This is a genomic window from Ihuprevotella massiliensis (genome assembly GCA_900095835.1).
Lineage (GTDB): Bacteria > Bacteroidota > Bacteroidia > Bacteroidales > Bacteroidaceae > Alloprevotella > Alloprevotella massiliensis.
Genome location: LT608321.1, coordinates 1,609,501 through 1,667,171, shown reverse-complemented (window position 1 = coordinate 1,667,171; position 57,671 = coordinate 1,609,501). Strand labels below are relative to the sequence as shown.

At 47.2% G+C, this 57,671-nt stretch carries 42 protein-coding genes and 1 pseudogene (1 of these 43 running past the window's edge); 19 read left to right on the top strand and 24 right to left on the bottom strand.

All coding sequences use genetic code 11. The features are described 5' to 3' along the window. The 3 genes from BQ2633_RS06865 to typA all read left to right on the top strand — a co-directional run. Positions 1-130: the end of a YifB family Mg chelatase-like AAA ATPase gene (locus BQ2633_RS06865; protein ID WP_075565998.1), read on the top strand. Its footprint begins 1,433 nt before the window's first position; the window shows 130 of its 1,563 coding nt (coding positions 1,434-1,563); its start codon lies beyond the left edge, outside the window; its stop codon occupies positions 128-130. A 34-nt stretch (positions 131-164) separates the two neighbouring features. Beyond that, entirely contained in the window at positions 165-1,451 is a 1,287-nt protein-coding gene (locus BQ2633_RS06860) for a YihY/virulence factor BrkB family protein (RefSeq protein ID WP_075565996.1), read from the top strand. A 306-nt stretch (positions 1,452-1,757) separates the two neighbouring features. After that, on the top strand, positions 1,758-3,563 hold the full coding sequence (gene typA / locus BQ2633_RS06855) for a translational GTPase TypA (RefSeq protein WP_075565994.1): 1,806 nt from the start codon (positions 1,758-1,760) through the stop codon (positions 3,561-3,563). Between the two features lie 203 nt (positions 3,564-3,766). Here the strand turns inward: typA and BQ2633_RS06850 are convergent, their stop codons facing one another. The 6 genes from BQ2633_RS06850 to BQ2633_RS06825 form a co-directional block, all read right to left on the bottom strand. Further along, complete coding sequence (locus tag BQ2633_RS06850) at positions 3,767-4,615, bottom strand: DUF3298 and DUF4163 domain-containing protein (protein ID WP_075565992.1); 849 nt, start codon at positions 4,613-4,615, stop codon at positions 3,767-3,769. An 11-nt stretch (positions 4,616-4,626) separates the two neighbouring features. Then, positions 4,627-5,337: a DUF3298 domain-containing protein gene (locus tag BQ2633_RS06845; protein WP_075565990.1), complete on the bottom strand. Its 711-nt coding sequence runs from the start codon at positions 5,335-5,337 to the stop codon at positions 4,627-4,629. A 132-nt stretch (positions 5,338-5,469) separates the two neighbouring features. Beyond that, on the bottom strand, positions 5,470-6,327 hold the full coding sequence (gene prmC, locus BQ2633_RS06840) for a peptide chain release factor N(5)-glutamine methyltransferase (RefSeq protein ID WP_075565988.1): 858 nt from the start codon (positions 6,325-6,327) through the stop codon (positions 5,470-5,472). 21 nt (positions 6,328-6,348) lie between these two features. Further along, a complete protein-coding gene (locus BQ2633_RS06835) occupies positions 6,349-8,250 on the bottom strand; it encodes an LTA synthase family protein (RefSeq protein ID WP_075565985.1) in 1,902 nt (633 codons plus the stop codon). A 194-nt stretch (positions 8,251-8,444) separates the two neighbouring features. Continuing rightward, entirely contained in the window at positions 8,445-10,313 is a 1,869-nt protein-coding gene (locus BQ2633_RS06830; protein WP_075565984.1) for an ABC transporter ATP-binding protein, read from the bottom strand. Between the two features lie 483 nt (positions 10,314-10,796). Then, entirely contained in the window at positions 10,797-11,255 is a 459-nt protein-coding gene (locus BQ2633_RS06825; RefSeq protein WP_346048698.1) for an Imm26 family immunity protein, read from the bottom strand. A gap of 218 nt (positions 11,256-11,473) precedes the next feature. Here BQ2633_RS06825 and BQ2633_RS06820 point away from each other — a divergent pair, with 218 nt between their 5' ends. Further along, on the top strand, positions 11,474-11,626 hold the full coding sequence (locus tag BQ2633_RS06820; protein ID WP_346048339.1) for a DUF4372 domain-containing protein: 153 nt from the start codon (positions 11,474-11,476) through the stop codon (positions 11,624-11,626). A 150-nt stretch (positions 11,627-11,776) separates the two neighbouring features. Here BQ2633_RS06820 and BQ2633_RS06815 read toward each other — a convergent pair whose 3' ends face one another. The 3 genes from BQ2633_RS06815 to BQ2633_RS06800 form a co-directional block, all read right to left on the bottom strand. Continuing rightward, positions 11,777-12,202, bottom strand: coding sequence for a hypothetical protein (locus BQ2633_RS06815; RefSeq protein WP_075565981.1), 426 nt, complete (start codon positions 12,200-12,202; stop codon positions 11,777-11,779). Positions 12,203-12,645: 443 nt separating this feature from the next. Beyond that, the gene (locus BQ2633_RS11590; protein ID WP_346048336.1) at positions 12,646-12,855 is read right to left on the bottom strand and encodes an RHS repeat-associated core domain-containing protein; all 210 of its coding nucleotides are present in this window, start codon (positions 12,853-12,855) and stop codon (positions 12,646-12,648) included. A 317-nt stretch (positions 12,856-13,172) separates the two neighbouring features. Continuing rightward, positions 13,173-13,772, bottom strand: coding sequence for a hypothetical protein (locus tag BQ2633_RS06800; RefSeq protein WP_075565978.1), 600 nt, complete (start codon positions 13,770-13,772; stop codon positions 13,173-13,175). Positions 13,773-13,985: 213 nt separating this feature from the next. Between BQ2633_RS06800 and BQ2633_RS11585 the strand changes: the two are divergent. Continuing rightward, positions 13,986-14,099, top strand: a pseudogene (locus tag BQ2633_RS11585) (IS982 family transposase); the annotation flags it as partial. 1,034 nt (positions 14,100-15,133) lie between these two features. Here BQ2633_RS11585 and BQ2633_RS06785 read toward each other — a convergent pair. Next, positions 15,134-15,865, bottom strand: a complete 732-nt coding sequence (locus tag BQ2633_RS06785) for a nitroreductase family protein (protein ID WP_075565976.1) — start codon at positions 15,863-15,865, stop codon at positions 15,134-15,136. 112 nt (positions 15,866-15,977) lie between these two features. Here BQ2633_RS06785 and BQ2633_RS06780 point away from each other — a divergent pair, with 112 nt between their 5' ends. The 5 genes from BQ2633_RS06780 to bamJ (BQ2633_RS06760) all read left to right on the top strand — a co-directional run bounded on the left by BQ2633_RS06780 (position 15,978) and on the right by bamJ (BQ2633_RS06760) (position 22,213). Continuing rightward, on the top strand, positions 15,978-18,356 hold the full coding sequence (locus BQ2633_RS06780) for a glycoside hydrolase family 20 protein (protein WP_075565974.1): 2,379 nt from the start codon (positions 15,978-15,980) through the stop codon (positions 18,354-18,356). A 126-nt stretch (positions 18,357-18,482) separates the two neighbouring features. Next, positions 18,483-19,352 (top strand): ThiF family adenylyltransferase, encoded by an 870-nt coding sequence (locus tag BQ2633_RS06775; RefSeq protein ID WP_083233978.1) that lies wholly within the window; start codon positions 18,483-18,485, stop codon positions 19,350-19,352. 184 nt (positions 19,353-19,536) lie between these two features. Further along, the gene (gene bamJ, locus BQ2633_RS06770; RefSeq protein ID WP_075565972.1) at positions 19,537-20,124 is read left to right on the top strand and encodes a BamJ family beta-barrel-assembly machinery protein; all 588 of its coding nucleotides are present in this window, start codon (positions 19,537-19,539) and stop codon (positions 20,122-20,124) included. 107 nt (positions 20,125-20,231) lie between these two features. Next, positions 20,232-21,170 (top strand): BamJ family beta-barrel-assembly machinery protein, encoded by a 939-nt coding sequence (gene bamJ / locus BQ2633_RS06765; protein ID WP_075565970.1) that lies wholly within the window; start codon positions 20,232-20,234, stop codon positions 21,168-21,170. 173 nt (positions 21,171-21,343) lie between these two features. Continuing rightward, positions 21,344-22,213: a BamJ family beta-barrel-assembly machinery protein gene (gene bamJ, locus BQ2633_RS06760; RefSeq protein WP_075565968.1), complete on the top strand. Its 870-nt coding sequence runs from the start codon at positions 21,344-21,346 to the stop codon at positions 22,211-22,213. A 460-nt stretch (positions 22,214-22,673) separates the two neighbouring features. Here the strand turns inward: bamJ (BQ2633_RS06760) and pckA are convergent, their stop codons facing one another. From pckA to BQ2633_RS06745, 3 genes are all read right to left on the bottom strand, one after another. Beyond that, complete coding sequence (gene pckA / locus BQ2633_RS06755; RefSeq protein ID WP_075565967.1) at positions 22,674-24,275, bottom strand: phosphoenolpyruvate carboxykinase (ATP); 1,602 nt, start codon at positions 24,273-24,275, stop codon at positions 22,674-22,676. 479 nt (positions 24,276-24,754) lie between these two features. Beyond that, complete coding sequence (locus tag BQ2633_RS06750) at positions 24,755-25,978, bottom strand: C1 family peptidase (RefSeq protein WP_075565965.1); 1,224 nt, start codon at positions 25,976-25,978, stop codon at positions 24,755-24,757. A gap of 205 nt (positions 25,979-26,183) precedes the next feature. Continuing rightward, a complete protein-coding gene (locus tag BQ2633_RS06745; protein ID WP_075565963.1) occupies positions 26,184-27,581 on the bottom strand; it encodes an aminopeptidase P family protein in 1,398 nt (465 codons plus the stop codon). A gap of 176 nt (positions 27,582-27,757) precedes the next feature. Between BQ2633_RS06745 and BQ2633_RS06740 the strand changes: the two genes are divergently transcribed. Beyond that, positions 27,758-28,606 (top strand): patatin-like phospholipase family protein, encoded by an 849-nt coding sequence (locus BQ2633_RS06740; protein WP_075565961.1) that lies wholly within the window; start codon positions 27,758-27,760, stop codon positions 28,604-28,606. Between the two features lie 27 nt (positions 28,607-28,633). After that, positions 28,634-29,707, top strand: a complete 1,074-nt coding sequence (locus BQ2633_RS06735; RefSeq protein WP_075565959.1) for a hypothetical protein — start codon at positions 28,634-28,636, stop codon at positions 29,705-29,707. An 87-nt stretch (positions 29,708-29,794) separates the two neighbouring features. On the opposite strand, the gene rnr is transcribed toward BQ2633_RS06735, so the two are convergent. The 3 genes from rnr to BQ2633_RS06720 form a co-directional block, all read right to left on the bottom strand. Beyond that, the gene (rnr, locus tag BQ2633_RS06730; RefSeq protein ID WP_075565957.1) at positions 29,795-32,203 is read right to left on the bottom strand and encodes a ribonuclease R; all 2,409 of its coding nucleotides are present in this window, start codon (positions 32,201-32,203) and stop codon (positions 29,795-29,797) included. Between the two features lie 145 nt (positions 32,204-32,348). Further along, positions 32,349-33,161, bottom strand: a complete 813-nt coding sequence (gene murI / locus BQ2633_RS06725; protein ID WP_075565956.1) for a glutamate racemase — start codon at positions 33,159-33,161, stop codon at positions 32,349-32,351. 134 nt (positions 33,162-33,295) lie between these two features. Next, positions 33,296-33,847 carry an OmpH/Skp family outer membrane protein gene (locus BQ2633_RS06720; protein WP_075565955.1) on the bottom strand — a complete coding sequence of 184 codons (552 nt, stop codon included), beginning with the start codon at positions 33,845-33,847 and terminating at the stop codon, positions 33,296-33,298. A gap of 296 nt (positions 33,848-34,143) precedes the next feature. Between BQ2633_RS06720 and BQ2633_RS06715 the strand changes: the two genes are divergently transcribed. The 5 genes from BQ2633_RS06715 to BQ2633_RS06690 all read left to right on the top strand — a co-directional run bounded on the left by BQ2633_RS06715 (position 34,144) and on the right by BQ2633_RS06690 (position 44,445). Further along, the gene (locus BQ2633_RS06715; RefSeq protein ID WP_075565953.1) at positions 34,144-34,806 is read left to right on the top strand and encodes a DUF417 family protein; all 663 of its coding nucleotides are present in this window, start codon (positions 34,144-34,146) and stop codon (positions 34,804-34,806) included. A 35-nt stretch (positions 34,807-34,841) separates the two neighbouring features. Continuing rightward, complete coding sequence (locus BQ2633_RS06710) at positions 34,842-35,165, top strand: cupin domain-containing protein (RefSeq protein ID WP_009436917.1); 324 nt, start codon at positions 34,842-34,844, stop codon at positions 35,163-35,165. A 1,545-nt stretch (positions 35,166-36,710) separates the two neighbouring features. After that, the gene (locus BQ2633_RS06700; protein WP_075565949.1) at positions 36,711-39,752 is read left to right on the top strand and encodes a SusC/RagA family TonB-linked outer membrane protein; all 3,042 of its coding nucleotides are present in this window, start codon (positions 36,711-36,713) and stop codon (positions 39,750-39,752) included. Between the two features lie 56 nt (positions 39,753-39,808). After that, positions 39,809-41,464, top strand: a complete 1,656-nt coding sequence (locus tag BQ2633_RS06695) for a RagB/SusD family nutrient uptake outer membrane protein (protein ID WP_075565947.1) — start codon at positions 39,809-39,811, stop codon at positions 41,462-41,464. 410 nt (positions 41,465-41,874) lie between these two features. Then, a complete protein-coding gene (locus BQ2633_RS06690) occupies positions 41,875-44,445 on the top strand; it encodes a TonB-dependent receptor (RefSeq protein WP_075565945.1) in 2,571 nt (856 codons plus the stop codon). A 189-nt stretch (positions 44,446-44,634) separates the two neighbouring features. Here BQ2633_RS06690 and polA read toward each other — a convergent pair whose 3' ends face one another. Further along, a complete protein-coding gene (gene polA / locus BQ2633_RS06685) occupies positions 44,635-47,415 on the bottom strand; it encodes a DNA polymerase I (protein WP_075565943.1) in 2,781 nt (926 codons plus the stop codon). Positions 47,416-47,578: 163 nt separating this feature from the next. Here polA and BQ2633_RS06680 point away from each other — a divergent pair, with 163 nt between their 5' ends. Continuing rightward, positions 47,579-48,553, top strand: a complete 975-nt coding sequence (locus BQ2633_RS06680; protein WP_075565942.1) for a polyprenyl synthetase family protein — start codon at positions 47,579-47,581, stop codon at positions 48,551-48,553. A gap of 163 nt (positions 48,554-48,716) precedes the next feature. Here BQ2633_RS06680 and upp read toward each other — a convergent pair whose 3' ends face one another. The 6 genes from upp to BQ2633_RS06650 all read right to left on the bottom strand — a co-directional run bounded on the left by upp (position 48,717) and on the right by BQ2633_RS06650 (position 56,000). Then, the gene (gene upp, locus BQ2633_RS06675; RefSeq protein ID WP_075565941.1) at positions 48,717-49,376 is read right to left on the bottom strand and encodes a uracil phosphoribosyltransferase; all 660 of its coding nucleotides are present in this window, start codon (positions 49,374-49,376) and stop codon (positions 48,717-48,719) included. A gap of 119 nt (positions 49,377-49,495) precedes the next feature. Beyond that, positions 49,496-50,611, bottom strand: coding sequence for a type IX secretion system ring subunit PorN/GldN (gene porN, locus BQ2633_RS06670; RefSeq protein ID WP_075565940.1), 1,116 nt, complete (start codon positions 50,609-50,611; stop codon positions 49,496-49,498). Positions 50,612-50,693: 82 nt separating this feature from the next. Then, on the bottom strand, positions 50,694-52,247 hold the full coding sequence (gene porM, locus BQ2633_RS06665; RefSeq protein ID WP_075565939.1) for a type IX secretion system motor protein PorM/GldM: 1,554 nt from the start codon (positions 52,245-52,247) through the stop codon (positions 50,694-50,696). 59 nt (positions 52,248-52,306) lie between these two features. Then, complete coding sequence (porL, locus tag BQ2633_RS06660) at positions 52,307-53,365, bottom strand: type IX secretion system motor protein PorL/GldL (RefSeq protein WP_075565938.1); 1,059 nt, start codon at positions 53,363-53,365, stop codon at positions 52,307-52,309. A 140-nt stretch (positions 53,366-53,505) separates the two neighbouring features. After that, a complete protein-coding gene (gene porK / locus BQ2633_RS06655; RefSeq protein WP_075565936.1) occupies positions 53,506-54,969 on the bottom strand; it encodes a T9SS ring complex lipoprotein PorK/GldK in 1,464 nt (487 codons plus the stop codon). Between the two features lie 44 nt (positions 54,970-55,013). Then, on the bottom strand, positions 55,014-56,000 hold the full coding sequence (locus tag BQ2633_RS06650; protein ID WP_075565935.1) for a PorP/SprF family type IX secretion system membrane protein: 987 nt from the start codon (positions 55,998-56,000) through the stop codon (positions 55,014-55,016). Positions 56,001-56,195: 195 nt separating this feature from the next. Between BQ2633_RS06650 and rpsO the strand changes: the two genes are divergently transcribed. After that, positions 56,196-56,465, top strand: coding sequence for a 30S ribosomal protein S15 (rpsO, locus tag BQ2633_RS06645; protein WP_009436935.1), 270 nt, complete (start codon positions 56,196-56,198; stop codon positions 56,463-56,465). Between the two features lie 969 nt (positions 56,466-57,434). Here the strand turns inward: rpsO and BQ2633_RS06640 are convergent. Further along, a partial coding sequence (locus BQ2633_RS06640) for a hypothetical protein (RefSeq protein ID WP_176720100.1) occupies positions 57,435-57,671 on the bottom strand: 237 nt, incomplete at its 5' end.

Below are 57,671 nucleotides of genomic sequence, written 5' to 3'. Positions count from 1 at the left end.
CGCCTACGAACGTGTGCTGAAGGTGGCACGCACCATTGCCGATTTAGACGGTAGCGACAAGGTGCAGCGACAGCACATCGCAGAGGCAGTGAGCTATCGCAACCTAGACCGCTCCACTTGGGGTACATAATCACAAGGTTTCAATATAGAAAGAAGATAAATATATGAAAGTCAATGGTAAAACATGGCGACAGCGATGGTGCAAATGGCGCAGTATGCGCTGGACGAGAGTCATCTTCCACACCGCTGAAACCGCTAGTTCGCAAGATATATTCACGCACGTGGCTGCGCTCACCTATAGTACGGTGTTGTCTGTGGTGCCGCTTCTGGCTCTGGTGTTGGCACTGGGTAGAGGTTTTGGAATGCAAGACTACATAGAACTGCAGTTGCGACAAAATCTCAATACTTCAGACGATGTGATTGGACAACTGATGGAGTTTGCCAATTCCTACATTGCGCGCACACACGATGATGTGATGTTGGGTGTCAGTGGTTTTGTATTGGCATTCACCATCATTTCGCTGGTCAATAACATTGAGCGACGTTTCAATGCCATGTGGGGCGTGAATACTTCGCGCAGCCTGTTTGGCTTCTCCCTCGCCTATTTGGGGCTCATTGTCTTTCTTGCTTTTTCCATCTTCTTTTTGAGTGGTGTGTGGGTATTTATCCTCCAAATCCTCAATTATTTACCTCATCATGTGCTAGTGGATACTACAATGCCATTGTTGGTATTTATGCTCAAATCGTTGGTGTTCAGTGCCGTGTTGGGAGCAATGTTTCGATTCATTCCATTGGTGAAGGTGGAAGTGCGCCATATCTTATGGCCTGCGCTCATCACGGGCATTCTCTTTAGCCTGGTGCAAGAGTTTTACATTAAAGGACAGATGTTTCTGAGCAGTTATAATGCCGTGTATGGCTCGTTTGCAGTACTCCCCCTCTTGATGGCGTGGGTGTATGCCACGTGGACGATTGTCCTCATCGGGGTGTTGCTATGTCGCTCTCTGCAAGCTACGGAGAACAACGAGGACTTGTTTGATCAGAAGACTTATAATCACAGCTCACACAATCTGGTGGCACTGCGCATCATGGCTTTGATGGCGCGTCGATTTGTGGACAACGCTCCCCCGCTCATGGTGAAGGAATGGGCAGAGGTTTTGACGATTTCTACAGACTTTGCGGGCATCGAGTTGCAACGATTGGCGCAGGTAGGGCTCATTTTCCGCGTGATTACCACGAATGATGTGACACAAGCTCCGCTGCCTCCAACAGCGGTGTTTAAGGTTAATGTGGATGTACATCAACTCACGGCAGAAGAGGTCATCAAACGCTTAAATCAAGAAGGAAAGGATGTAGATATTCAACTCTCTTCTGCATCAATGCAGCAATATCGCAAGATAGTGGAGAACTATGGTGCTGAAATCGAGATGCAACGCAACATTCTTGAGCTTTGAGCTGCTAGGTCTTGGTTCGGCGATGGCTAGTGTTTAGCACAAAGATTGGAGGACGAATGGCAAAGGCTTTGTTTTTCCTTCCTCCTCTCCTTACGATATGTGCAGAAAAATGAAGTTGGGACGCGCTAATCTCCCTGTTTTGTTTTGTCTATGTGGTGTTTTACGACTGAACTTTTGAGTTATGTCTAAAACACCACATATTATTTGCGCAAAGGAGTCGAATTTCGTAATTTTGTGAGCCTTTTGACACTACCGATTTTGCGGCAACAGTGCAAAAGTCGCAGAATATATCAATAAAAATTTCTCATGCAAGACATTCGCAACATCGCCATCATTGCCCACGTAGACCATGGTAAGACGACGCTCGTGGACAAAATGCTCTTGGCAGGTAACCTTTTCCGTGCCAACCAGCAGACGGGCGAACTTATGCTCGATAATAACGACCTCGAACGTGAGCGTGGTATCACCATTCTCTCTAAGAACGTTTCGATTAACTACAAAGACACAAAAATCAACATCATCGACACTCCAGGTCACTCCGACTTTGGAGGTGAGGTGGAGCGCGTGCTCAACATGGCGGATGGTTGTATCCTCCTCGTTGACGCCTTTGAAGGACCTATGCCTCAAACGCGTTTTGTGTTGCAAAAGGCACTTCAAATCGGTCTTAAGCCTATTGTGGTGGTGAACAAGGTGGACAAACCTAACTGCCGCCCCGAAGAGGTGCACGAAATGGTGTTCGATTTGATGTTTGAACTCGGAGGTACAGAAGAACAGCTCAATTTCCCCGTGGTGTATGGTTCGGCAAAGAACAACTGGATGGGCGAAGATTGGCAGAAACCTACTGAGAATATCGACTATCTCCTTGATACTATTCTCGAGTATATCCCTGCTCCTGAACGCCTTGAAGGTACTCCTCAGTTGCTCATTACTTCGCTCGACTATTCTAATTACACTGGTCGTATCGCTATCGGACGTGTGCATCGTGGCACCATCACCGAGGGTATGAACATCACCATTGCGCACCGCGATGGAACGATGGAAAAGACAAAAATCAAGGAACTCCAAACCTTTGAGGGTATGGGACGCCAAAAGGCTACTGCTGTGTCGAGCGGTGACATTTGTGCGGTGATTGGTCTTGAAACGTTTGAGATTGGCGACACTATCACGGACTTTGAAAATCCAGAACCGCTGCCTACGATTGCGATTGACGAACCTACGATGTCCATGCTCTTTGCCATCAACGACTCTCCTTTCTTTGGTAAGGAAGGTAAGTTCTGTACTTCGCGTCACATCAACGAGCGTTTGGAAAAAGAACTCCAAAAAGACTTGGCACTTCGTGTGGAACAAGGTGCTGATACTGACCGCTGGATTGTTTCGGGTCGTGGTGTGCTCCACCTTTCTGTGCTTGTGGAAACTATGCGCCGCGAAGGTTACGAACTGCAAGTGGGACAACCTCAGGTGATTTATCATGAGATTGATGGCGTTCGTCACGAACCTATCGAAGAACTCATGATCAACGTGCCCGAAGAGTTCGCTTCTAAGATGATCGACATGGTGACTCGTCGCAAGGGTGAAATGGTGGCTATGCACAACCTCGGCGAGCGTGTGGACATCGAATTTATGATTCCCTCACGCGGCATCATTGGTTTGCGCACCAACGTGCTCACCGCTTCTCAAGGTGAAGCCATTATGGCACACCGTTTCAAGGAATATCAACCTTTCAAAGGCGAAATCGACCGTCGCAGCAATGGTTCGATGATTGCACTCGAAGGCGGCACTGCCTTTGCTTATGCCATCGATAAGCTCCAAGACCGTGGTAAGTTCTTCGTTTCTCCCCAAGATGATGTCTATGCAGGTCAGATTGTGGGTGAACACATTCACGAAAACGACCTTGTGATCAACGTGACGAAGGCGAAGCAACTCACAAATATGCGTGCTTCTGGTGCTGACGACAAGGCGCGCATCATTCCTCCCACCATCTTCTCTCTTGAAGAAGCACTGGAATATATCCGCGAAGATGAGTATGTGGAAGTGACACCTAAGTCTATGCGTATGCGCAAGATTATCCTCGATCACAATGCGCGCAAACGTGCTTCTCGCACAGATGCCTAAAATGCGTTGAGTTGCGTTGGAAGACTAGCATCTCTACCTCCAGCTTTGTGAGAGGTTAGGGGCAAGTATTTCGCAGCAACGCAACAAATGCAACAAGCAAAAAAATAAGCCGTAGTAGAAACGATTTCTACTACGGCTTGTTTTATAAAGTACTAGTGCTTGTATGATAAAGTCTTAGAGCTTGTTTCATCAAGTCTTCTTGCTTACTTCAAATAGGTTTTTCCCGAAGCATTGAGCAAAGGTTTGAGTTTTGCAAAAGGTATTTGCACTGTCGGCATCCCCACAGCGTAAGGGCCGATTTCATATTGTTGATACACCAGTTGCAATCCCTCTTTAGTGAGCCAAGGTTCGGTTTCGGGAAGGGGAAGATTGATCAGTTTTATTTCAGCATTGTCAGAGTCGCATGCACCAGAAAACATGAGAAGTTCTCCCAATTCTTTTTTATTTTTTGCATCAAAAGCTTTGACCAATCCTTTGATAAGGAGTGGATGAAGTGTATTCTCATCACTAATCATTGATTTATCAAACTTACGACCGTCACTCTTGCGGAAAGTGGCACCTGACAAGCTGCTACCACCATGTGCTCCTCCGAAATACCAATAAGAGCTGGCTTCGAACGTGATATACTTGTCTGTCTCATACACCTTGGTGATGCTGATATTATACTCACCATTGGTGATATCATCATCTTCTTCTCGCACCCAACGCTTCTGATAGTAGTTGAGCATTGCTTGCCCATCGTTGATATTGCCTTCATACTTTCCTCCGAGCCGTTCGTTCACCCATTCGTTGATGGCAGTAGCTAAGTGAGGATGCTCTTTGCTCTGCGCAAGAACAATGGATGTTTCATAAGAACAATGCTCGGTCTTCAAATTTTCAGAAAAAACCTTCAGCGATAAATCTTCAGCACTAGACATTTCCAATCTCTGACTATCGACAACTGTTGCCACCGAGTCAGAGGATACAGCGGTTTCTGCCGTTGTTTTTTGTTTGCAAGCGGAGAGAGAAAGCATACCCACCGCAATGGCTGTGTAGAGCAACTTAAATCTCATAGCGGATTTATTTAGGGGAGGTAAGTACGACCAGTGGTATTCAGTAGTGACTTAAGTTGTGAATAAGGAACTACCACGGTAGGCGTACCATAGCGTGCATGGAAAAGTTCATGAGATTGATAGGAAAGTATAAGCCCTTTTTTACTGAGGAAAGGCTCCATTTCTGGATATGGGATAAAATTAGGATCCTTTCCTTCTTCCTCAATGTAGTATTTTACCTCATCAGAAGAAGTTTCAATCGATTTACTCACACCTTTCAATAAGATTGATTGCATCTTATATTCCTTAGGAAGCATGGTGTAATCAAACTTACGACCATCTTTCTTGCGGAAGGTTGCAGCATGAGCTTCAAAGTCACCACGATTTATAGAAATAACATCAGACATGAAACGAAGAGTTACAAATTGGGGTGTTTCATATTCAACCCATACTTTATGAACATTACTTGCATAATCTGCGGCATCTGGTTCTTCCTCTTTCATCCAACGCCTTTGATAGTAAGCTATCATTGCTTTAGCATCGGTCACATCACCACGATATGTACCCCCAAAAACCTCATTCACCCATTCATTGATGGAATTAACCAAAGTAGTATTAGCTCCTTTTGCAAACACTACTGTTGTTGTGTATTCGTAGCGAGTTTTTTTCTTGACGGTGAGAGAATCTAGAATTAGTTCTGAATCTTCCTCAATAGGTTCTTCTACTGTCGAATCAGCTACCATGGTAGAGTCTGCGCTAGTGTCGGCACTTGGTTTAGAAGAACAGCTGCAAGATGAAAGAGTAAGTAGAGCGCACGCACTAAGCATGCTAATAAAAGAGTACTTCATATTATTGAAGTTATAGATTAGCAATGATTATTCCCACACTGCTTCGACGAATCGAGGGAGATTGAAGCAATCGTTGATGACGCGGACGGAGGTATAACCCATGCTCTCGAAGAGAGTGGCAACAGCCGCGGCAAAGTCCGTGTGTGTCTCTACGAGAAGACTACCCGAAGGACGAAGCGCGTGCCAGCCCAATCGCGCCAATGCGTGATAAAAGAGGAGCGGATTGTCATTGGGAACGAAGAGAGCCGAGTGTGGCTCGTGGTTCACCACTTGCGCTTCCATCGTTTGCGCTTCTTCTTCGGGGATGTAAGGAGGATTGCTCACAATAGCATCCAACGATTGTGGAGCAAGTGTGGGAGCATCAGCTTCTTTGAGCAAATCACGCAATTCAAAATCTACGCGCGCTCCTAAGGTTGTCGCATTCTCTTGCGCCACTTGCAAAGCCCCTTCCGAGATGTCCCAAGCAGCAACACGCGCCAGTGGGAGAGCTTTCGCCAAACTAATAGCAATGCAGCCACTTCCTGTGCCCACATCTAAGATGTTCGACAACGCACCACAGCATTTTTCGGTAGCCAGTTGCACCAAATCTTCCGTTTCAGGGCGTGGAATCAATGTGTCTGCCGTCACCTTAAAACGATGACCACAGAACAACTCAAATCCCACCACTTGTTGCACGGGCACGTGAGCCAAAAGTTGCTGCACATCACCGTCTATATTGGCTTCTTCTTCGGGGGTAAGGGGCAATTCCTCATTGAGCAACAACTGTGTGGTGGAGAGTCCGAAACGATCGGTCAGGTATCTAGCAGCGATAGCCCCAGCTTCCTGCACCTCATAGATACCGGACAACTTCTTTTGTAAATCGATTTGGAAATCTCTAGGCTTCATCTTTCCTCTATTATCTATCGTTTATTTCAGTGCATCCATGTGTTGATAAGCCTTCTGCATGAAAGCCTTCACCTTGCGCAAGCGGTCACCCTTCGAATCGGGCGTCACCTTCGACACATTTTGCGAATTGAGGTCAAAAATAGTCGTTCCAGTGCTGTCAATAAAGGTATATCCCTCTGGCCAAGTGTGGATGGCAAGCGGATAAGTGTAAGTTTGCGAGAGCACGTCTCTGGAGAACGTGAATTGACTATGGTCAATGCCCATTTGTCCTAAGAGCGTTGCTGCCACGTCCGTCTGGTTACAAAGTTTCGTCACCACACGAGGAGCACGCACCGCACCTCCCGTCCAGATGAGGGGAATGTGATATTTTCGGATATCGTATTCGTTGATGTCAGCAGGCCACGTCACTCCGTGGTCGGGAAGAATCACAATCAGCGTGTTCTTCCACGCTGGAGTTTGTCGGAAAGCAGCGATAAATTCTCCTATAGAATGATCCAGATATGCAAAAGCATTGAGCATTTTGTCGTTAAGACGTGCATAAGGCACCTCCCAAGGTTCATGACTAGAGAGCGTCAAGAGCGTTTTGAACCAAGGTTTGCCTTGTTTTTCCGAAGCATCAATGTTTTGACGGAGAATCTTCATCATCTCACCATCGCACACTCCCCATGGACTTGTGTGGCGCAGTTCAGCAGGAAAATCAGCATCTCCCAACACGCGATTATATCCTGTAGCGAGGAAATAGGAATTCATGTTGGTGAAGTTCTTATCACCCCCATAGAGAAACTCCGTGTCGTAGCCCACACCTTTCAAAGCCCCAGCGATAGAAGGCAACACGCGCGACTTGGCAGGCATCTTCATCACACTCGCATCGGGGAAAGAAGGATAGCCCGAGAAGGTGCAAAGTGTGCCGCGGTCTGTGCGGAAACTGTTGGCATAACATTGTGAAAAGAAGACCCCATTGGCAGCCAAACTGTCGAGATGTGGGGTGGTTTGGTGATTGCCTTCAGTGCAGCCTACCACACGTCCGCCGCAGCTCTCCATGAGGATGAGCAACACATTGGGGCGTTGCGTAGTGAGCAGAGAATCTTCGGGGAGAATCACACTCTTCGTGTTAAATTGCAGAGAGTTGTAAATCTTATCGGCTTCTTCTGGGCTGAAATACTGTGCTTGCTTTGAATAATCCTGTTCTTTCAACAAAGAATAGAAGAAGGAGAATACGGGGTTCACTGCAGCATGGTTGTGATATTGCACCGTGGAATAGTAGACCATACCCACGTTAGCGGTGGATCGACCCACACCACCGCGGATGCTCAGAAAGAGCAGCCCACCGATTACTGTCCACAAGAGGGAGATGGGGAGTCGTTGCAAAAGAAAATGGCTCACATTGCGGAGAGAAACTGCGCAGTGTGCACAAGAATCCGTGTGGCTAGCGTGCGAAGATAACTGTTGTGTAGGAGCCAGTCGCCAGAAAATCCAAGAAAGCCCAGCCACAATGGCTACAAAACCTGCGAATGCCAAGATGACAAAGCCCCAACCCAAACTTTCGGGGATACTCGAAGGATTATCCAAATAGGAAAGTGCCACGGCATCGAGTTTGAAGCCCCAACTCTTGTAGATAATCATGTCGATGATGATGATTAACAAGAAGATGGTGAGCAGAGTTGTGGTGTAGATGCGATAAAGTTTGCGCCCTACTTTTGCACTGGTTGCAGTGTTCCAAAAATGTCCCACCCAAGTAGCGAGCCAAATGGGAGCCGTAGCATACGCTGCTACGGAAAGATCGAGAGAAAGTCCGTGCCACACAATTTGTAAGAAATCGTCCATGGCAGGAAATCCATTATAGCTAAAAAACAGCAACTTGCCTACGAAGAAAAGGATGAGCCAAGCGCAGAAGATACGCACCAGAAAAAGGAGTTGTTTCATAGAATCGTATGTATTGTAGAGGGCAGGGGTTAGACGTTAGAAATTAGACGTTAGAGGTTAGAGGTTAGAGGTTAGAGGGCTAGCGCGGTTGGACTAGAAAAACTAGAGGCTCTAGAGAGCTAAAAGAACCGATCCCCGCTTGTCGGGGCGAGCGAAAAAGGGTCTATGCCCCTCTAACGTCTAATCTCTAACGTCTACAATTGCTGCATATCGTTGAGTCGTTTGTAGTAGCCATCGAGTTCGAGCAAAGTCTCATGTGTACCGCGTTCCACGATGCGACCTTCGTGCAACACTAAAATCTCATCTGCATTGCGAATCGTAGAGAGTCGGTGCGCAATCGCAATCGTAGTGCGTGTCGCCATCAAGCGTTCGAGCGCCTCTTGCACCAAGCGTTCACTCTCCGTGTCGAGTGCACTCGTAGCTTCATCAAGAATCAAGATATCGGGGTTCTTCAAGATGGCGCGTGCTATGGAGATGCGTTGTCGCTGACCCCCCGAGAGTTTTCCACCGCGGTCGCCCACATTCGTGTTGTATTCCTCGGGAGTAGCCATGATAAATTCGTGAGCGTTCGCCACTTTGGCAGCTTCTATCACTTGTTCGAGAGTCGCATTTTCCACTCCAAAAGCAATGTTGTTGAAGAAAGAATCGTTGAAGAGAATTGCCTCTTGGTTCACATTACCAATGAGTGCACGCAAGTCCGATAATCGCAGCTGGCGCACATCCGTGCCATCAATGGTGATGCTACCTCCCACCACATCGTGATAGCGAGGCACTAAATCCACCAGCGTACTCTTGCCGCTACCACTCTGTCCGACGAGCGCAATGGTTTGACCGCGTTTTACGGTGAAGTCCACCCCACGAATCACCATTTGTTCGTCAGGCACTTGAGCATCAGCCCCTGCTCCACCCTGTCCATAGGCAAAGGTCACATTTTGGAACGCGATGCAGTCGGTGAGATGACCTATCTTTACGGGGTGTTCTGGTTCGCGGATTGGATTTTCAGCCAAAAGAATTTTATTGACACGTTCCATCGAAGCCATACCCTTAGGGATGGAGTAAGCTGCGCGGGACAAATCTTTGAGCGGTTGAATCACACTATAAAGAATCACCATGTAGAAGATGAAGGTGGGCGCATCGATGGGACTGTGGTCAGCAAAAATCAACGTACCGCCATACCAAAGCACCAAGACGATAAGGCAGGTGCCCAAAAATTCGCTCACGGGGTGTGCCGAACCTTGACGAATCGCCACGCGTGAGGAGATAGAGCGGAAATCATTGGCAGTGGTGTCGTAGCGCTCTTGCATTTTGCGCTCTGCGCCAAAGGCTTTGATGATGCGCATACCTCCCAAAGTCTCTTCGAGTTGCGACATCGTTTCACTCCATTTGATTTGCGCATCCATGCTCGACTGCTTGAGTTTACGACCGATGCGTCCCATGCCCCAGCCCATCAAGGGGAGCACGAGAATGGTGAAAAGTGTGAGTTCCCAGGAAATGTAGAAAAGACTACCGAAATAGACCACAAGGAGAATCGGATTTTTCATCAGCATCTCCAAACTACCCATGATAGAGTTTTCGATTTCACCCACGTCACCACTCATGCGTGCGATGATGTCGCCTTTGCGTTCATCGCTGAAGAAGGAGAGGGGAAGGAGGGTGATTTTCTTATAAATCGAGGTGCGGATGTCGCGCACAATGCCCGTGCGCACTGGCACCATCGAAGCCACAGAAGCAAAGTAAGAAGCCGTTTTCAAACCTGTAGACAGCACGAGAAATAATCCGATGAAGAGCAACGCAGTACCCGCGCCATACTGCGCCACCAGTTGTGAGGTGTAGTAGTAAGCATTGTTGACTGCAATATCGGAAAAAGACATCCCTTCTTTGCCCCAATCGATGAAATGATAGACCTTCTGCTCAGTGTTGAAAAGAAGTTTGAGCATCGGGATGAGTGAAGCAAAGGAAAAGACGTTGAGCACCGCACTCAGCACATTGAAGAGGAGGGAGAGTCCGATGTTGAATTTATAGGGCGCAACGTAATGCGCCATCATTTTGAAGAATTCTTTCATATTTCAGTCGGGAACGCGTATTCCCAATTAGGCAAAATCGTATGAGTTCGAAGGACAAAAATACTCGAAAAAAACGAGATTTAGAGGGATTTTCTGCACGAAATGACGTTTCTAGGAGTTTATCTTCTCAGTTACATGCCAGTTACATGGTTATTATAGGCTGACTTTTCCTATTTACAAGGGAGGCTTTACTATACCTTTCTTTCTTTTATAGACTACCAGTTACATGCTAGTTACATGTTCTATGCCCAATAGGGAATATAGTTGTGCTTACATTACAATTAGTGGGGACACTTATTACCAGGAGGTTTCATCCCAAATCTCATCTCATACTTCTGAATCCGATTAGTCTCACATACCATCCTTATTCTTGAATATCACATCCTATTCTTTTGTATGATGAGGATTCATCGGTAAACTTTTGGGCTATATGTGATTAGAAGTTTCCATCAATCGTTTTTTCTGTAAAATAGGCCGTTGCCCCTATAAATACTGAGATGGCAAAGGAAATATGCCTTCACTTTCTGGATATTTTTCTATATTACTCGAGAGCCAGAGTTCAAAGATTTTGTAATCGTCAAAGAAACCATATATATACCCTCGCTTTAGTAAGTCTATATAATCTTTTTGAGAAACTACCAAAGGATTTCCGTTTCTCATTACTCTTGATTGTCTAATAAAAAGTTCTTTATTGTATGATAAGAAAATCGCTAAATCTGGATATATTATATTTTCTTTCTCTAAATCAACTTGCCCTATCAGTTTCCAAATCTTCTTTCTTATGGCTGTTTCTATACAGGATTTATAAGTCTTAAAACCAACAGAAAGAAGCTCACCCATATTGGCTGTCTTTTCCGAGAGATAATCAAAAATACCAAACTCGTATTGCCTCACCCTACATATGTAAGCAAATTTCCCATTTGGGAGCGAGATTTCATAGATTTTTCCGTATTTTTTACACCCTTGTCCATACTGATTGATTTTAATGATGTTTTTAATTATTGCTGTCCGGTAAAAGTTTTTTGATATGATAAAATAAGGCAGAAATCCTGCTAGAGGTTTTCATCCTCTTTTGTTGCTCTACTTGTTGTAAAAAAACTAGTAACCTGAGCAAAAGTACACATTTTACTGGATTACGGGTCTATAGTTAGGTCATTAAATTGCTGGACAAAGCCAAAATTCAACTAATAAGTCTCGAAACACCAGGGAGCGAGCGTTACGTTAAGCGTTTGACAAGGTGGAAACACCTCATCATTATGCTCTTTGGTGTTCTCAAACACTTCACTTTATTCTCTAAACTACCATTTGCATGAAACTATTAGACTAAGGTCTTAGAACTAGGTCGAAAGGATTCATCTGTGATATGAAGAACTCATGAAAAAACGATCCTAAATCCCAATAGGGATGCATAACTATGGTAAAATGCCCATACTTCCCACCGGATATGTTAGACACCGTAGTTTTTACAGATACCAATCTAAGAAAAGATCAAATGTGGCCCATTTTGCAATAGTCGTTAGTTGCATGGTGTTCTCAGGCGATCTATTTAAAGAAAACTGAAAGACTTCTTCAGACTGTTTGTTGTAAAAGAAACCAACCTCACCCTCAAAACTATCAAGAGGAATGAATTCTTTGGGTAATCCCAATCCATCAGAGGCTCTAAGAATATCTAGTTCATATGTTGAGAATAATAAAAACCAACAGATATGGTATAAAACAACTCCTTTGCTGGTGAATGTAGGACCATCTTCTGCATGGCTGTAGAATTGTCCTATTGTACTGTTAGGATCAATGCCTAAATCCCTGATAGCACTGATATACTCTTCGGAGGGGGTATCATACCACCACCCATTCTTTTTTATTTTGTTTACATTATCTAATGATATCATGATATTCTTCTAATGAACAGTTTGAGATTCCATATTCCCTACACGCCTTTTCTGTATTTTGGCTTCTGCTCATTCTTTCCAGTAGGTCTCTCGGTCTACATGAAACGTACTTCGATTTACCGGATTGTCTGGATGTGAATATAATTCGAGCTTCAACAATAGCCCCCTTACATAGAGAAGTCTAAACAGATCGTAGTCAAATCCTTCAGCATATTTTCCCAGCTTTGGTATTCTCGTTTTATCAGTGGAGACTCCCAGTTATAATCATATACAACGAAAATAGTTAATACAGAATTATAATACCCCACATCAATTAATATATTGCCATTTTTCAATTGTAGAATATCCTCTATTTGAAATTCTTTGGAAGGCTCTAAGAATGGATGTGCTGAAGATGAGTTTATAAGAGAGAACTTATACAGGTTGATTACTTCCTCCATGTCCTAATGTACTTTAGTGAGTTTTTTATATTCGGCTTCTGTTATTGGGTGTCCATGTATAACGTTTGTCAGCCCCGCTTCAAGGCGAATGGGATCTTGACTGATGTAGGCTCCTGTCTCGGGGGAGTAGTAGCAGAAGCGATTGTAAGCGAGTCTCGTCTCTTGGTCGAGGTACTGTCCTTGATGGAGAAAGGCATGAAGTCGACCTCTCACCACAGAGCCTATCCGCCCATAGATGCCCAGCTCTCTTGCACATAGCCCTTCTTTGTCATACGTCTCTATGGGTGTACCGAGAGCGGAAGGAGTGAGAAAGACACAACGTAGAATAATGGCATACGAGAAATAGGAGCAATAACCTTAGTCTTGTTTCACAGCGATTGACAAAGCTCTTACTCGGGCTATGTGTCAGTAAGTCGCTTGAAAAACCATTTACTATACCAGCTATATGCTCGCTCACAGAAAAGCTTTCAATTACTACATTTCGCTCCAATCGGGTTGATATTTTTCCTCAAAAATTACTCAATTAAGTACTAATCCTGCAGGGTTATTAGTATTTTTTTGTATCTATCTTTTAGATATTCACTTTTTGTTTCACTATATTTCAAACTGAAGTATTGAATCAATTCTGACTTATACATCATAGGTACAAAGTAAATGTATTCTTCGACCAAGTCAGTAAAGTATTCCGCAGAAGTCTTTTTAGGAGAGAGTTTAGGTATACTCATAAAATAGGCCCATTTATTCGGGAATTCCTCAAACATTTTCATCTTAGGGAGATGAAATGCTACAAAAAGAGCTACTCCCTTTCTTTGAATATTCGCTAACATAAGGCGATATATTTCCTCACTCTCAGGAAGCTTATACCTCCACATCATCATTCCAAGAGCAGATACTATACAGCGATTGATTTTACTGTTTTCCGCATACTTATTTGCTATTTGCACCAAAACACCCGCAAATTGAACATCTCTAAAAAGCTCCGTATAATAAGAAGACATTTCTTGCCTAGGCTGTTTCTCAAAATCAACAAGAAGCTTTTCGATCTCTTCGCTAGTTTGAGTTTCCCAATTCTCAATATGATGCTTCAGTTCGATTATTTTATCAACTCGAAGCTTAGTTTTGCTATTCATATTCTAGTAAGTAGTATTTATCATATGTCCTTTAGAATCAACTTCTGTTGTTTTCCCTGACTCATTTTTAAATCAATATCATCTTTAACCCCAATTCGGGATAAGCAAGGGCTATTGGGGGGCTTAAAATAGTTTCAATAAAAGTCCAAAAGAGGATTGCTTTTCGTGTGTTTGTTGTTGAAAACCAGATAGATAACGACAAAGCAATCCTCTATGAAACTTATCAGCAAAGTTACGAAAATTCATTGTGTTGCAGATGATTTCTGCAAAGAATATGAGTTGGAATTGAATAAAAAAGCACTTTCGCTTTCAAATCCCTCTATCAATATGGAGTTTGAGATGGAGGGAGAAGTAGAAGTGAAGCAGCTCACACTTTTCTAAAACATTCTTGCGTGAAACAAAAACTAGATCGAAAGAATCGTTGTGTGCTATAACCTGAGTAAAAAAGAGGTGACCTTAAACCGAATTGGGGTTTGTAGTCTTTTTGTTCCTAAGAAGTGATTTGTAAGGCAGAAAGATGGGTGAATAGCCTCACTTGTCATGGGTTTATGACTGTGAAAAACGTAGTGTTTGACTACTAAAAGATGTAATACATACTAGCAGTAGTAAAATTCATAGCTAGAATCTGCATTATTGTTGCGAGCGAAGGTGAAAAGCGACAGAGCCTTGTGGGAAGAGCGAGGAGAAATATGAGCTGTACTTCACGTGTACGCGAGCACGCATGCGCGTCGTGCGCGTATCACGCGCGCACATTACAGGGATTTTGCACTTTTTGCTTTCACAACCTTCACACAAGGGGATTGTTTCATCGCAATTCTAAGACGAAAAAACAAGGAGATAAAACAAAAAAACGTGGGAGATTTCTTAGAAAAAGTCCATCGTTTTTCGGAAAATCTCCCACGTTTTTTGGAAAAGGTCCAATGTTTTTGAAGAAAGGTCCGAGAAGTCTTTTTAGGGCTCCGAATTTATCGAAATAGCTCTGCGGAATCTTTGGAATCTTTGGAATCATTGGATTCATTGAAATCATCGAAATTCTCTCCGATAGTTGAGACTTTGTGCGCTAAGGATGGGAATAAATATATTTTTACATCCTCGTCTTTGAGGGGTGATTTAGCCCCTTCTAAGAGGATTTTTTGGCGCGAATTTCGCGTGAGATTTATAACTCTGTAAAAGAGTGTTTATAAATAGTCGATAATCCACTATGCAAGAATGACTTACAAAGAAATGTGTGAAGGTTGTGAAAGCAAAAAGTGCAAAAGTGCAGGGTGCGCGCGCGTACGCGAGGGAAAAAGAGAGGATTTTAGAGATGTTAAGGGGGAGGACTTTTCTTGCGTAGGGAAGGACTTCCCCACCCTTTTGAGTTATTGTCCGATGCGTTGATATTGCGAAGAAAAATCTACGCGAAAACGATCGCCTAGCGGACGAGAGGCATCTCGGATGCCGCACGAGACGATGAGGCTTACTTCGCTGCTGCAAGGTAAACCAAGGATGCGCTTTACGCGTTGAGCATCAAAACCCTCTACGGGACAAGTGTCGTAGCCCGCTTCGCTCATGGCGAGCATGAAAGTTTGTGCCACCAGTGCACAACTCTTGTGGAAGACGGTGTCCATGGCTCCTTCCGTCATTTGGCGAGGCACAGGACGGAAGCACCCAGCGAGGGTGGCAATGACCTTGCGCACCCCTCCCCAGAGTCCGAAGAAGCGACTATAGAGGAATGGAACCACCTTGGTGTAGTAAGAAGTTTGAAGGGCGGTATATTTCTCCCACTTTGCTTCGGGATAAGTGTGCTTGATGTTTTCGCGTTGGAAATCAATGTTTTGTTGGCAACGCTCTTTGTAGAGAGAGGGTTCTACGGTGAAGACGACCAACTGTTGGGCAGTGCTGATGGTGGATTGTCCAAGGCAGGCTGGAACAAGCTGTTGGATGACAGCAGGGTCGGTGATGTGATGCGCTTTCCACAACTGCATGTTGGAGCTCGTGGGAGCAAGCGAGGCAAGTTTGAGACACTCTTCGACACGATCGGCAGAAATGGGTTGTTGCGCGTCGTAATTGCGGATGGCGCGACGATGTTGGAGGATTTGTTCTAATGACATGATAGTTCTATGACTTCTATGATTGTAAGTTAGAGATAGCAAAAAAAGAGGGGCGGGACTAGGAAATGCGTAAAATTGTTGTATCTTTGTGGCAACAATCAATATTTACCTTATGAATATCTTCAAAACCATAGCTTGCAGCTGTTTGTTGAGTGGATTTTCTCTCACACTTGCAGCACAAAGCGTGCCCAAGGCGTCGTATGATGTAGTGCCGCTTCCCAAACAAGTGACTCTCCAACAACAATGGGGTGATTTTACGCTCACCCCTGGCACACGCATCGTTTGTGGTAAGTCGAAAGCTGACCAAGAAAATGCGAAGTTTTTGCAACAGTTTGTGGCAGATCGCACAGGACTAACTTTGTCCATCGCAACAAAACGTGGAAAGACACCTGCTATTGTGTTGAGCAGTGCAGAGAAGGGTATGGCTGCCGAAGGTTATCGTTTGCGCATCGACAGTAAAACGGTGAGCATTGCGGCTAGCACCAAGGCTGGTGCATTCTATGGCATCCAAACACTTCGCAAATCACTCCCCCACCTCAGTGAAAAGGAGCGTGCATATATGTCAAAAGATGGTAGAATCGCTTTGCCCGGTGTGGAAATCAACGATGCTCCGCGCTTTGCCTATCGTGGTACGATGCTCGATGTGGCTCGCCACTTTGCAACTGCCGACAGTGTGAAACGATTCATCGACATGATCGCTTTGCACGGCATTAACCGCATGCACTGGCACTTGACCGACGACCAAGGTTGGCGCATTGAAATCAAGCAGTTGCCCGAACTCACCAAAATCGGTAGCCATCGTTCGGCTACAGTGATTGGTAAAAACACTGGCAAATACGACGGTAAGCCTCATGGTGGATTTTACACGCAAGAGCAGTGTAAAGACATCATCGCCTATGCTGCTGCTCGCAACATTGTGATTATTCCCGAAATCGACCTCCCTGGTCACATGTTGGCAGCACTTGCAGCTTATCCCCATTGGGGCTGCACAGGCGGTCCTTACGAAGTGGGACAAATCTGGGGTGTGAGCAGCGATGTGCTCTGTGCTGGTAATCCCCAAACTTACGAATTCATTGACAAGGTATTGGGTGAAGTAGCTCAGTTGTTCCCTAGCAATTATTTCCACATTGGTGGCGACGAGTGCCCCAAAACACGCTGGAAGACTTGTCCTAAGTGCCAATCTTTCATCCAAAAGAATCAACTGCAAGCCGAAGGTAAGCACTCTGCTGAAGAGCGTTTGCAGAGCTATGTGATTCGTCATGCCGAAAACACCTTGGCGCGCTATGGCAAACGCATCATCGGTTGGGACGAAATCCTCGAAGGTGGTCTTGCTCCCAATGCCACAGTGATGTCATGGCGTGGCGAAGCTGGTGGTATCGAAGCTGCTCAAAGTGGTCACGACGTGATCATGTCGCCCAATACGTATCTCTACTTCGACTATTATCAAGCAAAAGATGCCAAACAAGAGCCTTTGGCAATTGGTGGTTATTTGCCTCTTGAACGTGTCTACAGCTACGAGCCCATGCCTGCTGCTTTAACACCCGAACAGGGTAAACACATATTGGGTGTGCAAGCCAACTTGTGGTCAGAGTATTTCAAGACGCACCGCCAAACCGAATATATGGCTTTGCCTCGTTTGGCTGCTTTGGCAGAAATCCAGTGGCGTCCACAAGGCACTCGCACCTATTCAGAGTTTTTGACGCGATTGCCTAAGCTCTTTGAGCTCTATGAAGAGCAGAATTACAACTTCGCCAAGCACTACTACGACATCATGCCCAACTACACGGCGATTGCAGGCGGCGGTATCCGTGCCAACTTGCAAGTGAATGAGCCTAATGATGCGATTTATTATACTCTCGATGGCACGATGCCTACACAGCAAAGCACGCGCTACACACAACCTTTGGATTTCAAGAGCGATGTGAAATTCCGTGCCGTAGCTTTCCACGAAGTTGCCCCTAATCAATATCAACGTAGCCACGTGGAAAAAGAAGATTTCCACTTCTCTAAATCCACTGCGCGCAACATCACCTTGGTGAATGAACCTCACGCCAGCTACAAATTTGATGGTGCAAAGACATTGGTTGATGGTCTTGTGGCGAGCAACACCAGCTACAACTCTAGCCGTTGGATCGGATTCCTCGAAAAGCCTATGGAAGCCATCATCGATTTGGGCGAAAACACGACAGTGAGTCAAGTGGCGTTCAACGTCTGTGTGGAAAAAGGCGACTGGATCTACGATGCTCGTCGCGTAGAAATCGCAGTTTCGGTGGATGGTGGTAAGACTTGGAACACCATAGTTTCCAAAGACTACGCTCCGCTCACACAAGCCGATCAGAATGGCATCAAACGGCACGTATATGATTTCGCACCTACTACAGCAAGATTGCTGAAGATTGTGGCACAACCAGAAACGAGCATTCCGTCTTGGCACGAAGAAGCCGCTGGAAAGCAAGCCTTCTTCTTTATAGACGAAATTACTGTGAACTAAGATACTGAAATATAGTGGACTTTCTCTTCGGAGAAAGTCCCTTTTTTCGGATGGCATGTGACCTATTTCTTGAGAGATAGGTCATTATACTTTTGAGTAACCATACAGATTATTCTACATAACTTCATGACACAACCTACACTAGAACAACAGATATTTCATCGCTCACGCTTGCTCATGGGCGATGCCCCTTTGCAACGCTTGCACGACATCCGCGTAATCCTCTTTGGCGTGGGAGGTGTGGGCAGTTGGTGTGCCGAGAGTTTGGTGCGATCTGGGGTGAAACACCTCACCATCGTCGACTCTGATCGCGTGAACATCAGTAATGTGAATCGACAGCTCATGGCAACCACCCAAACTGTGGGACAGGTGAAAGTGGAGGTGCTGAAAGAACGACTGCTCAGCATCAACCCTGAAGCTGAAATCACTGCCATCCAAGACATTTACAATGCGGAAAACTCCGAGAGTTTTCGGTTGAACGAATATGATGTAATCATCGATGCCATCGACTCTCTCGCAGAGAAAGCACACTTGCTACTCACGGCAAGCCGCACCGATGCCCTACTCTACTCCTCCATGGGCGCGGCTTTGAAGATGGATCCTACGCGCATCCAAGTGGCAGAGTTCATGAAAGTGCGCGGATGTCCGCTGGGTCGTGCGTTGCGCAAGAAGATGAAGCATCAGAAAGTGCGCCCTGCCAAGAAATTTCTCTGCGTGTATAGCGACGAAGTGCTGCCTAACTTGGGAGAAGCTGACGTGGATGGCTACGAGCCCACGATAGCGGAGAGCACGACGACGCAAGAGGGGCGTGAAGATCTGCTCTCGCATAATTGGAATGAACGCAAGGCGCAAATCAATGGCACGATGTCGCACATCACGGCTATGTTTGGCTTTATGTTAGCTGGCTTAATCGTGCAACACTTCTATGATGCAGAAAAGAAGGAGAACGAGAATCAGGGCTCTGTAAGCGTGAATAGTGGAGAAATAGAGGTATAAATGGAAGAATAGGAGTGTAAGACGCAAAAAATAAGCGCGTTGTTCGTTCAAACGAAACGAAATGATTACTTTTGCGTATCAGAATATGCCCCTATGCTTCCTCGACTTTTGCGCGATGGCGTGAGAGTGAGACGAACATAGTAGCACCCTCTTCAATAAGAATCAAAAACATCAATCCCCTTTTATGGAAAAACTCTCTTACGCCCTCGGCCTTCTCATCGGTCATAATCTCAAGGGTATGAACATCGACGGTCTTGTCACCGCAGAATTCACTCGCGCCGTAGAGCAAGTGCTCAAAGGTGAAAAAGCAGAAATGACAGAAGTGCAAGCACAAGGCATGGTGCAAGAATACATGAAGGAGCAACAAGAACTTGCTGGTCGTGAAGCTCGCGAAGCAGGTGAAAAGTTCCTCGCAGAAAATGCAAAACGCGAAGGCGTGACCACCACCGCTTCTGGTTTGCAATATGAAGTGCTCACCGAAGCTATCGGTCAGAAGCCTGTGGCTACCGACAGCGTGCGCTGCCACTACGAGGGTCGTTTGATTGACGGCACTGTGTTTGACAGCAGCTATCAACGTGGTGAACCTACGAGCTTCCCTCTCCAAGGTGTGATCAAGGGATGGACCGAAGGTCTTCAGCTCATGAACCTCGGTTCTAAGTTCCGTTTCTTCATTCCTTACGAGCTTGCTTACGGTGCACAGGGCGCAGGTGGTGCAATTCCTCCTTATGCAGCCCTCGTATTTGACGTGGAATTGCTTGGTATCAACGAATAATCAATAACGATTTCCCCTACCCCACGATCCTAATACTTCTTGAATTTGAGAGTATGCAAGGATAGAGGGTAAAGAATTTATCCCCTAGATAATAATAAAACAACAATATGAAAAAAGTACTTTTTGGCGCCCTCGTGGCTGCTACAGCACTCTTCAGTGCTTGCGGTGGTAGCAAACAATCTGCTGCTACTGGCGATTTGAAAGACGAAGTTGACAGCTTGTCTTACTCTGTGGGTCTTTCACAATCTCCTACCCCTGAGCAAATCAAAGAATATCTCATGCAAGCTGGTAGCGACTCTGCTTTTGTAGATGAATTCTTCAAGGGTATGAAGGAAGGTATGAGCATGGCAGACGATAAGAAGGCTTTGGCTTATCAACTCGGTATGCAAAGTGGTATTCAACTCCAAACTCGCCTTTTCCCTCAAGTGGAAGGTCAAGTGTTTGCTGGTGATAGCACTAAGCACCTCAGTGCGAAGAATGTGCTTGCTGGTATGATCGATGGTAAGAATGGTGTGTCTGCACTTATCGTGGGCAAGGATACCCTTCATCGTGAGCAGGCTGGCATGTACATGCAACAGAAGATGCAAGCGATGGCAGCTAAGGCTAATGAGAAGGTGTATGGTGCTGCTAAGAAGGCTAACGAAGAGTTCATCGCTAAGATGGCTAAAGCTGCTGGTGTAAAGGCGCTTCCTGGTGGTGTTTACTACAAAGAAGTGAAGGCTGGTACTGGTGCTACTCCTAAGGCTGACCAAATCTGCGAAGTAAGCTACGAAGGTCGCTTGATGAATGGTAAGGTGTTTGACTCTTCACAAGACAAGACAGTGAAGTTCCCTGCCAACCAAGTCATCAAGGGTTGGACCATCGCTTTGACCAACATGAAGGTGGGCAGCGAATGGGAAGTTTACATTCCTTGGAATCTCGCTTATGGTGATCAAGAACAAGGACCTATCCCTCCCTACTCTGCTTTGGTTTTCAAAATCAAACTCGTGAGTGTGTCTGATGCTCCTGCACAACCTGAGGCTCCTCAGATGCAAAAGGGCATGTAATCCCCTTGCTAAAGCATTTTCTTTTGAGATCTAGACGCTAGGACGTCTTTCTAGCCCTATCATCTCGCAATGATGCGCAGAGGAAACGGACTTCGGCTCTGTTTCCTCTGTCGCAATTTATAATAGTAACTATCATGCAGCTGAAAGGCTGAAGAATAATAGCAACTCTTTACATGAAATTTCGTTCTCTCCTCGTAGTAGCTTTGGCTGCTACTCTCTCCCTCTCTGCTTTTGCAGCAAAAAAGACCAAGAAGACCAACAAGAAGGTGGCACAACCCGTGATGATTAAGCCCGTGAACGGTGCTGACTTCTCTTATGCTGCAGGTGTGGCACAGTCTGCTAGCTTGGCTCAATACATTGCTCAACGTTCTGGTGTGGATTCAACTTACATGAAGGACTTTGTGGCAGGTCTCACCAGTGAATTTACTCCTGCAGAAGCTGCACAGCTCCGTGCTTTGGTGGCTGGTTTGGAAATCAAGAACCAATTGCCCCAAATCGTGCAAGGCATGAACCAACAAGCTACAGGTAAGGCTGACACTTCTTATGTGGACGCTACTGCCTTCACCAAAGGTCTTGCTGATGGTTTGATGCACAACACAAACATTTCTGCTGACTCTGCTAGAAAGATTGAGCAACAACAATATGATTTCTACACGCAAAAGGTGAAGACGAGCAACGCTGCCTTCTTGACACAATATGCTAAGCAAAAGGGTGTGAAGTCTACTCCCTCTGGTTTGCTCTACAAGGTGTTGCAACAAGGTGATGGCGCTATGCCTTCCGATACGGCTCAAGTGGAAGTGCACTACGAAGGTAAGCTCATTGATGGCACAGTGTTTGACAGCAGCTACAAACGTGGTGAAACAGCTACTTTCGGTTTGAACCAAGTGATCAAAGGCTGGTCTGAAGCCGTGAAGCTCATGAAGGTGGGTTCTAAGTATGAAGTTTGCCTCCCCTACAACCTCGCTTATGGTGAACGCGGCACACGTGGCATTCCTCCTTTCTCTACTTTAATCTTTACCATCGAACTGAAGAGCATCAAATAAAAAGAGATTACCTCATTTTTCGACTAATGATTTAGTCCGATTTATAGGGACCATTCTTTAGAACGATACATAGCTCCTGAGATTTCATCCGAAGTCTCAGGAGTTTTTTTGCGCTGTGAGGTGTTGTGTGTTCATGATGAGGGAAATATACCTCTGTCTTATTTTAGCTTGTTAGCGGCGATTTAAGCGGTGATTTCGCGAAAATGAAAAGAGGATAGGAGACTAGTATCATGTTTAGGGGGCTTAGAAGGGGGTAATTTCTTAGAAGTAGGGGTGCTATTTTATTAGAGGTCGATTTGTCATCTTAGAGGCGCTGTGACAGTTGTGGAGAAATTGAGGAGGTTAGAACTGGGTTGTCTTTTGAGAGGTGGACTCTATGGTCAGGGTTAGGGACAAAAAAATGGCGCATCCCACCGAGGTGAAATGCGCCATGAGGCTTTTGGAGACTAAAGATAGTCTATTAGAGCTGAGGACCAGCAGCAACGAGAGCCTTACCAGCTTCGTTGGTGGTGTACTTAGTGAAGTTCTTCACGAAGCGGCCAGCAAGATCCTTAGCCTTTTCTTCCCACTGAGCAGCGTCAGCGTAAGTGTCGCGAGGATCGAGGATTTCAGTAGCCACACCTTCGAGTTCAGTTGGGATTTCGAAGTTGAAGATGGGGAGCTTCTTGGTAGGAGCAGAGAGGATAGCACCAGAGAGGATGCCGTCGATGATACCGCGAGTATCCTTAATAGAGATACGCTTGCCAGTACCGTTCCAACCAGTGTTCACGAGATATGCCTTAGAACCGTTAGCTTCCATCTTCTTCACGAGCTCTTGAGCATACTTAGTGGGGTGGAGTTCGAGGAACGCCTGACCGAAGCATGCAGAGAAAGTGGGAGTAGGCTCAGTGATACCGCGCTCTGTACCTGCGAGTTTAGCAGTGAAGCCAGAGAGGAAGTAGTACTGAGTTTGGTTAGCGTCGAGGATAGAAACGGGAGGCAATACACCGAATGCGTCAGCAGAAAGGAAGATGACGTTCTTAGCAGCAGGAGCAGCAGAAACAGGGCGTACGATGTTCTTGATGTGATCGATAGGATAAGTTACGCGAGTGTTTTCAGTCGCAGTCTTATCAGCGAAGTCGATCTTGCCGTTAGCGTCAACGATAACGTTTTCGAGGAGAGCGTTGCGCTTGATAGCAGCGTAGATGTCGGGTTCGCTTTCCTTGTCGAGGTTGATAACCTTAGCGTAGCAACCACCTTCGAAGTTGAAGACACCGTTGTCGTCCCAACCGTGTTCGTCGTCACCGATGAGAAGACGCTTAGGATCGGTAGAGAGGGTAGTCTTACCAGTACCAGAAAGACCGAAGAACACAGCAGTGTTTTCGCCGTTGAGGTCGGTGTTAGCAGAGCAGTGCATAGCAGCGATGCCGCGGAGGGGGAGGTAGTAGTTCATCATAGAGAACATACCCTTCTTCATTTCACCACCGTACCAAGTGTTGAGGATAACTTGTTCCTTGCTAGTGATGTTGAAAGCTACAACAGTTTCAGAGTTGAGACCGAGTTCTTTGTAGTTTTCTACCTTAGCCTTAGAAGCGTTGTACACCACGAAGTCAGGAGTGAAGTTAGCGAGTTCTTCAGCGCTGGGCTTGATGAACATGTTGGTCACGAAGTGTGCTTGCCAAGCTACTTCAACGATGAAGCGAACAGCAAGACGAGTGTCCTTGTTAGCACCGCAGAAACCGTCAACAACGAAAAGACGCTTGTTAGAAAGTTCCTTCTTGGCAAGATCCTTCACCACGTTCCAAGCCTCTTCAGTCATGGGGTGGTTGTCGTTCTTGTACTCTTCAGAAGTCCACCATACAGTGTCCTTAGAGTTTTCGTCAACAACGATGAACTTGTCCTTAGGTGAGCGACCAGTGTAAACACCAGTCATCACGTTTACAGCGCCGAGTTCGGTTACTTGACCTTTTTCATAACCTTCAAGGGTAGCCTTAGTTTCTTCTTCGAAAAGTTGTTCGTAAGAAGGGTTGTGCACGATTTCGGTAGTACCGAAAATACCATGCTGGGTAAGATCTAATGCCATTGTGATAGATATTAAATAGAATAGATATATTTGTTTCCTAGAGGGAAGTGCATAAGTGGCAGTCGTGGCGTCTTTCAGGTATGTGCGCTCATTGCATTGGCGCGGTTTTGTGGCTGTGATGTGGTGAGCCTTTCGTGAGAAAGGACGCACAACTTCGGTCTATGCGACACAAAAATACGAAAAACTTTTGTGTGCTACCAACATTCTATGGCTTTTTCTTTCTATTATATGTTGTTTTTCTGCATTTTGAAGATTATCCTTCTTTTTTTATCGATTGTATATACAAAAAATCTCCCAAACCTCACTTTTTTGCCTTGGTGAGTTTGGGAGATTTATATGGATTATTCTATATCGCAAAGGATATATACATCCTGATTTTGAGCAGTATTCAACGAATTTCTAAGGTGCATCGATTGCAACATTAGCTCACTCCAAACGGTGGGTTTGGAGGATGTTTGAATGATGCTCAGTTTTGCTAATTAGATGCCGAGCTTAGTGCGGATGGCAGCAGGGATAGCATTCTTGTTGATCACGATGTTCATCGTCTTGTAAGCTGCATAAGGCTTAGAGATATACCAGAAACCCTTGTAAGGACCGTATTCACCCCAAGAGTTCTTCATCATGAAGTATTCTTTGCCGTGTTGGTCTTTGGCAAGACCGTAGATTTGCATGCCGTGGTCATCAGTAGTTTCCCAAGTGTCATAGCCCTTTTGACGCATTTCTTGCGTGATGGTCATTTCGCCTTGTCCGTCTGCTGCATTAATTTGTGCACCAGCTTTTTCGCCTGTCCAGCGAGATTGGTCGCTACCTACGCCAGCGCTTGACTTCGTGTTAGGCACAGTGGCTACGCAACGGTTCTTGCCAGTGCGGCGAGAGAAACCGTCTTCGCTCACGTCAGCACCCCAAGCAAAGGTATATCCATTGCGCACAGCGCTTTCCATCACTTCCATCAATTCGTTGATGGGGAGGTTATAGCTAGGAGCCCAACGCCAGTTGTCTTGTACTTCGATGATGAAAGTCTTGTAGAAAGGCACGTGGGTGAAAGAAGCCAAGCTCACATAGTCAGCAGGATCGAGTTTGAGGTAATCCTTAACGTAAGATTGGGGAGTGTATTCCTTGCCAGCCACCTTGAAAGTCTTAGGATATTCTCCGAAGTAGCCATCGAGCATTTGTTGAACAGTCTTCTTCCAAATGGGGTTGATTGTCTTCTTGTCTTTGTCGGTAGAAACGCTCTTCACGAAAGCTTCGAGACCGGGCCAAAATTGGCGGAAGTTGAAGAGGCTATCACCATAGGGGAGGTTAGGGTAGGGCATAGTGCCTTCGGGGGTAAGACCATAGTGCTCCATGGCGTAGATTACGTCATAGAAAGAACCACCCTGTGAGAAACTAGCATCACCGTGAGTGCGTACATTGCGGTCTGCACGATCCATGTAAGTGTGAGATACTACAAAAGATTCGCTGAGATCGACATCTGCAGGCTTGAGTTGAGGATTCTTCTTCAACGCTTCGCTTTCGAGGAATGCCAAAGAGGAGTAAGCCCAGCAAGTACCAGAGTTGTTTTGGTTTTTGATGCTTGTCACTGGATTGGCAACAACGGTAGTGAATACGAGGGTGTCCTTGGGAAGATCTTTCTTCTTGGGGGCAGCTTGTACTGCACCTGCCAAGGCAAAACCAGCGAGGGCGAGGGTAAAGAATTTCTTCATTAGTCTGTTATTGAGAGTTTATAAATTACGATTGTAATGTGAGGATGCTCCGAGGGTTGGAAAATCCTATTGTGTCAGTATTTCTGTGGCTCTATTATTGTTGATATAAGGCATTTATATAGCGTAATTTCACTATTTGTAGCGCTATTGCTACTACTCATAGTGCCTTAATATAGCTTACTATTCCACGATTACTGCATCTATCTTACTGTGCCAAGAAGGCTTCTACATCCTTAGCGTGGTAAGGCACGAGTTTTTCGCCTAAGAATCGGCAACCGGTTTCGGTGATGAGCACATCGTCTTCGATGCGGATGCCACCAAAATCCTTGAATTTTTCGATTTCGTCGAAATTGAGGAATTGCGCGTTGGTACCTTCTTTGCGCCAGAGGTCAATGAGGTCAGGGATAAAGTAGATGCCAGGTTCGTCAGTCACCACGTGACCCACTTCGAGTTCGCGCCCGAAGCGCAAGCTAGCGAGTCCAAACTGTGTAGAGGGGCGAGTCACGGCATCGTAACCCACATGAGCTTGTCCTAAAGCTTCCATGTCGTGCACATCCATGCCCATAGCGTGTCCCAGTCCGTGGGGTAGGAACAAGGCATGCGCACCAGCTGCCACAGCTTCGTCCACATCCCCCTTCATCAATCCGAGAGCTTTGAGACGTTCTGTCATCAAACGGCACACAGCAAGGTGCACATCCAAATAGCGTACACCAGGCTTTGCCACATCGAGTGCCAAGTCATGACAGTCTACCACGATGTCGTAGATGTCGCGTTGACGTTGGGTGAACTTTCCAGTCACTGGGGTAGTGCGAGTGTGGTCTGAGCAGTAGTGTTCACGCGTTTCGCAGCCTGCATCTACCAAGAGCAGACGATCGCCACCTAAAACAGCTTGTGAGGGGAAGCCATGGAGCACTTCGCCATGCATAGAAACGATGCTGGGGAAGGATACTTGACTACCCAAGGCAGCGGCGATGCCGTCGAGAGCACCCGCAATCTGAGCTTCCGTCACGCCCTTTTGCACAGCCATGCGCATAGCTGTAGTGTGCATCTCATAGCCAATGGCTGCTGCACGTTCGAGTTCTGCCACTTCTTCCGCACTCTTGATGTTGCGGAGCTTCACCACGGCATCAATCAGCGTTTGACTAGCTGCAGCGCGTTGTTGGTTGGGATGGAGTCCAGTGAGATCCATGAGTTGGATCATCAAGTCGTGGCGATAAGGAGGGAGGAAATGCACCTTTCTTCCTTGTGCTTTGGCTTGTTCAAACACGCTTTGCAGCGCACCCATGGGAGCTGTGTGTGTAATGCCGCTTTCTGCTGCCATGTCTGCCACAGAAGGCACAGGACCAGTCCAAATCACATCGTCAATGTCGATGTCATTACCCACCAAGGTTTCAGCACCGCTTTCGCAGTCTATCACAAGCGCCAATCCATCACGATGTTGACCCGTGAAATAGAGGAAAGAGCTATCTTGACGAAACTTGTAAGGGTTATTGGGGAAGTTGCAGGGGCTATCATTATTGCCCAAGAGCACGATGACTCCGCTGCCCACCAATTGGCGCAAACGGCTACGGCGTTCCGAGTATGTGGCGGTTGAAAAGAGCATAAGCGCAGAATTTAGAATAAATTATTTCCGCAAATATACGCTTTTTCGCGCGAATAGGGGGTTGATTCCGTGATAATCGTGTACCTTTGCACAAATTTTAATATACATCAACGACAGATGTTGTAAGGCAACGGTAGAAACAGCTGAATTTGTCGAAGATTTGAAAATATAGAGTTATGGCACAGACAGGATTGGTTTTAGAAGGCGGTGGCATGCGCGGAGTCTTCACCGCAGGCGTCCTCGACTATATGCTCGATGCGGGCATCATCTTCCCTTATGGCATTGGTGTTTCCGCTGGTGCTTGCCACGGTATGTCCTATCTGAGTCAGCAGCGTGACCGCGCGCGCAAAGTTTCGATTGATATGCTCGAGAAGTACCAGTATATCAGTTGGAAACATCTGTGGAAAACGCACTCTATTTTCGATCAAGAAATCCTTTACGACCGCATGGTCAATGAGATTCTCCCCTTCGACTACGACACCTGTTTTGCCAATCCCATGCACTTTGAGATTGTCACGACCAATTGTCTCACCGGTCGCGCTGAATATCACCGAGAAACTTCCGATAGCGATCGGCTCCTCAACCTTTGCAAAGCCTCCAGTTCCTTACCTTTCGTGGCACCCATTGCAAAAGTTGATGGAGTGCCTATGCTCGATGGTGGTATCACCGACCCCATCCCCATCGAACACGCAGTTGCTCAAGGCTTTTCGCACAACGTGGTAGTCCTCACCCACAATCGAGGCTATCGCGATGAAGGTAGCGATATTCGCATGCCAAGTTTTGTTTACAAGAAGTATCCTCGTCTTCGTGTGGCTCTCTCGCATATCAAAGAGGTGTACAACGATAAGATAGAACTCGTGGAGCGTTTGGAAGAGTCTGGGCGAGCGCTTATTATTTGCCCCGAACATCCTCTAGAAGTAGATCGTTTTGGCACGCGCACCGACCGATTGCAAGCTCTTTATGAAGAAGGATATGCTTGCGCCGAACGCATTTTGACTTCTGATTATGGGAAATCTTTCCTCTAAGCTCCTTTTCTCTTCCGTCCACCCTTCATGTCTCACACCCTTCATCTTTTCAATCCTTGGCACGACGAAGCACTGGCTGCCAATGTTCAGTACTATTCTCCTAGCTTAGCTGGACGAAAACTGGCACATGCTTTGGCGGAATTACCCCGCATTTGGGGTGAGGAAGACGATGAATGTTTGCAATTGCCCGAGTCGGGACGCGTGAAAGACTTAGTTCCTCCTGATTGGTCGCAAATCCACCACATTGATCCATGGGGATGGGACAATCATGTAGTGGAAATCTTCCAACGTCTGGAAGCTCCTGAAACCTTATTGCCCACTGCTGAGCAACTTTGTGAAATCCGCCATTTGAGTAGTCGTGTCAATGTCTCCGAGTTGTTAGCAAAAGATAGCGAACATCTTCTCCAAACTCGTAGAGGAACTACTCCTTTTAGTAGCACCTTTTGTCGTTCTATGGAGGAAGTCACAGCTGCTCTTGAGCCGTTGGAGGGTCGCGCCATGTTGAAAAGTCCGTGGAGCAGCAGCGGACGTGGCGTATTTCCCATTAAAGGCACGCTAGATCCAGTGGCAGAAGCTCGTGTGCAAAAGATTTTACAGCAGCAAGGGGGCATCGAGGTGCAATCTCTCCACGAGGTGTTGGGGAATTTTGCCTTTGAATATCACGCTCTTCCTGATGGAACCGTGGAATATGATGGACTTTCTCTCTTCCACGCAGCACCGGGTGGAGCATATTTGGGAAATCTTGTGGCGCATCCTGTCGTGATGGAACGCGAACTCTGTCGTTGGATGGCTCCTCACGCAATGGAGTGGGACATTGCCGAAACAGAGCTTCTCCAACTCTTACACCACTTACAATCCACTCTAGCACAATTACTTTCGCGCTGGTTGCGAGCACGCTATGTGGGTCCCCTCGGAGTAGACTTGCTCATCACTCCCACAGGCATCCATCCTTGTGTGGAAATCAACCTGCGCCGCACCATGGGACACGTGGCTGTGACTCTAGGAAAACAACAAACTCCTGACGCTCCTCTTCAACTCCTACAAATTTCTCTCGAAGGTTGCCAACTTGTTCCGCTCTCTTCTCCTGAGTCTTTAGGATAATCCATTTCTCTTCCATGACAATCCCCCACAAATCCTTGTTGATTTGTGGGGGATTGTTTCTTTTGTTAGACCAGACAAGCGAGGTGACTATTTGCGTTTCTTGGCTTTTTTACCCTTCTTCGCTGCTTTCTTGCCTTTACTAGATGCCTTAGCCGAAGCAGACTTGCCAGAAGATTTCGCGCGCTTGTTCGCCTTTTTCTTACCAAAACGCTCGGGAGTCAAACCACGCTGGTTGTGCAGCACACTGCGCGCTGCGCCTGACTGACTGTCGTAGGTGATCAAGCTGTCTTCCTCAATGATAGAGAAGTCCAGTTGTCGGCGTTCCAGATTGGCGTGTTCCACACGGAAGCGCACCTTGTCGCCCAGATTGTAGACTCTTCGTGTGCGACGACCCACCAAGCGATAGTTATCTTCGTCAAATTCGTAGTAGTCGCTCGACAAATCACGCAGAGGCACCATGCCTTCGCACTTAGAGAGAGTGTCTTCCACGTAGATACCAAACTCGGTCACTCCAGAGATGACGCCATCAAACTCTTGTCCGATGCGGTCTGCCATGAATTCTGTCTGTTTGTATTTGATGCTCGCGCGCTCAGCAGTGGCAGCCACCAATTCGCGCTCGGAGCAGTGCTCACAGAGTTCTTCATATTTTTTCGCACTGACAGAGCGTCCCCCCTCAGCATATTTTGCGAGAAGGCGATGTACCATCAAGTCGGGATAACGACGAATGGGCGAAGTGAAGTGGGTATAGTAGCGGAACATCAGACCATAGTGACCAATGTTGTGCACCGAATAGCGCGCTTTCATCATCGCACGCAGTGCCACCATCTCCACCACATGTTCTTCCTTCTTGCCTTTCACTTCCGCGAGCAGATTGTTCAGACTTTTAGAAACGTCCGTCTTAGAACCCTCGGTGCGCATCTTGTAGCCAAACTTCGACACGAAACCACGGAGTTTTTCCATCTTCTCAGCATCGGGCACATCGTGGATACGATAAGGCAACACCTTGGGTTGCTTTCCCTTCGGCACGATAGCCACCTTTTCAGCCACAGTGCGGTTGGCGAGGAGCATAAATTCCTCCACGAGTTTGTTGGCATCCTTGGCTATCTTCACATAAGTGGAAGTTGGGTGTCCCTTTTCGTCAATTTCAAAGCGCACTTCGGGGCGGTCAAATCCGATAGAACCTCCCTTGAAACGCTTGGCGCGTAGTTGCTTCGCGAGGTGATCGAGCTGGAGCACCTCCATAGCCCATTCTCCTTGTGGATTTTCTTTAGAACCATCCACAGCAGGGTGTTCACCAGGCAATGCCAAATCATCGGGAGAGGCTTGCCCATTGCGTTCAATGATGGTTTGTGCTTCTTCGTAGGTGAAACGGCGGTCGCTGCAAATCACCGTCTTTGCCACTTCTGCGCGCAACACGTCCGCTTCGTTGTTCATCTCGAAAATCACAGAATAAGCCAGTTTCTCTTCGTTAGGACGCAACGAACAGATGTAGTTGCACAAGCGTTCGGGAAGCATCGGAATAGTGCGGTCCACCAAGTAAACACTCGTGGCACGGCTCAAGGCTTCCTGGTCAATCACGCTATCTTCGAGCACATAATGGCTCACGTCAGCAATATGCACACCCACCTCCCACGTGTCGTCTGTGAGACGGCGGATAGACAGTGCATCGTCAAAGTCTTTTGCATCGCGAGGGTCGATGGTAAAGGTCGGGATTTGGCGAAAATCTTCACGTTTGGCGATTTCCTCCTCGGTAATACCAGGATGGAGTTTGTCTGCCGCACGTTCCACGTTTTCGGGATAGGTGTAGGGCAGTCCATACTCTGCCAAAATAGCGTGCATCTCGGTGTCGTTTTCGCCCTCTTGTCCAAGCACATCCACCACTTCACCACGAGGGCTCTTAGTGTCTTCGGGCCAATCCACGATTTTCACAATCGCTTTGTCGCCCGTTTTTCCACCATGGAGCAAGTCGCCAGGGATAAAGATGTCAGCACCGATTTGTCGTTCAGTAAGCAAGAAACCATAGCGGTCGTGCTCCACATGAAGACGTCCCACGAAGGTGTCTTTGGCGCGACGAATGATTTCCACTACTTCAGCTTCGCGTGTGTGGCTGCGACGACGTGCCACCATCGACACGCGCACCAAGTCGCCATCGAGAGCGTGGTGAGCATTAAGTTCCGTCACGAGGATATCCTTACCCCCATCACTAGGCACAAAGACATTGTGCCCATTGCGCTTGCGGCGGAACGTACCCTCGATGAGTTGTGCCGCGCGCTCTGCATGACGATAGTTCCCTTTCTGATCGGTGGAGAGGAAATCGTCCAACACGAGTTCTTTGAGCACATCAAGCACGAGCATTTTGGCAGGATGGGTGAGGGCACCCACCATGCTGAAGATGGTTTTCACTTCGAGTTGTTGACCTTGGCTGTTCTCGAAGAGTACCAGAAGTTTGTTGTGCACCTCTTTCTTGGTGAGGCGACTTTTCGTCTTTTTGGGCATGATGTTAGACGTTTAGGGTTATATCCTTATGAGGATTAATGTCTTGATGTCTTTGTTTCCTGCACGTTCATTTCTTTCCCTATCTCCGCAGGAGGGAGCATTAGTGTGTAGGAACTCGTGGTAAAAATCGTGGTGGCTTTGAGCACTACAATGTGATTTGTTCCACTTTTACGTCAGTGTCGGGCATAAAGATGGTGGCACTTTCGCGAAACTTGTTGGGCTCTTCTGTAGTGAGAAATTCTACGGCGCCGTTTTTCGTCAGTCGTGTTTCCATCTCTGGATGTCGCTGCAAGTAGTCGCACAGTGAATGTGCCACGTAGTCCCCTTGTGGCACCACGGTGATGCCGCGCGGCACGTGGCGAAGGATAGCAGGGAGCAGAAGAGGGTAGTGCGTGCATCCAAGCACTAGGGTGTCGATGTCGGGATCGATGCGGAGGATTTCGTCGATGCGTTTCTTCACGAAATAGTCCGCACCAGGGCTGTCAAATTCGCCATATTCCACCAACGGCACCCACATGGGACAAGCTAGTCCTGTGACCTTGACATCGGGGAAGAACTTTTCAATCTCCAAATCGTAGCTACGAGAGCGAATGGTGCCTTGAGTCGCCATGATGCCCACGTGTCGCGAATGGGTGATATCGCCTAGAGCTTCCACGGTGGGGCGTATGACGCCTAGCACTCGTTTGTCGGGAGCAAGGGTAGGAAGGTCATTTTGCTGTATGGAACGCAATGCTTTTGCCGAAGCGGTATTACAAGCAAGGATCACGAGTTCACAACCGCGATTGAAGAGTTCGCGCACTGCCTCTAGGGTGTAGCGATAGACCACATCGAAGGAGCGCGAACCATAAGGAGCTCGTGCATTATCGCCCAAATAGAGATAATCATATTGGGGCAAGAGTTGGCGCACCTGTCGCAATATCGACAGACCACCATATCCTGAGTCGAATACTCCAATCACGAGGTTAGACGTTAGAGATTAGACATTAGAAATTAGAAGTTAGAGGTTAGAGGTTAGGAGTTAGAGATTCTGCTATTCTAGTTTTTCTAGATTCTCTAGTCTTTCTAGAGCTTCTAACGTCTAACCTCTAATCCCTAACGTCTAATCTCTAATTTTTCTTTCACAAAGGCAGTAGCATCTTCGCAGAGTGCAGGATTGAGATAAGGCAAAGCCTTCAAATCTGCATCGAAGATAAAATCATATTTGCGCTCAGCACCTACCACACGGATGGCTGCATCCACCTTGTCTTCAATAGGTTGCATGAGGTCGCGTTCTGCTTTACGCAACAATTCTTCAGCTTGTTTACGGAATGCCAAACCACGTTCCATAGAAGTTTGCAAATCTCCTTGACGCTTCAGCAAAATAGCTTCTGGGAGATTGCGTTGGATTTGGAGATATTCCGAAAATTGACGGCGGAAAGACTCCTCATTGTAGCGCGCTTCACGCTCATACTTAGCACGAAGACTGTCGAGCTGGGTGCGAGCTTGCTTGATTTCTGGCAGTTGCTCCAAGATGGCAGAACGACTCACACTACCATAACGTGCTGCATTGGGAGAAGTGATAGCATCTGTTGTGGTGCTTTGTGCTACCATAGGAGTAGCCACCGTGCAGAAAATAAAGAGGAGAAAAGAGAATATGCGATTCATGAGCTGTATATTTTGTTGACCTTAATACTGCAAAGGTACTTTATTTTGCTAATGCACCGATGAAAATCAATATAAAACTTGCTGGGAGTGCTACAAATTTGTATTTTTGTATCGCTTTCGATGCGATTTTCAGCCAACTACTACTTCCTTAGCTTTAGCATACGGACAATGCAAACGAACTAACACAACGTTTGCAAGGGCTTGTCGCAACAAAGCTCACTTAAATACAAACCATTTTCCCAAGGGGCGATTGCACCCTAACTATTTTTTCAACCCACTAAAACTATATTTGTACTATGGCTACTATCAATGCCTTATTTGATTTCGCATCGCGTATTCTACTTTCGCTCGAGCGTCATTTCTACACCTACCTCCGCATCGCCATCTTCCTCGTTATGGCTTGGATTGGCGGACTCAAAGTGTGCCAATATGAAGCTGATGGCATCGTACCCTTTGTGAGCAATAGCCCTTTTATGAGTTTCCTCTACAACAATTCTTCTAAGACTGCCATCAACCCTAAAAACGGTAAAGAAGTCAAAGAATACAACCTCCACAAGAACAAAGAAGGTGAAGTGATTGTGGAGAACATTAAATGGCACCAAGAGAATGGCACTTATGCATTCTCCATTGGTCTGGGACTCATGATTTGCACCATTGGTACCCTCGTGCTCCTCGGCATCTGGTCACCTCGTTTGGGCATGCTTGGTGGATTGCTCACCTTTGGTATGAGTATCGTCACACTCTCCTTCTTGGTCACCACTCCCGAATGCTGGGTGCCCAATCTTGCTGATGGCAACACCTATCCTCACGAAGGTCTTCCCTACTTCGTCGGTAGCCATGGTTTCCCCATGCTTTCTGGTGCTGGTCGCCTTGTTATCAAAGATGTAATCATGAGTGCAGGTGGTCTGCTCGTTGCAGCTGAAGCTGCTCGCCGATTCCTTGCTTCTCGACAAAAATAAGATATCATTCAACACTCCTAAAACAAAACTAGATTATGAACACTTTTGAAAAAGGCGTGGTGTTTTCACCTGCCAACACCGTGGAATATGCAGAGGGTAGTGTCGTTTCTCGCGAAATCCTCCGCAACAATGCCGGTACACTCACGCTCTTTGCCTTCGATGCTGGTCAAGGACTTTCTGAGCACACAGCTCCATTTGACGCCACAGTGACCATCCTCGATGGTGAAGCAGAAATCACCGTGGGTGGTGTGGTGCATCATCCCAAGGCTGGCGAAATGCTCATCATGCCTGCTGGTGTGCCTCATGCCCTCCAAGCAGTGCAGCGTTTCAAGATGCTCCTCACCATGATTCGTGGTTAGGCATCCCTCGCCTTTCATATCCTTATGTGCATTGCCCCATCATCGTTAGTCGATGATGGGGCGATTTTTCTTTTTCCTACTTTCCCTACTTTCCCTACCTTCTTCACATTCTTGTCCCGTCCTTCCTTTCTTCTAGCTATTACATCCTTCTCTTTAATTTCTTCTTTTTACTATCCTATTGTCTATTCACGGAGTTAAGTTTTTTCACCATCATTTTTACCCTCTTTCTTTCGAGATTTCTGGACATCCTCTCGCAAGGTTACTGCATGACTTGTAAATAGCTGTGAAATCCTTCTTCTCGCGCGTACGTACGCGCGCGCACCCTGCACTTTTGCACTTTTTGCTTTCACAACCTTCACACTTTTCTTTGTAAGACGCTCGTAAATAGTGGATTATCGACTATTTATAAACACTCTTTTACAGAGTGGTGACCACTGCACGAAATTCTGGGAAAAAAAACCTCGTGAAAGGGGAAAATCGCTCTCCTAAAGATGATAATGTAAAAATATATTGATTACCATCTTTAGCGCATAAAGTCTAAACTATCCGAGAGAATTTCGATGATTTCAATGATTTCAATGATTTTGATGATTTCAAAGATTCCGCAGAGCTATTTCGATAAATTCGGAGCCCTAAAAAGACTTCTCGGACCTTTCTACAAAAACGTGGGAGATTTTCCGAAAAACGTTGGACTTTTTCTAAGAAATCTCCGACGTTTTTTCTTTTATCTCCTTGTTTTTTTCGTCTTAGAATTGCGATGAAACAATCCCCTTGTGTGAAGGTTGTGAAAGCAAAAAGTGCAAAATCCCTGTAATGTGCGCGCGTGATACGCGCACGCGAGAGCCAGAAATCAGAGGTGTATTTGAACTTGTTCTTCCTCGTCTGAGGAGGATGCTATTTCGTATTATTGCTTTTTCATCCTTGGGTCATCAGAATTTTCAAAATTTCTTTGAAGATACAGTTCTGATGATATGTACCCATTTTGGCATTTTTGGGTACACGTTCTGATGATATGTACCCGTTTTGGCGTTTTTGGGTACACGTTCTGATGATATGTACCCGTTTAGGGGTACATCTAATCAAGATTTCAGCTTTATAGAGGTCGTCTTGTGTTGTGACTATGTTTTCTATTTCAGAGCTATCTTTTAAATATAATGATTAGTAATTTATTTAGCCCTTTTCTTAGAGATTATTTTCAGCGTGAATTTGATAATTCTGAGAAGTTGAGATAGCAAATGGGCTTAAAAGAAAAAAGTTTTGTCGCTTTTTCGTGGATTTTTCACTCTTTTGCCCTCTTTCGACCCATATATAGTAAGGGCTTGTTGACTTGTTTACTCCATTTTCGCATTTTACGAAAGAAAATTTGATAGATTTTGCTATGTTCACTTTGCTATTTTAGTGCTTTTTGCTATATTTGCGACCAAACCCATGAAATATTTAGACCTGCCAAGAGAGATTGCCTTTGAAAACAATACCAGAAAACAGCGGCATCCGCAATCCACTTGACCGTTCTATACTAATACCTATCCTCCTAACCAATCGAACATGAACAACAAGTTCCATCTCTCCGATTCGTTTGTACCTCTTTGGTACAAGCACATGGCGCAACGTGCGTTGCCCCTTACTTTAGGATTCTTTGCTGCTCTCAGCACGATGGCAGCTGCGCCCACGTCTTCCACAGCACCTTCAAGTGTGACTGTGCAACAAGCCAAGAAGCAAGTGACCGTCACGGGTACGGTGATGAGCGATGAAGGCGAAAAATTGTCCGGTGTCTCTGTGACTGTGCCTGGTACCCGTCATGCAGTGGTGACCGATGCACAAGGTCGTTATTCCATCAAAGTGGCTGCAGGCAGTTCACTTCAATTCTCTTTCATTGGCTATGAGCGTCAACACGTGGTGGCAACAGAAGGTAAGCTCGATGTTACCCTCAAACTGATGGATACCAGTTTCAATGAAGCTGTGGTCATCGGTTATGGTACCGTGCGTAAGGCCGATTTGGCTGGTTCTGTATCGGTGATGGACTCTAAGGCGTTCAAAGATCAACCTATTACTCGTGTGAGCGATGCTTTGCAAGGTCGTGTGAGCGGTGTGCAAGTCATCGGTAGCGGTATTCCTGGCGGTGGTGTGAAAGTGCGTGTGCGCGGTACAGGCTCTATCCACAACAGCAACGAACCTCTCTACGTGGTAGATGGTGTGGTGCGCGAATCAGGTTTGGATGGTATCAACCCTGAAGACATCCAAAACATGCAAGTGCTCAAGGATGCTTCTTCCACAGCTATCTATGGTAGCCGTGGTGCAAACGGTGTGGTATTGATCACTACAAAGAGCGGTAAGGCAGGACAAACCCAAGTGGTGCTTGATGTGTCACACGGTTGGTCACACGCTACCCACATGCCCAAGGTGATGGGTACGAAGGAATATGCAGAACTGCTCACTAAGTATAAGTTTAATGGCAATGCTCCTGCCGATTTGAAGCCCTTCCTCGATGGCACTAAGCCTGGTGTGGACTGGCTCGATATGGTATTGCGCACAGGTCAGACAGAAGACTATAAACTCTCATTGAGCAAGGGTAGCAAAGACACTCAGCTCTATGTGTCTGCAAACTACCTGAAGAACACCGGTGTGGTGGTTGGCACTGAATTCCAACGCTATAGCACGAAGGTGAATGTGCACACGCAAGTATATCCTTGGCTCGAACTTACTGCTGACGTGCAAGCTGCTCGCAATGAAGGAAAGGGTAGTGGCATGTTTGGCATGAGCCTTGAAAATCCATTGGTGCGCGCGCTCAACTATTCACCCTCTATGGATATGTATGAGGCAGACGGCATCAAGTTTAAGCGCGACCCCTACAACAGTATCTCTGCTGAAAACCCCTATGCAGTGTTGACAGCAGTGAAAAACAACATGATGGGTCACATGGTGAATGGTCGCTTCGAATTGAAGTTCAACATCGTGGACGGACTCACTTTCACTACCACCAACAGTGCTGACTATCACGACCGAAAAGGCTATGGATTCTCGCCTAGAGTGTTGAGTTTCGGTAAGACCTCGATGCACAATAGCGACAATTTCCATCTCATGCTTCAGAGTACCAATAACCTCACCTACAACCACAAGTGGGGCGATCATAGTTTGGTGGCTACTGCAGTGTATGAAGCTACGAAGAGCGAAACACGCATGATGCAGATTTCTGGTCAGCAGCTCAAGACAGACGCAGTGGAATACTGGGATGTGAAGAATGCAGCAGTGCGCGATGAGAATAACAATTACTCAGCTTATGCTCTGCTCTCTGGAGTGGGTCGTGTGATGTACAACTATGCCGACCGCTACATGCTCACCGCAACGTTCCGTGCCGACGGTTCTAGCCGCTTCTCCAAAAACAAGTGGGGCTATTTCCCCTCTATCGCAGCCGCTTGGTCAGTGACCAACGAGGAGTTCATGAAGCCCATGCGTAGCGTGGTCAACAACATGAAGCTCCGTGCTAGCTATGGTGTGATTGGTAACCAAAACATCAGTCCTTACTCCACCCTCGGTTTGCTCTCTGTGATGGGCTTCAACTTCGGTGGCAAGAGCGAATTCACAGGATATAGTCCTTCTTCTGTGCCTACTCCTGATTTGACTTGGGAAAAGACACACCAATTTGACCTCGGTCTTGATGTGAGCTTCTGGAACAATCGCATCGAACTCGGTGTAGACTTCTTTGCTAAGCACACTTATGACGCGCTTCTCCAACGCTCACAGTCACACTATGTGGGTGGTTTGCGCTACTGGGTGAATGCTGGTGAAATCACCAACACGGGTGTAGACCTCTCCCTCACCGCTCGCATCGTACAAACTAATGATTTCCAATGGACTTCTACTCTCAATGGTTCGTACAACAAGAATAAGGTGGTGAAACTCACTTCCGAAGAACCCATCCTCTATGGTAACTCGCCAGCAGCAGGTACGGTGGACGCTGTGAGCATCGTGAAAGAAGGCGAAGCTGTGGGCACATTCTATGGATATGTGTGGGAAGGCATCGACAAGGATGGTAAGGACAAGTACACCGACTTCAACAACAATGGTAAGTTGGATGCTGGTGACCGCCGTGTCTTAGGTAAGGCCAACCCTGACTTCACCCTCGGATGGAACAATAGTTTGCGCTACAAGCAATGGGAACTCAATGCGTTCTTCAACGCTGCCTTTGGTGCACAACGCCTCAACATTGCTCGCTTCTTGATGAATGCAATGCCTGGTGCATCTGCTTTCGTCACCGATGCTGACTATGTGAAGAATATGGGTGTGACGATGCCTCGTCTTGATGCTGTGGGCAACCAAAACTATGGTAACTCTAGCAAGTGGATTGAAAATGCTGACTATCTCCGTTTGGAAAACATCAGCTTGGCTTACAACTTGACGAAGCAACAAACGAAGTTTGCCGATGTTCGCCTTTCCTTTGGTGTGCAAAATCTCTTCACCATCACTGGATATAAGGGAGCTGACCCTGCTGGTTTCTCCTTCGGCAATCATGACTACGAAAACGGTGTAGACATGGGCGGATATCCCGCACCTCGCACCTTCACGCTTGGCGCACGCTTCACTTTCTAAGGGAGATGACTGCCTAGCATCTCGCACATGTTACATCCTACTAATCGATATTTCTCATGAAATCCAAGATATTTCTTGCGGCTCTCTTTGCCGCTTCCCTCTTCGGCACCACAGCTTGCTCTGATTTTCTCAACGAAGACCCTAAGGGTAAACTCGTGCCTGGTGGATATTTCACTTCGCAAGATGAGCTCAACATGAGCTTGGTGTCGCTCTTCACCAAAGTCACCGACTCACAGTCTTACACTAACATGATGTATCCCCAATGGCAGGGCGATGACATCACTGCCAACCCTGGTTCTAACAAGCAGGCTTGTGCGCAGTTGGATGCCTTTTCTCCCTCGGCTGACAACAAGGGTGTGGTGGCTGCTTGGAACAAGCACTATGACATCATCCACGAAGCCAACTTCATCATTGATAATGCGCAGCGCACTCCCACTTCAAAGGCAGAACTCGAGGTCGCTTTGGGACAAGCCTATTTCTGGCGTGCTTATGCTTACTTCTACCTCGTGCGCGTGTTTGGTCCACTCCCCATCAATCTTCACAACGAAGATGACCACGGCACCGCTGAACTTTCCTCTGTGGAGAAGGTTTATGAACAGATTCTCGCTGACTTGATGAAGGCAGATAGCTACAACCTTCCTGCTACCTACAAGGGCGAACCTCGCCAAATGTTTGGAGCAGATGTGTATGTGACTCAACAAGCTGTGAAATCTACTCTCGCTGCTGTTTACATGGCTATGGCAGGTTATCCTCTCAATAAGGGTACTGAGTATTATGCTAAGGCTGCTGAGGCTGCTGAAGCTGTGATTCAAGGTCAAAAGGCGGGTAAGTATAACACGAAGCTCGAAGCAGAATGGAAGGAAATCCACTCTATGGGCAACAATTACAGCCTCGAAACGATTCTCGGTATCAACAACTCTCCCAACCGCTCTTGGAGCCATGACTCTCAACTCACCAGTACGATGCTTTTTGAAAGTCTTGGAGGTTGGGGCGACGCATGGGGTGAAATTGCTTTTTGGAAGCGTATGCCCGATGGTCCTCGTAAGGCTGCTACTTATGATCCTAAGCTCTTGAAAGATGGTAAGCTCTACGATTGGTGGGCGACCACAGATGGCAAGTCTATCGCTGAGGGTAAGAAGAATGCAGTGGTGCCCGAATATCACCCCATGTTCTCTCTCTTCACCGTGAACGACGATGGTAAGGGCGGACAAATGCTGGCTCCCTATGACTATTCTGCTAAGAAGTGGAGAGGTATGCTCAATGGTCGCCGTCACCGCGTGATTCGCTACGCAGAAGTGTTGTTGTGGTATGCCGAAAGTGCTGCTCGCGCTGGCAAGGCTGACCTCTCTCTCGCTAAAGAGTGCTTGAAGTTGGTGCGCCAACGCGCTGTGGAAGCTGGAGAAGTGGACAAGGTGCATGGCGTGAACATTGATGCCATGACGGCAGACCAGTTGGCACAGGCTGCTTACGAAGAACATGGATGGGAAATCGCAGGACACTGGGTGTCTATGGTGACTCGTCGTGCCGACCAACTTCGCATGAATGATCTCAAAAACACCTTCGCAAGCCGTGTGGCTAACCAACCTATCGAAGTGGCACCTGGTTTTACTGCCACGGAAGCTGTGCCTGTGAGCGGAGCTTGGAATGATAATATGAACTATGTGCCATACCCTCTCCAAGAAACAGAAAAGAATTCTCGTTTAAAGCGATAATTTTCTCGAAAGCGAGCAGAAGAAGTCTTAGAGAAGCAGGGTTATCCCCGCATTGTCTTGAAGAAACCTTTCTTGCTCTGCCTTCATTGATAATCATAGATGCGAAGCCGCGTCAGAACCATCGGGTTTTGATGCGGCTTTTTATGGCTATGAACGTCAACAAAACGAAGCTAGCGAAGGAGGTTTACTTGAAACTAAGGTAAAAGTAGGGATAAAACAAAATAAATGTTATACAGTCTGTATGAAATCATCATATGTGGGTATTGTCTAAGAGAGAAAAATGTGAAACCTTTGCACCGAAAAATAAAGAAGGAGCAGATGATGCTCCTCGTAGATAGCGGAAAAAACATCATTTTCCTCATTATTACTCTTGAAAAATTTTAATTTGCGCTCATTTGAGTCGTTAGATTATGAAGAATAACTACGCCCTTTTCTTAGCCCTTAGTGGAGTATTATGTTCCACCTCGGCTTTTGCCACCTCAACTGTTGAGGCTACCCAACCTTTGCCCGCTAACACTACAAACACAGTTGCTGTTCCCACAACGCAAGCACCTAAAGCTCTGCCTGCTCACATTGTGGGACACGTGCGCAACACAGAGACGCAAGAGTTTCTCCCCCACGTGCGTGTGGAAGTGCTAGGTACTAAAATCTCTGTTACTACTGACGTGACTGGTCACTTCATGTTGAAGAATCTCCCTGTGGGAAAACTTCGCGTGCGCGTGGCTGTGCCTGGTTTTGAACCTCAAATCCACGAAATTACAACTACCTCTGACGCAACCCTCGTTTCTGACTTCGAGATTGTGCCTAACGATGTGAACCTTGGTGACGTGGTGGTTTCTGCCACTCGTAATGCAACTAAGCGCCGTTTGGCTCCAACTCTGGTGAATGTGCTCGATGCTAAAATCTTTGACCGCACACAGAGTTCTTTCCTTTCACAAGCTTTGAAATATCAACCTGGTGTGCGCGTGGAAGACAACTGCCAGAACTGCGGTTTCTCACAAGTGCGCATCAATGGTTTGGATGGTCCTTATTCTCAAATCCTGGTAGATTCTCGTCCCGTTTATAGTGCGTTGGCTGGTGTCTATGGTTTGGAACAAATTCCCACCAACATGGTAGAGCGCATCGAAGTGTTGCGCGGCGGTGGTAGTGCTTTGTTTGGATCGTCTGCTATTGCGGGTGTGATCAATGTTATCACGAAAGAACCTACGGCTTCTTCTGCTAGTGCTTCACACGAAATTCGTGGTATCGGCGGTTTGAACGCTTTTGAGAATACTACCAACCTCAATGCTACCTACGTCACCGACAACAACCAAATCGGACTCACCCTCTTTGGTCAGTTGCACCACCGTTCGCCTTACGATCACACCGGCGATGGCTACTCTGAAATGCCTAAGCTCGATGGTAGCAACGTGGGTATGCGTGCTTTCTTCCGCATCTCCGATTACTCTAAACTCACTGCCGAGCTGCACAATACGCGTGAATTCCGCCGTGGTGGCGACCGTTTTGATGAAGAGCCCCACAATGCGCATGTGGCTGAGCAATTGCGCCACAACAACCTCACGGGTAGCCTCAACTATAACTTCGTTTCAGCCGATGCTAAGCACCGTGTGAATGCTTTTGCTTCGTTCATGAAGGTGCAACGTGAGAGCTATTATGGCGGTGGTGAGAAGACGGTGGATCAATATCTGACTCAAATTGAAAATGATCCCACCAGCTTTACCAAGGACGACGCTGTGGAAATGCGCAAACGCATGATTAGCTACGGTCGCACTAATGGTTTGACCAACGTACTGGGTGCGCAATATGCTTATGACTTCGATAAGTGCTTGTTTATGCCTTCACAGTTCACCGTTGGTGTGGAGCATGCCAACGACAACTTGGAGGATAAGAGCGGATTCCGCAAAGAGTTTATCGAACAAAACGTGAACACCAACTCCCTCTACTTGCAAAATGAGTGGAAGAACAACATGTGGAGCTTCCTCCTTGGCGGTCGTCTAGACAAGCACAGCATGGTGAAGAATGCCATCTTCTCTCCTCGTGCTAATGTGCGCTTCAATCCTACCAAAGATCTCGTGCTTCGTGCCAACTATAGCGCAGGATTCCGTGCTCCACAGGTGTTTGACGAAGACCTCCATGTGGACAACGCTGGTGGCGACTTGATTGTTATCGAAAACGATCCCAACCTCCACGAAGAACGCTCTAACAGCTTCAGTCTGTCTGCCGACTGGTACACGCACTTTGGTGCATGGCAGCTGAACCTCACTGCCGAAGGTTTCTACACCGAGCTCCACGATGCTTTCTCGCTCGTGCAGAGCAAGCGCACTGACAAGTTTGGTAATGAAGAAATTGTGAAGACCCGCACCAACTCAGATGGCGCAAAGGTGATGGGAATGAGCCTAGAAGGTCGCCTCACCTTGCCTAAGGTGTGGTCGCTCCAAGCTGGACTCACCTATCATAAGAGCCAGTGGAATAAGGCGCAACAATGGAACGAAGATGATGCTTACACCACTCGTCGCATCTATCGCACGCCAGACGTCTACGGATACTTTATTTCTACATGGAATGTCACCAAGCAACTGGATCTCACCTTCACAGGTAACTACACTGGTAGCATGTTGGCTGGTCACGAGATTCCTACAGAGGAAGATGGTAAGACCTTGTCTAAGGATGCTTATCTCAATCAGCTTTCTTCCAACATCAAATATGACCGCGTGCTCTCTGGCGAAGGACAGACCAACAAGGCGGGCGAAGTGTACGGACCTCGCACCTTCAAGACACCAACCTTCATGGAATTTGGGGTGAAAGCGCAATACACTTTCCCTATCTACAAGTACTATAAGGGACAAGTCTATGCTGGTGTGCAAAACATCTTCAATGCTTACCAAGATGACTTCGATCTCGGTTACAACCGCGACTCAGCTTACATCTATGGTCCTATGGCTCCTCGTAGCTTCTACGCTGGTTTCCGTGTAAACTTCTAATCTGTTATACACTCAAACATCTAATCTGTTTCACTATAAACGCACCGACCGCGACAAACATTGATTCGTCGCGGTCGTTTTTGTTGTGCTATGATGGGTAGATCCCACAATGAACGAATAAGTCCGACATTTCACTGGGAGATGTCGGACTTATCATATTACGCTCCAATGAACGTTTGAGTCTGTTTTTTAGTGAGCTTCGAGCCAGTTGGTGCCTTCGCCGCACTCTGCAACGAGAGGAACTCTCATTTGGAACGCGCGTTCCATTTCTTCTACCACCAAGTGGCGCACTTGTTCCAATTCTGTGGGAGGAACGGAGAAGTTTAATTCGTCGTGCACCTGAAGGATCATGCGCGTTTGCAATTTTTCTTCACGGAGACGGCGGTCGATCGCCACCATGGCTAGTTTGATGATGTCGGCAGCCGTGCCTTGGATAGGCGCATTCACAGCATTTCGCTCTGCATATCCGCGCACGGTGGCATTACCAGCGTTGATGTCGGCAAGATAGCGACGACGACCAAACTGCGTGGTGATATAGCCTGTTTGCTTAGCGCGCTCTATACTTTCGTTCATGTATTCGCGCACTTTGGGATAAGTGGCAAAATAGTTTTCAATCAACTCCTTGGCTTCTCCGCGCGACACGCCCATGCGTTCGCTCAGTCCAAAGGCGGAGATGCCATAGATGATGCCGAAATTGGCTGTTTTCGCCTTGCGACGCTCATCTCTGTCCACCTCTTCTACGGGTTTGTGGAAAATGCGCGCAGCAGTAGCCGCGTGAATGTCCAATCCGCTGTTGAAGTCTGCCACCATGTGTTCATCTTCGCTCAGATGTGCCATGATGCGTAACTCGATTTGCGAATAGTCGGCACTGAAGAACACTTCTCCTTCTTCTGGCACAAAGGCGCGTCTGATTTCACGTCCGTCTTCCCCTCTCACAGGAATGTTTTGGAGGTTGGGATTGGACGAGGATAAACGTCCAGTGGCTGTGACTGCCTGATTGAAAGAGGTATGAATATGTCCCGTTTCGGGGTGAATCAATTTGGGCAATGCCTCAACATAGGTGGAGAGCAACTTCTTCAAAGCGCGATGTTGCAAGATTTTCTCTACGATGGGATGCTTATCTCTCAAAGATTCCAGCACTTCTTCCGAAGTGGAATACTGCCCCGTCTTGGTCTTCTTCACCTTCGCAGAGATTTGCAGTTCATCAAACAGCACTGCTCCCACTTGTTTGGGTGAAGTGATGGTGAATTCGTGCCCTGCAAGCTCGTAAATGTCCGTCTCTAACTGTTGCATCCTTTCGGTGAAATTGCGCCCTGTCTCTTCAAGCGCAGCTGTGTCTAAGCGTACACCATTGCGCTCCATGCGAGCCAGCACAGGCAGAAGTGGCATCTCAATATGGGTGAACACCGATGTCACCTCATATTTCTCCATCTCTTCTTTCAAGATGGGGTAGAGACGCAGTGTCACATCGGCATCTTCGCAAGCGTAGTCCACAATTTCTTTCGGTTCGAGGTCAGCCATATTGCGCTGCGTGCGACCACTACCGATGAGAGCTTCGATGGGAATGGTGCGATAGTGGAGATATTTCTCCGCCAGCAAGTCCATGTTGTGTCGCTGTTCGGGTTGCACCACATAGTGCGCCAGCATAGTGTCAAAAAGCGGACCAGACACTTCTACACCATAGTGTGAGAGCACCAATAAATCGTATTTGAGATTTTGTCCCACTTTCTCTATCGAAGGGTGCTCAAAGAATGGACGGAAGATGTCCACCATGCTTTGCGCAGCTTCTGTTTCACGTGAAACAGCTACGTACCAGGCAGTTCCACCTTCCAAAGCAAAGCTCATACCTACGAGTTGCGCCTGCATCGCATCTACAGAAGTGGTCTCAGTGTCGAAAGCCACTTGGGAGAATGTCAAAATATTTCGGCATAATTCTTGTGCGTCCTCTTCGCTTTCAATGAGATGGTATTGGTGAGGGTGGTCGGCAAGTGTGCTGAGATTCTCTTGAAAATCCAAAGTCGTCTCTTCGTCTGTGTGAGTGGCCGTGACAAAGGCTTGAGAGAAGAGGTCGGGTTCTGCTGAGGGGGCAGCTGCGGCTGGTGCATCTCCCGTGAGTCGTCGGAGGAAGGTGCGAAACTCGAGGTCTTCATAGAGTGCCACCAACGCCTCCTTGTTCGGAGTCTTACGCTGCATGTCGTCCCACGTCACGTCGATGGGAACGTCTGTGACGATGGTAGCCAAGATTTTTGACTCACGAATTTGCTCCACATGTTTCTCAACCTTCTTCTTAAGTGCTCCTTTCAGTTGGTCAGTGTGGGAGAGTAGACCTTCGATGCTCCCGAAGTCTGCAAGAAGTTTCACAGCGGTTTTAGCACCCACTCCAGGACAGCCAGGGATGTTGTCGGCAGAGTCGCCCATGAGTCCGAGCAAATCGATGACTTGTAAGGGATTCTCCACTTCAAACTTCGTCTTCACCTCTTCCACTCCGAGACGTTCGTAGCCTTTTGCGCCCGATTGTGGACGAAGCATACTCACATTGGGTTGCACGAGTTGGGCATAATCCTTATCGGGAGTGACCATCACCACCTCGAGTCCATCTTTTGCACCACGATGTGCGAGGGTTCCGATTACATCATCGGCTTCGTAACGAGGCACTTCTACCATCTTGATGCCATAAGCCGTGAGAAAGTCTTTGATCACGGGAACTGCCCAGCGGATGTCTTCTGGCGTTTCATCGCGCGTGGCTTTATATTCGGGAAACTGTTCGTGACGAAAAGTGCCGCCTGGAGGATCAAAGGCGACCGCCACGAAGTCAGGATTTTCCGTACGGAGAAGTTCTTCAAGAGTGTTGATAAAACCGAAAGCGGCTGAGGTATTTTGACCTTTGCTGTTGATGCGTGGCGAGCGTATTAAGCCATAATAGGCTCTAAATATCAGCGCGTAGGCATCGAGAAGCATGAGTTTCTGCATATTTCAAATAGTTTGAACTTCAAAAGTACGCAAAAGAATTGAGTAACTGCGCTTTTTTTTGTACTTTTGTCGGGTAAAAGTTTTACTCTTCACGTTTATTTCCCCTCTGTTTTGGGAAGAACGTTTTATCCCTCTCCCCCCAACAACACAAGACGCTCGCAATATGAAAGAACTGGAAAGCATCAAACTTCCGATACTCGCTGAACTAGAACGCTATGCTGCGTTGTTTGATGAAGTATTGACCCATGAAGAAGAGTTCATGAGTCAAGTGCTCTCTTATGTGCGTAGCCGTAAGGGCAAGATGATGCGCCCGATTTTGGTACTCCTCTTGGCGAAAGAGTTGGGTGCTATTGGCGAATCTACTTTGCGCAGCGCAGTCACGCTCGAATTGCTCCACACTTCTTCCCTCATTCATGACGATGTGGTGGATGAAAGCGAAGAACGCCGTGGAAGAGCTAGTGTACATCAAATCTATGACAACAAGATTGCAGTGTTATTGGGAGACTATATGTTGGCGCAAACTCTCGAACAATCGGCTCTCACTGGGAGTGTGCGTGTGGTTGAGGCGGTGGCGCGCTTGGGTGCGACACTAGCTGAAGGAGAAATCATGCAACTCACTGCGGTGCACAAAGCTGCAATTTCAGAGTCCGCTTATTTCTCCATCATCTCTCGCAAGACTGCTTCTCTCTTTGAGGCTTGTGGTTCATTGGCTGCGCTCTCTATGCACGCCAGCGAGGAGATATTGCAGCAATATCGCCGTCTTGGAGAGTTGATAGGCTTGTGTTTCCAAATCCGTGACGATATTTTCGACTATTACGACGATGCTACCATCGGAAAACCCCGAGGTAAGGATATGGCAGAAGGAAAACTCACCCTGCCCGTCATTGCGGCGCTTAAACTTTCTCAATCGGCTGAGGCGAAGGAAGTGGCGTTCCGTGTGAAACAAGGAGAATCTACGCCTGAAGAGCGCGAATGGCTCGTCGAATTTACCAAAGAAAATGGTGGTATCACCTACGCTGAGCAGAAGATGCAAGAGTTGAGCGATGAAGCGCGCCAGATTGTAGCAGGTTTCTCTAATGAGGCTGTCAAAAACTCTCTCATTTCCTATATTGATGTGGTAGTGGGTCGCAACTATTAAGTCGTTTCTTTTAAAGGTCTGCCGATTAATGCTTTCTTCTTCTGAAGATGCGGCAATGGTCACTCCATCATCACTCCAAGTATGACTTGGGACAAAAGAATACCGTGGATGATTCTCGAGAATCATCCACGGTATTTGTTTTTTAGGCAGTCTGTCTCAGTGATTAGTCAGAGAGTTTATCACCATAGCAGAGGTCGCCAGCATCACCCAAACCAGGCACGATGTAGGCTTGTTCGTTGAGGATGGGGTCTACTGCTGCAATCCAGAGCGTAACGTCGTCAGAAGGGAAGAGTTCCTTCAAACGAGCCACCCCTTCTTCGCAACCAATCACGGCACAGATATGGAGCTTTTTGGGAGTACCCTTGGTGAGGTAAGCCTGATAAGCGAGGTTGAACGAACCGCCAGTAGCCAACATGGGGTCAACCAGCATGAAGGTACTACCATCGAGGTTAGGAGAAGCAATGTATTCCACGCAGATTTCGATGTCGTCCTTGCGACCTTCCTTGCGGTAGGCACTCACAAATGCGCTATCTGCATCGGAAAATACTTCTAGGAAGCCTTCGTGGAGGGCAAGACCAGCGCGCAATACAGTGCCTATAACGATGCGATCGTCGATGGTGTTTACCTCGGCAGGGGCAAGGGGAGTTTGGAGCGTCTTGCGCGAATAATCAAGCGTTTTGGACACTTCATACGCCATGGCATGACCAATGCGACGGAGGTTTTGGCGGAACCAAGCGCGATTCTTCTGTACATCGATGTCGCGAAGTTCAGCAAGGTAGTTGTTGATGACGGTGTTTTGTTCGGAGAAGTTGATGACTTTCATATCTAGAATTTGTTGTAGCGAAGGAAAAGGATGCGTAGTAGTTCGTAAAAAAGGTGTCCCCTTAATGGAAACACCCATCGTGCACTGCGAGGATGTCTAGCAGAGCTACGGAATAATAACTAACGACGTTGTCGGCGAACAGAGATGGTTCCCGACTTACTAGAAGAAGTGGTCTTTGGTTTTGGAGCTTTGGCAGCTTTAGGAGTTGAAGTTTTGATAGAAGAACGGCGGCTACTGCGACGATTTTTTGTGGAAGTAGAAGATGGGTCTTCTATCTGGGTAGAGTCAGCAGACTGTGCAGCGTTGGCATCTTCTGCCAACTTTTGTTCTCGGCTGCCCCACATGTGTTGTTGGAAATCCTTGATTTCTTGTTCGATGCGTTCACGCACTTTCGTCTGTGCTGAATCGCTCTCAGCCATCTGCGCGATGGTCTTGTCTTGGAGATTCTTGGTTTGATAAATATCTCCGCGATATTGTGCCGTGTTGAAATAATCGTCGGCAGAAATCTCAGAGGCATTGTTGAGATTGCTAGCCATTAGCGAAAGTTTCGCCAAGTGAGGAGCGGCTTCCTCGTAGTTCACCCAAAAGAGAGGAGTGCTTTGCACCTGACCGTCACCAAAGTCACTGATTACAATAGGGCAAAGCGCCAGCACTTTCGTGCGGAAAGTACCAGTTTGTTGATCGAAATAAACACTCTCTTTGATATAGTAGCGTTTCACGTCCTCCGAAGGAAGGTCAGCGTCATTGACGCGAAGACGACCATCATTGGCTTCGTAGAAGATGTGGTTGTCGTCCATAATCTTCTTGCCCTTGATCACGTGCTTCTCATCGAAGTGTTCTATCGCATCAGGGGTGTATTCGTAAGCGTTTATCTTACCTCTGAGAATCAGATGAAAGAGATGAACGAAAAGATTCTCCCGTCCGGAGGAGGGAGTGATGGGGTAGTAGAGAGGAGCATTCGCATCCTCGTTGAGTTTGAGCATACGATACACATCGCGACGCCATGCCGCATTGTCGGGCATCGGAGCAGCAGTGGGAAACTCACGGATGCTACCACGCTGAGCCGCATTGCGTGTCTTATTGTTGGCTACTTTGCCATCCATGTTCGCTGCGTCATCAGCATTTTGTCCTGCGTTATTGCCAGTGGCTGCGGCTTCTCGCAAGCGCGCTGGAGGCTGCGCCACACTGTGTGCAGCGAAGAGAAGCAGGACGAGGGAAAGAAGTATTCTATACATAGTTATATGGGGCTAGGTATTCTAGAGAGACTAGATGAACTAGAAAGACTAGATGAACTAGAAGGACTAGAGAATCTAACGTCTAATTGATGATGACCTCTATCGAACCATTGAGTGTTCTTTCGATACCATCGGGACCAACGGCATGGACATTACTGATGTAGAAGCGTTTGCCACGTGAAAGACCGCGTATGAGTTCGCGTTGAGCCTCTGTGAAGTTAGCCCCTGCTGAGGGACGTGGCAACACGTTGCCCAAGCGGTCGAAGAACACGCATTCAAACGACTGAACGCGGAAGGGAATGTTTAGCAGACCATCGTCAATGGCTGCATCGAGTTTTGTGGCACCAATGATACTACCTTTAGCGATGCGACCACCACGGAATTGGTCACTGCCGATGGTGATGTAGGCTTGAGGATCGGGCAACTTGCGAACTTTGAAGGAGAAAGCACCCATGGTTTGAGTCTTGCCCCCCACTTCTCCCGTCACGGTGAATTGCACATCCTGTCCCACGTGGGCAGGACGTGCCACATACTTACCATTGCCGCGCGAAGTCAGCGAACCACCTGTCATTGAAAGGTGAATCTTATCGGCAGCGATGCCAGAAGCACTCACCGAAATAGGGTTGTCGTAGCCAGCATAGAGCACATTCATCAAGTCTGCTGCCACGGTAGCTCCTGTGGGAGGAGCAATGACAGTGTAGTGTTGTGAAAATTCGCGACGCACTATTTCTCCCGAAGCGTTGGGGAAGGTGATATAACCACGAAAATCATAGCTACCTGGTGCACCCACGCGGAAGTTGTATTTACCATCGGCAGCGATGCGACGACCATTGACGTAGATTTCAGGACGCTGGGTCGTATCCACCGCAGCCATGAAGATGTGAGAACGGAATTCATCACCAGGAAAGAGTGTTGTGGCTTCGGGTAACACATACGCATTGAGTTCGTTCACACGAATGTCCTTCACGCCAATGTTGGCAGCGAGCGTGTGTAGCACTTCACCTTCAGCTTTGCGCACATCACTCTGCAATTTGCTGAGCATAGTGATGGCAGCCACCGAAGGCATCGACTCAAACATATATTCTTGCCAATTCTTCCCCATGTTGTCCGTTGACTTCGGCACCTCAGTGGAGAGATTAGCCGCTACAATGGCTTGTCGACGGCGGTCGGTGATGAAAGCCGTCACGAAGTCGCGATAACGATTGATGCGTTCGTAGAGTTTATGTCCGCGACGTGATGTAGGATCGAGCATCACTGTCGCAGCACCATCGAGGTCTTCTTTGTTGCGCAAGGCATTAGGATTGCCATCAGCACCATCCACTTCGCGTGCAATCGCCCATTTCAGCGCCTCAACCTCTTTGCAAATGCTGTCGGAAGCAGATTTTACCGCCTGCGCTTTTTCCCAAAAAGGCTTCACCTTGGTGGGATTAGCACGATATTGTTGTTCAAAATCAGCCAAAATAGACTGGTTTTCGCGCTCTGTGTTTGTGGTAGTGCGCGACAAACTTTCGCCCACAAGGTCAAAACCTTTGAGTACGTCGGTAGACACATTGAGTGCCAACATAGCCATGAGCACGACATACATGAGGTTAATCATCTTTTGTCGTGGCGATATGGGACGTTTCTTTATAGACATTGTAGGCTAGAAGTTTATATTTGACGTGCTAGATGGAGAATACTTGAGAAATCGATTCATTATCCCTCGTTAGTAGTTGCCATAGGATTGCCCATGACATTGAGGGTTTGCATCATACGGCTGTAGATGCGATTCACCTCTTCGATCTTCGCAGCAAGTTGTTGCGTTTGGTTGTTAATCTCTTCGATGGTGGTCACTTGTCGTGAGATAGAAGCGAAATGGAGGTCGTACACCTTGTTGATACCAATGAGTGTGCGATTGAGATTCTCCATCTCTTGCGAGTCGCGAGTGAGTCGCGCACTCTGTTCGTCCACCTTCGCCAAGGTCTCGTTGAGGGTGCGGAGCTTAGCGATGTAATCTTCCGTAGCTGCTTCCATGTCGGGAGAAAGCACCGCTTGTGTACGGCGGAGCAATTCGTCGTTAGCCAAACGGATGATGTCGGAGAGTTGTTGTGCACTTTGTGCCACCGTCTCTTGACCTTCGGGAGCATCGTAGTGTGCTGCCACAGCTGGTGAAAGCGTAGCTGCCACTTCGGGCGATACACCAGCAGGAGTTTGTGTGGGAGCAGCGGTGGTTTGCGCACCTTCTGTTGAAGTTTGCATCGCTTGCAGAGCAGATTGCGCAGCTGCAGCCGCTTGTTGTGCAGTAGCGAAGGCAGCTTGTGCCATATTGTTGGCTGGTTGTGCTTCGCCTTGTGCCACAGCTTGTGTGTCTACTTCTATAGTAGAACCTTCAACTTGTGGGTCAGTTGCTGTTTGAGCTTGAGCTACTTGAGTTGTTGCCACTTGGGTAGCCTCAACTTGTGCTTGAGTTACTTGAGGTTCCCACAATCCTTCTGCGCGTTCGATCTCTTCGTCTGTCTCGAAATCCTTAGGCAATTCTTTGCCAATCTCTTTCTTGTCAAATGGACGGTCGAAAGCAGCGAGGAAGAACACCACGGCTTCCGTACCCATACCCAAGAAGAGCATGATGTTACCGCCTGGTAGGTGCGTGAGTTTGAAGAGCGCACCCAAAATCACGATGGCAGCACCCCAAGAATAAGCATAGTTGAGGAAAGTTTGTCCGGGCACACTGTCCATCCAGTGTTGCAGGCGAATGACGATATTGAGTTTGGACATCTCGTTTGTCGTTAGAGAGTTGACATTTGAAGTTGGTGAGCAGAAATCTTTGCAGCCAAAAGAGAGCGTGAACTTTCGTTGTTTTTTATGTTGCAGCGGTCTGCTTTATCGAAGCAGGAGGTTTCTGAGTCACTATTGGTTTATTTCCCTTTCTTGCTCGAAGCTGAGGCACTCACAGTTGCGGCTTTAGAGCGAACGCAGCGGAAGCCGATGTAGGAGCGAGGTTGGTTTTGATATTCCCAAGTGCGCCATGCCGAGCGGATGTAGGAGAGCGGGTCTTTCCACGAACCACCGCGCACACTCTTGCGCTTCAAGAAGTAGGGATCTTCTTTGGCGGCATCGTAGCGCAATTCGGGATTGACATCTGCCATCGACTGCATTCCAGCTTCGGTGAACACGGTGTTCGTCCATTCTGCCACGTTACCTGCCATGTCGAACAAGCCATTTTCGTTGGCTCCATACTGACCAGCGCGCGAAGTAATCAAGTTGCCATCTTCGGTGTAATTACCGCGGTCGGGCTTGAAGTTCGCAAAGAAGCAACCATTCTTGTCTTGCGTGGAAGCACCTTCCCAAGGATAAGTGTGACCCTCCTTGCTGCGTGCTGCATATTCCCATTCCACTTCAGAGGGTAGGCGGTAGCGTTGGATGTAGCGCGCTTCAGGTCCCATGCCGCGGAGCAAGTATTCCGTGCGCCATGCGCAGAAAGCCTGAGCTTGTTCCCACGTCACGCCCACCACGGGGTAATCGTTGTAGGCAGGAGAAGAGAAATAGTTTTTCAGATACGTCCCGTTGTTAGCATTGGGGAAGTCGTTCACCCAAACGGTGGTGTCGGGATACACGGGAACGATGTAGGTGTTTAAGAAATCATACAAAGACGAAAGTGGACGATTGATCGTTTCGCGCACAATGTCACCATTGTCGTTGATGTAGGCAGTGTCTTTGGAAATCATCACAGGAGCATCGTCTGTCTCAAAGTCCGTGTTCAAGTTGCGTTCTTTGGGGTCCAAACGATATTTGCGCAGTGCAGCCTTTTCATAGTCGAAAACCTCATAGCGATAGTTCATCTGGCGCACATCCAGCATCTTCGTGCCGTCGATGGGGTGTGTGCGATACACACTGTTGAGCGCGCGCTCTTGGTCTTCATTGGGCTTGCGCCATGGGAGCGGCTTGTTCCAGTTGAGATGAGGCTTCACGGGGTCGCCATATTTGTCCACCTCAATTTTGTAAGTCTCGTCGCCGCCATAGGCAGGATTTGCCATGCGCTCACGCAAGATGCTGTCGCGCACCCACTCCACAAACTGGCGATACATGGAGTTGGTCACTTCCGTCTGATCCATCCAAAAACCGTCCACAGAGATGTCTTTCTGTGTCGTGGGCAATCCCCACAAACTGTCGTTTTCGGTGAGTCCCACTTTCAGGTAGCCACGTTTCACCTCCACCATGCCATAAGGTGTGGGTTCGAGGGGAATGGACGAGCGTGAGCCTGTCACCTCTCCTCCGTTGCGCATAGCAAGCGAACTACCGCCAAAGCAGGAAGAGAGCATCGTGGTGAGCATGAGCAAACCAGCGAAGAAGGAAAGCGTATGTCGATGAATTTTAATCATATTCTTGTGAATTGAATAGAGAGTTGTCGAGGGTGGCATCGGTTTTACAACCACCTCACACTCTTATGCAAATTTCGTTGCTTTTTACCCAAGTCGATGGGAAGGCGATAAGCAATCACGATTTCATGTTGCCCAGCTCCTAGTCCCAGACCGGAGGTGTTGGCTTCGTAGCCATAACTGATGTCGATGCCTTGGAGCGTACCGCCCACAAAGAGTCCAACACTGCGCTGTGGAGCGTAATTGATACCTGCGAAAATCAGCCTGTTTTCAAACTTGTATTGTCCGCGCAGGGTAAGGTCCACTCGATAGTCGGTGAAATCGCTGCGCAACATGGCAGATGGAGTTATCGTGAATAACGGCGAATTGGTGCGAATATTGTATTGTGTAGCCACATTTAACACACCGCGGATGGGCAATTCGTGAGTCTCACCCAGTCGCACTGTGGGCGCTGCCAGATGGTGATAGGCTGCCGAAAGGCGAAAACCCTTGCGCTGATAGTACGAACCTACGGACAAATCGAATGCCGAACCATTCACTTGTGCTGTGGGAAAAGCTGGGTCATTGTTGTCGCCCAAATCAGCCTTAGAACCATCTATGCCTTCTTGAAGCATGTCCGCTTGTAGTCCGAGGGCAATCGTTCCTCCGCGCCATGGTTGGTGATAGGCATATTGCAGCGAAAAGCGTTTGTGCGAAAATAGACCGATATTGTCGTTGAGAAACATGGCACCCACACCATGGAAGGTACGCCCGAGGGCGAAAGCCATGTCTGCTCCAGCCCACATTGTGCTTCCTGCTTGCTCATAACCCATAGCGTGGGTTTGCACCGCTCCTTGGATGCTCAGTTGTGGTGATTGTCCCATAGCAGCAGGGTTCCATTGCGTTTCCATGCGCCAATAGTGGAGGAAAGCCACATCCTGCTGAGCTTGCACACGATTTGCGCCCATTCCTGTGAGAAGAACGAGCAGCACCATCGCCACGCGCATCCATTTGTGCTGAGCGAGGAACTTGTATCGCGGAGGGTTACCAATCATTTCCAGCTACAAAGTTACAACAATCACGCTGTGCCACCAATTTTTGCAGCCCTTTTATAGCAAAAAACACAGCTTCAGACTTCTTTTTTCCATAAAAGCAGAGGGAAATTTGGTATGTTGCCCAAAATATCGTACCTTTGCCGCGCTATGCCCGAAAGCTAGCCACTTTTTATTCATTTATCAAATCTACTCAACATGTACTTAGATTCTGCAAAGAAGAGTGAGATCTTTGGACAATACGGAAAGTCCAACACCGACACTGGTTCTGCTGAAAGCCAAGTCGCGCTGTTCTCCTACCGTATCAGTCACTTGACGGAACACATGCGCTCAAACCGTAAAGATCATGCCACTGAGCGTTCACTTGTGAAACTCGTAGGTAAGCGTCGTGCTCTCCTTAACTACCTTAAGGACCGCGATATCGAACGCTACCGTGCCATCGTTAAGGCTTTGGGTCTCCGCAAGTAATCCCGAACTTGACTTTTTTAGGTTATGGTATAGCTCCCATGCTCCTCGTGAGTGTGGGAGCTTTTTTGTTTGCACTTCCCTTTTGCAATGTTACCCCATATAGATATGGGAGGATATAGAGGCAAAGTGAGAAAAATCAGCGGAAAAGTGCACTTTTTTCTTGATATGCCCTCTGAAATGCTATTTGAAGGTTGCAGAATCTTTGGTTTTATGTATCTTGGCGCATAACCCTCGTCTTTTCTTGTCATGCCCCTGCTTTTCGATCCTTGCTCGTCCATGTCATTACTCGGCAGCAGTTTTCATTTTATGCACCTCGCATGGGACGATGCTTCCTGCGATGTAGTCGCTAATAGGGGTAGGGGTCATCGTTGGTCGCCACCAAAGGATTATGACTCCTCCAAAATGTGCCTTCTCGCGTGCGTGTACGCGCGCGCCCATCAGCGATTTTGCACTTTTTGCTTTCACAACCTTCACACGCTTCCGCTTTTTTACCACCGTTTGTCGATAGAAACGAGGGAGTTACGACAAAAAACGTGGGAGATTTTTTGAAAAATCTCCCACGTTTTTCAGATTATCTCCCACGTTTTTTTCTTTTGCTCCGACATTCTTCAAAATTACTTCAGATTTCACGAAAAACCTGTTGTTTTGTGCCGTTCCAGCTTTGGCAGTTTTTCTCGCCTTTTTCCCCTCTTTTTCTATATTTTCTCGCCTTGCAGTACGATATTCTAAAAGAATGTTTACAGAGTAGGTGTAATCACTTTTGTTTCAGTTGCTTGCACGACTATCTGTGAAGGTTGTGAAAGCAAAAAGAGCTATTTTGCAGGGTGCGCGCGCGTACGCGCACGCGAGAGACCTTGATTTTACGTTTGTTTACATCACAATTTCCCTCTGAGCATAGTCGTGTAGCTTTTCTTACTGTCAAGATAGAAGTGCAAAGCCTATTCCCTACCACAGCATGTTCGTAGTAAGTTACTTCCAAGATTTGTATTTGAGCACATTGCCTTCACGCCAAATCTTATGCTTAGTTCGACTGCGCAAGAATGAAGGTTTTTTGTAAATTTCGGTGTCTCCCTCTATTCCTGACCAATCATTTACAAACTCTATAGAGAAATTAGGTGCAGGAGTGTATTTGTAGGCAAAAGCGTAGTTGTCGAAGACTACTTTCGCCTTACCTTCCGACACCACAACAATCACTAACTCTGGTGC

Bases quoted from the DNA above. Each gene is read 5' to 3' on its own strand.
- rpsO (WP_009436935.1), top strand. From the start codon at position 56,196: ATGTACTTAGATTCTGCAAAGAAGAGTGAGATCTTTGGACAATACGGA.
- BQ2633_RS06740 (WP_075565961.1), top strand. From the start codon at position 27,758: ATGGCACAGACAGGATTGGTTTTAGAAGGCGGTGGCATGCGCGGAGTC.
- pckA (WP_075565967.1), bottom strand. From the start codon at position 24,275: ATGGCATTAGATCTTACCCAGCATGGTATTTTCGGTACTACCGAAATC.
- porL (WP_075565938.1), bottom strand. From the start codon at position 53,365: ATGTCCAAACTCAATATCGTCATTCGCCTGCAACACTGGATGGACAGT.
- BQ2633_RS06710 (WP_009436917.1), top strand. From the start codon at position 34,842: ATGAACACTTTTGAAAAAGGCGTGGTGTTTTCACCTGCCAACACCGTG.
- BQ2633_RS06690 (WP_075565945.1), top strand. From the start codon at position 41,875: ATGAAGAATAACTACGCCCTTTTCTTAGCCCTTAGTGGAGTATTATGT.
- prmC (WP_075565988.1), bottom strand. From the start codon at position 6,327: ATGAAGCCTAGAGATTTCCAAATCGATTTACAAAAGAAGTTGTCCGGT.
- BQ2633_RS06800 (WP_075565978.1), bottom strand. From the start codon at position 13,772: ATGAATAGCAAAACTAAGCTTCGAGTTGATAAAATAATCGAACTGAAG.
- BQ2633_RS06700 (WP_075565949.1), top strand. From the start codon at position 36,711: ATGAACAACAAGTTCCATCTCTCCGATTCGTTTGTACCTCTTTGGTAC.
- BQ2633_RS06715 (WP_075565953.1), top strand. From the start codon at position 34,144: ATGGCTACTATCAATGCCTTATTTGATTTCGCATCGCGTATTCTACTT.
- BQ2633_RS06680 (WP_075565942.1), top strand. From the start codon at position 47,579: ATGAAAGAACTGGAAAGCATCAAACTTCCGATACTCGCTGAACTAGAA.
- BQ2633_RS06850 (WP_075565992.1), bottom strand. From the start codon at position 4,615: ATGAGATTTAAGTTGCTCTACACAGCCATTGCGGTGGGTATGCTTTCT.
- polA (WP_075565943.1), bottom strand. From the start codon at position 47,415: ATGCAGAAACTCATGCTTCTCGATGCCTACGCGCTGATATTTAGAGCC.
- rnr (WP_075565957.1), bottom strand. From the start codon at position 32,203: ATGCCCAAAAAGACGAAAAGTCGCCTCACCAAGAAAGAGGTGCACAAC.
- BQ2633_RS06650 (WP_075565935.1), bottom strand. From the start codon at position 56,000: ATGATTGGTAACCCTCCGCGATACAAGTTCCTCGCTCAGCACAAATGG.
- BQ2633_RS06750 (WP_075565965.1), bottom strand. From the start codon at position 25,978: ATGAAGAAATTCTTTACCCTCGCCCTCGCTGGTTTTGCCTTGGCAGGT.
- porK (WP_075565936.1), bottom strand. From the start codon at position 54,969: ATGATTAAAATTCATCGACATACGCTTTCCTTCTTCGCTGGTTTGCTC.
- bamJ (WP_075565968.1), top strand. From the start codon at position 21,344: ATGAAATTTCGTTCTCTCCTCGTAGTAGCTTTGGCTGCTACTCTCTCC.
- BQ2633_RS06835 (WP_075565985.1), bottom strand. From the start codon at position 8,250: ATGAAACAACTCCTTTTTCTGGTGCGTATCTTCTGCGCTTGGCTCATC.
- typA (WP_075565994.1), top strand. From the start codon at position 1,758: ATGCAAGACATTCGCAACATCGCCATCATTGCCCACGTAGACCATGGT.
- BQ2633_RS06745 (WP_075565963.1), bottom strand. From the start codon at position 27,581: ATGCTCTTTTCAACCGCCACATACTCGGAACGCCGTAGCCGTTTGCGC.
- BQ2633_RS06785 (WP_075565976.1), bottom strand. From the start codon at position 15,865: ATGTCATTAGAACAAATCCTCCAACATCGTCGCGCCATCCGCAATTAC.
- bamJ (WP_075565972.1), top strand. From the start codon at position 19,537: ATGGAAAAACTCTCTTACGCCCTCGGCCTTCTCATCGGTCATAATCTC.
- BQ2633_RS06720 (WP_075565955.1), bottom strand. From the start codon at position 33,847: ATGAATCGCATATTCTCTTTTCTCCTCTTTATTTTCTGCACGGTGGCT.
- upp (WP_075565941.1), bottom strand. From the start codon at position 49,376: ATGAAAGTCATCAACTTCTCCGAACAAAACACCGTCATCAACAACTAC.
- BQ2633_RS06830 (WP_075565984.1), bottom strand. From the start codon at position 10,313: ATGAAAGAATTCTTCAAAATGATGGCGCATTACGTTGCGCCCTATAAA.
- BQ2633_RS06695 (WP_075565947.1), top strand. From the start codon at position 39,809: ATGAAATCCAAGATATTTCTTGCGGCTCTCTTTGCCGCTTCCCTCTTC.
- BQ2633_RS06860 (WP_075565996.1), top strand. From the start codon at position 165: ATGAAAGTCAATGGTAAAACATGGCGACAGCGATGGTGCAAATGGCGC.
- BQ2633_RS06775 (WP_083233978.1), top strand. From the start codon at position 18,483: ATGACACAACCTACACTAGAACAACAGATATTTCATCGCTCACGCTTG.
- BQ2633_RS06815 (WP_075565981.1), bottom strand. From the start codon at position 12,202: ATGATATCATTAGATAATGTAAACAAAATAAAAAAGAATGGGTGGTGG.
- BQ2633_RS06780 (WP_075565974.1), top strand. From the start codon at position 15,978: ATGAATATCTTCAAAACCATAGCTTGCAGCTGTTTGTTGAGTGGATTT.
- porM (WP_075565939.1), bottom strand. From the start codon at position 52,247: ATGTCTATAAAGAAACGTCCCATATCGCCACGACAAAAGATGATTAAC.
- BQ2633_RS06735 (WP_075565959.1), top strand. From the start codon at position 28,634: ATGTCTCACACCCTTCATCTTTTCAATCCTTGGCACGACGAAGCACTG.
- bamJ (WP_075565970.1), top strand. From the start codon at position 20,232: ATGAAAAAAGTACTTTTTGGCGCCCTCGTGGCTGCTACAGCACTCTTC.
- BQ2633_RS06845 (WP_075565990.1), bottom strand. From the start codon at position 5,337: ATGGTAGCTGATTCGACAGTAGAAGAACCTATTGAGGAAGATTCAGAA.
- porN (WP_075565940.1), bottom strand. From the start codon at position 50,611: ATGTATAGAATACTTCTTTCCCTCGTCCTGCTTCTCTTCGCTGCACAC.